We start from the raw sequence: 56,502 nt of genomic DNA, 5'->3' as shown, positions 1-56,502 counted from the left end.
TATTAGTATGGGAGGAGCAAGTGAATCTGAAGCGCTGAAAGAAGCGGTAGATCGAGCATACGACAAAGGGATTCTCATTGTGGCTTCTGCTGGGAATGCAGGAAGTTATGGCTCTCTCAACACGGTTGACTATCCAGCTAAGTACGCCTCAGTGATGGCGGTTGCCTCTGTTGACGAAAGAAAACAAAGAGCCTTTGATTCATCTGTCGGCGAAGAAGTGGAAGTCTCAGCACCGGGCGTTTCAACGCTCAGCACCATTCCTCATAATGAATATGGCTATAAGAGTGGAACATCCATGGCATCACCGCATGTAGCGGGCGCTGCGGCTGTCATTCTATCAAAACATCCGAATTTGACAAACGATGAAGTGCGCGAGAGACTTTCAAAAACGGCTGCAAAGCTTGGAGATCCTTTTTATTATGGTGCCGGGCTTGTGAACGTACAAAAAGCCGCCCGATAAATGATAAGAGAGAGCAGTGTTTGGGCTGCTTTCTCTTTTTTCTTTCAATAAAACTGTCATGTTTCGTAATCTCTCTCATAGAATCTAGTAACCTTTACTATTTGGGAGGAAGACGCATGCGGAAAAAGTCTTGGAAGGAACATCTTCTACAGCACGTAAAAGACCATCTATCGATTTATTTGTTTGTCTCTGTACTCTTTTTAATGGGCGTGATCTTTGGGGCCATCATCGTTAATAGTATGACAATTAGTCAGAAAGAGGATTTATTCTATTATTTAAATCAATTTTTTGGTCAGCTGACGAATGAGAAAGCAGCAGAATCAAAAGAAATGTTTTTGCAAAGCTTTTTGCATCATATGAAATATTTAGGTCTTATGTGGATACTAGGAATATCTATCATTGGCCTGCCGCTCATCTTTCTCATGATTTTTTTAAAAGGAATTGTCGTTGGGTTTACAGTTGGTTTTCTAGTAAATCAAATGGGGCTGAGTGGTTTTTTCCTTTCGTTCGTATCGGTTCTTCCGCAAAACATATTGCTTATTCCAGCCTATTTAGTGATTGGTACATGTGCGATTGCGTTTTCCATCCGTCTCATTGGGCAGCTGTTCATGAAAAAAACCATCAGTCAAGCACCTGTTCAGTGGTTCGCCCGGTATGCATCTGTTTTGCTGATGATTTTAGCGCTTGCTGCACTTTCGTCCTTTTTTGAATCTTACGTATCTTTCATGCTCATGAAAAAGCTGGCAGGTGTTCTTTTTTCATAATTTTATAATCGTTATTAAATAATAATCAATTTATTTATCAATTTAAAATGATTATAGTTGGCTCTCAGCACATCATTTGATATAATGATCAAGTAATGTGGCGTAGGAGGGAAAGTCAATGGAAAATCGGATTGATCGAATTAAGAAACAGCTTCATTCTTCCAGCTATAAGCTCACGCCACAGCGTGAAGCAACAGTAAGAGTACTGCTTGAGAATGAAGAAGACCATTTAAGTGCAGAAGATGTATACCTCCTCGTAAAAGAGAAGTCTCCTGAAATTGGTCTTGCTACTGTTTATCGAACGTTAGAATTGCTAACTGAACTGAAAGTTGTTGATAAAATTAACTTTGGAGACGGCGTTTCGCGATATGATCTTCGCAAAGAAGGAGCCGCTCACTTCCATCATCATCTTGTCTGCATGGAATGCGGGACAGTCGATGAGATAGAAGATGATTTATTAGAAGACGTTGAAGAGATTATTGAACGTGACTGGAAATTTAAAATTAAGGATCATAGATTGACATTCCATGGTATTTGCCACCGGTGTCATGATGATGAATCCGGCAAATAATCCGAATTGGAACCTTTTCATTTAAGATGAAGAGGTTTTTTGCATTTTCGCTGTATATTCCTTGTCCCACCTGGCATATGCTGAAGTAATGAGAAGCTTGAGAAAGGACATGAAAATCATGCGAAAATGGCTCAAAACAACAGGTGAAGTGATGAAAGTATTCATCTTGTTCACTGGTTTTACCGTCTTGTTCTATTATGCTATGATATGGATAAATTCAGAATATGAAAGCTACCATCGTTATGATAAACCAGAGGGTGCAGCAATTAAAGTGATGGAAATGGATCAGCCGAATCAAGACAACTGGCAAGACCGATTGATTTATTTTTATCAAAACGGGGAGTAGAAATCATTGAACGATCAATTATCCGACTTTATTCATTTTATGACAGTAGAGAGAGGACTCTCTGAAAATACCATTGTTTCTTATAAACGAGATTTACAGAACTACTTGTCTTTTTTAATGACACATGAGCAGCTGACGGATATCAAAGATGTCACGCGCCTGCATATCATTCATTATTTAAAGCAGCTAAAGGAGGAAGGGAAATCGAGCAAAACGTCAGTGCGGCATCTATCCTCGATCCGTTCCTTCCACCAATTTTTGCTCCGGGAAAAAGTGACAACAGATGATCCGTCATGGAACATTGAAACGCAAAAAACAGAGCGGAAATTACCGAAAGTACTATCACTAGGGGAAGTCGAAAAGCTGCTTGATACACCCAATCAGCACACTCCCTTTGACTACCGTGACAAAGCGATGCTCGAGCTCTTATATGCAACAGGCATTCGCGTCAGTGAAATGCTGGACCTGACCCTTGCTGATGTTCACCTCACAATGGGCTTTATCCGTTGTTTTGGAAAAGGAAGAAAAGAGCGGATTGTGCCAATTGGTGAAGCTGCTGCAAGTGCGATTGAAGAATATATCGAAAAGGGAAGAAGCAAGCTGTTAAAAAAACAGCCGGCAGATGCCTTATTTCTCAATCATCACGGAAAAAAAATGTCGCGGCAAGGCTTCTGGAAGAATTTAAAAAAACGAGCCATCGAAGCAGGGATTCAAAAGGAACTCACACCCCATACACTCAGGCATTCATTTGCAACACATCTGCTTGAAAACGGTGCAGACCTAAGAGCCGTGCAGGAGATGCTCGGACATGCCGATATCTCAACAACACAAATTTATACACATGTGACGAAAACAAGACTGAAAGATGTGTATCACAAATTCCATCCAAGGGCATAAGTAAAGCATGACACAGTGAACGTGTGTCATGCTTTTTCATGTTTGCACCGTTTATGGTTGTCAACCGGCTTGTAAACGGTTTATACTTGAGATGTCAGACCTCTCTTTTTGAAAGGTCAAAAGACAAGAATATTGAAGGAGGCGCTTTTTAATGCCTGATTATCAGTATAAACGCATTTTCCTCGTCGTAATGGATTCAGTAGGAATTGGGGAAGCACCCGATGCTGCTGAATTTAATGATGTAGGTGCAGATACACTAGGACATATTGCTGAAAAAATGAACGGGCTTCATATGCCGAATATGGCGAAGCTTGGGCTGAGTCATATTAAAGAAATCAAAGGAATTCCAGCGGATGAAAAACCGCTTGCGTATTATGGAAAAATGCAAGAAGCATCAAATGGTAAAGACACAATGACAGGACACTGGGAAATCATGGGTCTTTACATAGACACACCGTTCAAAGTCTTTCCAGACGGATTCCCAGATGAACTATTAAATGAACTAAAAGAAAAAACAGGTAGAGGCATTATTGGAAATAAACCTGCGTCTGGTACTGAAATTTTAGACGAGCTTGGCGAAGAGCACATGAAAACAGGCGATCTAATCGTCTATACATCTGCGGATTCTGTGCTGCAAATTGCTGCGCACGAAGAAGTGGTGCCATTAGATGAACTTTACCGTATTTGTGAAATTGCACGTGAACTCACATTAGATGAAAAGTATATGGTTGGACGTATTATCGCTCGTCCGTTTGTCGGGGAGCCTGGCGCATTTGTCAGAACACCAAACCGCCATGACTATGCTTTAAAACCATTTGACCGTACAGTGATGAATGAGCTGAAAGATGATGGGCTCGATGTGATTGCGATCGGCAAAATCTCTGATATTTATGATGGTGAAGGAATCACATCTTCTCTTAGAACAAAATCGAACATGGATGGAATGGACAAGCTGGTCGATACACTTAAAACAGACTTTACAGGACTCAGCTTTTTAAACCTTGTTGATTTTGACGCTCTTTACGGACATAGAAGAGATCCAGAGGGCTACGGAAAAGCACTAGAGGAATTTGACGCACGACTTCCTGAAGTGTTTGACCTGTTGAAAGAGGATGATCTCCTTGTGATCACAGCAGATCATGGAAATGACCCTGTTCATCACGGAACAGATCATACAAGAGAATACGTTCCGCTCATTGCTTACAGCAAAAAGCATCAGGGAGCAAATGAACTGCCAACAGCAAAAACCTTTGCTGATCTTGGAGCAACAGTTGCAGACAATTTCAAGTCAGCCATGCCAAAATACGGCACAAGCTTTTTATCTAAACTCAAATAGGGGGAAATCTCGTGGGAGCACAGTTTTCAGAAGCGGCGGCATACATTAAACAAGCATCGACAAACGTACCAACAGTTGGATTGATCTTAGGTTCAGGGCTTGGCATTTTAGCAGATGAGATTGAAAATCCAATCAAATTGAAATATGAAGATATTCCTGGATTCCCTGTTTCAACAGTAGAGGGTCATGCAGGACAGCTCGTCATCGGGACGCTGAAAGGCACTGTCGTATGTGCTATGCAAGGACGTTTTCACTTCTATGAAGGATATGATATGAAGCAAGTGACGTTTCCAGTCCGTGTGATGAAAGAAATTGGCATTGAGACATGCATTGTGACAAATGCAGCCGGCGGTGTGAATACATCCTTCCATCCAGGCGATCTCATGCTGATTACAGATCATATCAATATGATGGGGACCAATCCATTAATTGGACCAAATGACAGTCAAGGTGTTCGTTTCCCTGATATGTCTGCCCCATACGATAAAGATTTGCTGGCACTTGCAGAAGAAACAGCTCAGCGCTTAGGTATATCTGTACAGCATGGTGTTTATGCAGGGATGACAGGTCCTTCATATGAAACACCGGCTGAAGTTCGTTTCCTCAGAACACTTGGAGCAGATGCTGTAGGCATGTCAACTGTTCCAGAGGTGATTGTTGCGCGTCATGCAGGAATCAAAGTGCTTGGTATTTCATGCATTTCTAATGCGGCATCAGGTATTTTAGATCAGCCGCTGTCTCATGATGAAGTCATTGAAGTAACGGAAAAAGTGAAAGCGAGTTTCCTTGATTTAGTAAAAGATGTAGTCAAACAACTCTCATAGCATGTTTCAAGAAGCCTTCTGTTTTATCGACAGAAGGTTTTTTTATGGCAATCATACGATCTCTGAATAAAACAGCCTGTATGAGGAAAAAATAGAGAGGATTACGATAATGGAGGTCTGCCACTTGAAACGTCATATATGTGCATTGTTTATTTTAATGATCCTTATCTCAATGGTTTCACCATCAGCGATAGCAAAAGAAAAGATTGAAAAACCAGGAGAAAAACAAACATCAGAATTGGTGCACGAAGCCAAATCAGCGATCTTAATAGAACGTGACACGGGAAAAGTGCTTTACAACAAAAACAGCGATGAAAAGCTTGCACCCGCAAGTATGACCAAAATCATGACGATGCTTCTCATCATGGAAGCCATTGATCAAGGAAAACTGAAAATGACTGATAAGGTTAGAACAAGTGATTATGCAGCATCAATGGGAGGGTCACAAATCTTCCTTGAACCTGGAGAAGAAATGACCGTGAAAGAAATGATGAAAGGCATTGCGATTGCGTCAGGAAATGATGCTTCAGTTGCCATGGCAGAGCATATTGCAGGGTCTGAAGAACAGTTTGTGGAGCAAATGAACAAAAAGGCAAAAGAACTCGGCCTCACCTCTACGGTCTTTCAAAACCCAACAGGACTTCCTGAAAAAGACCATTACAGTACAGCTCATGATATGGCAAAAATGGCAAAAGAGCTGTTGAAATATGAACAAATCACTAAATTCACAGGGGTCTACGAAGACTATCTCCGTCAAAACACGGATAAAAAATTCTGGCTTGTGAATACGAACCGATTGATTAAATTTTATCCAGGTGTCGATGGGTTGAAAACAGGTTTTACAGGCGAAGCCAAATACTGTTTGACTGCATCCGCTAAAAAAGGCAACATGCGCGTCATTGCAGTTGTCTTCGGCGCAAGTACACCGAAAGACAGAAACGCTCAAGTGGTCAAAATGTTAGACTATGCATTTAGTCAATACAACACTCACCCGCTTTACAAACGAGGACAAGATGTAGCGGAGATCAAGGTAAGCAAAGGGAAAAAGAAAAAAATTCAGCTTGTCACCTCTGAGCCAATCTCCCTTTTAACGAAAAAAGGCGAAAATGTGGATCAGATTAAAAAAGAAATCAAATTGTCTCAGGATGTCACGGCCCCATTCTCAAAAGGAACGGAACTAGGTACAATTGTCTTGAAAAAAGACGGAAAAGTGCTGCATGAAAGCCCTGTAGAAGCTAAAGAAGGAATGGAAAAAGCAGGCGTTTGGACTTTCTTGAACCGAGCGATGGCGGAATTTGTGAAATGGAAATAAAATGTGAAAGGCTGCTGTAATTGGCAGTCTTTTTGCTATGAGTAAGAAGAAAAGAACATCTAAATGTGACGAATGGTCACTAGTTTTGTCATGGTGAAGGATTTACTTGATAAAAAAGAGAAACAATCTTTATCCGAAATTAGAGCAAGGAGGAATAAAAAGATGAGCCTTGAAATTGATTTTCAAGTAAAAGAGAGCGTACTTTGCATTCGGTTAACAGGAGAGCTTGATCATCACTCCGCAGAAACATTGAGACAAAAGGTGACGAATTATTTGGAAACAGAGGACATTCGCCACATCGTGCTGAATTTGGCTGATTTAACGTTTATGGACAGCTCAGGTCTCGGAGTGATTTTAGGAAGATATAAAGAAATTAAGCAGCTTGGCGGAGAAATGGTCGTCTGTGCTATCTCGCCAGCAGTGAACCGATTATTTGATATGTCTGGCTTATTTAAAATCATCCGTATGGAGCCTTCAGAGCAAACGGCATTGCAAACATTGGGGGTGGCATCATGAGGAATGAAATGAACCTGACCTTCTCTGCTTTAAGTCAAAATGAATCCTTTGCGAGGGTGACAGTCGCAGCGTTTATCGCCCAGCTTGATCCGACATTAGATGAATTAACAGAAATCAAAACCGTTGTGTCAGAGGCGGTGACAAACTCCATTATCCATGGCTATGATGGAAATCCAGATGGCAAGGTGCATATCCATGTCACACTTGATGACCATGTTGTGTACCTCACCATCCGTGACGAAGGCATGGGCATTACAGATCTTGAAGAAGCAAGACAGCCGCTATTCACCACAAAACCAGACTTAGAACGCTCTGGAATGGGCTTTACCATCATGGAGAATTTTATGGATGATGTCATGATAGACTCATCTCCAGAAATGGGCACGACCATCCGTTTAACAAAGCATCTATCAAAAAGCAAAGCGCTTTGTAATTAAAGGAGCTGCTCATATGGATGTGGAGGTAAAAAAGCAAGCAAAAAAAGCCCAGCTGTCAAATGATGAAGTCAAAGAGCTCATCAAAAAAAGCCAAGACGGTGATCAGCAAGCAAGAGACCTCCTCGTAGAAAAAAACATGCGTCTTGTTTGGTCCGTTGTTCAGCGCTTTTTAAATAGAGGATATGAACCAGATGATTTGTTTCAGATTGGCTGTATTGGACTGCTGAAATCTGTTGATAAATTTGATTTGTCATATGATGTGAAGTTTTCGACCTACGCTGTTCCAATGATCATTGGTGAAATCCAGCGATTCATTCGTGATGATGGAACAGTCAAAGTGAGCCGGTCACTAAAAGAACTTGGAAATAAAATTCGGCGGGCAAGAGATGAATTGTCTAAGTCTCACGGAAGAATGCCGACTGTCCAGGAAATAGCCGAATATCTTGATATCACACCAGAGGATGTCGTCCTCGCCCAAGAAGCGGTCCGCTCACCGTCATCGATTCATGAAACCGTGTATGAAAATGACGGAGACCCGATTACATTGCTTGATCAAATTGCGGATCTTTCAGAAGAAAGATGGTTTGATAAAATCGCCCTGAAAGAAGCGATCAAGGAATTAGAAGAACGAGAAAAACTCATTGTGTACTTAAGATATTATAAAGACCAAACACAATCTGAGGTAGCGGAGAGGCTCGGTATTTCACAAGTACAAGTCTCGCGGCTTGAAAAGAAAATTTTAAAACAAATCCAAATGCAAATGGATCAAAAAGACAGCTAGCCAATTAGGCTGGCTTTTTTTGTGTGGTAATTACCGGTAAATCAAGTTCTATCGGTATGAGAACCATTTTTCACCACATACTATTTTTAACCCATCGTTTAGGAAGTGACTTGGATGGACGGACAAATCTTTCTTCGGCTGCGCCATCGAATCAAGACCGGTAATGATCAGCTCATTTATTTAGAAGATATCGCCCAAATCACTGGTGATGAGTTTGCTGTGGAAAAGCTTAGCAAAATGCCGATATATCATGTCAGTAAAAAGGATCGTCACATCGCCGTTCTTGATATCATGCATGTGGTCAAAACGATCAAAAAAACATGGCCAGACATCGACATTCAAACCGTTGGAGGCGCTGAGGCCATTGTCGAAATTGATACAGGCAAACGCCAGCTTTCTCCCGTTTTATTTGTGTTTGTATGGCTCCTGTTATTTGTCGGAGCGGCGCTTGCCATTATGAATTTCCACGAGGATGTCAGTATGCGGCTCGTTCATATCCGCCTATATGAAATGATCACAGGAAAAACGGTTGAGCATCCTTATTTATTGCAAATTCCATATAGCTTCGGACTAGGCTTCGGCATGATTTTATTTTTCAATCATGTATTTAAAAAGCGTTTAAATGAAGAACCAAGTCCGCTTGAAGTGGAAATGTTTAAATATCAACTCGATCTCGATCATTATGTCGCCCTCAAAGAAAATAAAGAGACAATGAAAGACATTCATGATCGGTAAGTGGCTTTTTGTCGTGCTTGTTGGACTTGGCGGCGGTTTAACGGTAGGAGCAGGATTTGTGGCATTTCTCACAGTGCTGGGCATCATCCCTCGTTTAATGCAATTAACCAAAACGCAGCGCTTCATACAAGGGTACGAGGCGGCTGTCATCAGCGGGGCGGTCGTTGGCGGCTGGACAACCTTAAGTCCAATACATTTGCATTTATCCAAATGGCTGGCACTTCCGATCGGTCTTTTAGCGGGCATCTTCGTCGGCATGCTTGCAGCTGCGCTGACTGAAGTATTAAATGTACTTCCTATATTAACGAAAAGAATTGGAATGGACGGGAAAATTGTTTTGCTTCTCATGGCCATTGTCTTAGGAAAGGTATTTGGTTCACTATTTCATTGGCTAATTTATATTTAAGAATTTGGAGGGAACAACACGTGTCGAGTTTAAAAGAGAACTATCCATCTAAGGTGAAAACGTATCAGCCTAAACCTCCTTATGTCCTCAACTGCATCAAGGCTTTTCTTGTTGGTGGATTGATCTGTGCCATAGGTGAGGGGCTGCAAAATTTCTATATTCACTTTTTTGATTTTAATGAAAAGACAGCAGGGAACCCAACCGTAGCGACCCTCATTTTAATTTCTTCTATATTAACTGGTATCGGTATTTACGATAGAATCGGCCAGTTTGCTGGAGCGGGATCCGCTGTCCCGGTGACAGGGTTTGCAAACAGCATGACAAGTGCTGCTCTTGAACATAGAAGTGAAGGGCTTGTGTTAGGTGTAGCCACGAACATGTTTAAGCTTGCTGGGAACGTCATTGTTTTTGGTGTCGTCTCGGCATATGTCGTAGGGATCATTCGATACATCTTGGAAAAGGCGTTTTCGTAGGAGGAATGAAACGTGAAACTAACAGGTAAACAATCTTGGGTATTTGAGCACAAGCTTTATGTCAATGCAGAAGGAACAGCTGCAGGACCGAAAGAAAAAGAAGGCCCGATCGGTCATCTAATTGATAAAACATACGACGAAATGCATTGTTATCAAAAGAACTGGGAAATGGCTGAAAGGCAGCTCATGGATGATGCGATATCAACCGCTTTATCAAAAGCAAATTTGCAAAAAAGCGATGTTGATCTTTTGCTGGCAGGAGACTTACTGAATCAAAACGTCACAGCAAACTATGTGGCAAGAGAACTTAAAATCCCGTTTCTTTGTTTATTTGGAGCATGCTCCACATCAATGGAATCGGTCGCCATTGCTTCGGCATTAGTAGATGGTGGTTTTGCAAAAAGAGCCATTGCTGCGACAAGCAGTCATAATGCGACGGCAGAACGCCAATTTCGTAATCCGACAGAATACGGCGGACAAAAACCAGATACAGCGACAAGTACAGTGACTGGGAGCGGGGCCGTTATTATCAGCCAAGAGCCCTCCCAAATTCAAATTACAAGCGCAACTGTGGGACGAGTTATGGATCTTGGGATTACAGACCCATTTGACATGGGGTCGGCAATGGCACCGGCAGCAGCAGATACCATCAAGCAGCATTTAGAAGATCTAGGGAGAACGGTTGACGATTATGATCTTATTTTAACAGGTGATCTATCTGGCATTGGCTCACCGATCTTAAAGGATCTGCTCAAAGAAGACGGCATTCAGCTCGGCCGAAAGCACGATGATTGCGGATTAATCATCTATACACCCGATCAAAACGTGTTCGCTGGAGGCAGCGGCTGTGCGTGTTCAGCTGTTGTGACATTCAGTCACATCTTTCAAGAAATGAAGGCAGGGAATTTGCAAAGAGTACTGGTTGTCGCAACCGGGGCACTTCTCAGCCCGACGATGGTCCAGCAAAAAGAGACCATTCCAACCATTGCGCACGGTGTCGTATTTGAGCGTGCAGGAGGAGAGAGCTAATGGATTATCTTATCGCTTTTGTTGCAGGCGGACTTATTTGCGTCATTGGCCAGCTTTTACTAGACGTACTCAAACTTACGCCTGCACATGTCATGACCACCTTTGTTGTGGCGGGTACCATATTAGACGGTTTCGGTATTTATGATAAATTTATTGAATTTGCTGGTGCGGGCGCAACCGTACCAATCGTCAGCTTTGGTCATAGCTTGCTTCATGGGGCGATGCATCAGGCAGATGTACACGGGTTCATCGGAATCGGGATCGGTATTTTTGAATTAACTTCTGCTGGAATATCAGCTGCGATTTTATTCTCATTTATTATCGCTCTTATCTTTAAACCGAAAGGATAACCTAATATGGGGCAAAGACGGAAAGTCATTTTAGTGACAGACGGAGATATATATGCTGCCAAAACCATTGAGCTTGCTGCTAAAAAAGTCGGTGGACGATGTATTTCCAGCTCAAAAGGAAATCCAAGCAAACGGACAGGGCCTGAACTTGTACAGATGATTTTAAAAACGCCGTATGATCCAGTGTTTGTCATGTTTGATGACTCTGGCCTGACAGGTGAAGGAACAGGGGAGACGGCGATGAAGCATGTGGCGCGTCACCCTGAAATTGAAGTCATAGGAGCGATCGCCGTTGCATCCAAAACGCATCAAGCTGAATGGACAAAAGTTCATGTTTCCATTGACCGGGAGGGTGAACTGACAGAATACGGTGTCGACAAGCATGGTCTTCCTGAAATGGAGCCTCATAAAATGAGCGGGGATACAGTGTATTGTCTTGACTCGCTCCATCTTCCGTTTGTTGTTGGGATTGGAGATATTGGCAAAATGGGACGTAAAGATGATCTGAGCAAGGGATCTCCGATCACAATGAAAGCAGTTGAATTAATTTTAGAAAGGAGTGGTTTCCATGAAGAAAGACAAGGTAAACGTGTACCGAGACCCGAAGAAAAATGAAGATTACTTCAAGGAAAATGTCGGAATGGGTCTCAGCTTTGACCTTGGCGTGCGGAAAATTTATATACACGATCAGGAAATCCAACTTTACTATGTAAACGGACTGTGTGATACACAGTATGTCATCTACTTATTAAAAGAGCTAATTGAAATCAATGACAACGAACCTGAATCAGATGATCTGGCACGTGTGGTCGAGAACCGTCTAGTCAATCAGCAGGTCTCAAAGGTTGAAACGCTCGATGAAGCGGTAGACCAAGTACTGTCGGGGCTTGTGGCAGTTGTAGTAGAAGGTGAAAACTACGCATTTATCATTGATGTCAGAAGCTATCCTGGCAGAATGCCAGAGGAGCCGGATACAGAAAAGGTTGTCCGGGGCGCAAGAGACGGCTTTGTTGAAAACATTATTGTCAATACAGCGCTCATACGAAGACGGGTGCGAGATGAAAAACTGAGATACAAAATGCTCAAAGTAGGCGAACGTTCGAAAGCGGATGTATGTGTTTGCTACATTGAAGATATTGCGGACCCAGATCTTGTCGATATTATAGAGAAAGAAGTATCAGGAATCAAAGTCGATGGGCTGACGATGTCTGATAAAACGATTGAAGAATTCATTATTAAACAAGGATACAATCCCTTTCCCCTTGTACGCTACACCGAGCGTCCAGATGTCGCCGCTAACCATATACTAGAAGGTCATGTCATCATCATTACGGATACATCTCCTAGTGTCATCATTACGCCAACCACCATTTTTCACCACGTTCAGCACGCAGAAGAATACCGCCAGGCACCTGCAGTTGGTACGTTCCTAAGATGGGTACGCTTTTTAGGCATTTTATGTTCAACGTTTCTTTTACCGATTTGGTTTCTGTTTATCCTCGAACCAAGTCTTCTGCCGGATCATTTAAGCTATATTGGCTTTAATAAACCTTCTCATATCCCGGTCATATTACAAGTATTCCTTGCTGATTTTGGGGTGGAATTTTTAAGGATGGCAGCGATTCATACGCCAACCGCTTTGTCGACCGCCATGGGGCTGATTGCGGCTGTTTTAATTGGACAAATCGCCATTGATGTCGGTTTATTTACGCCAGAGGTCATCTTATACGTCTCACTAGCGGCTATCGGGACATTTACAACGCCAAGCTATGAGCTGAGTGTCGCCAATAAGATTGTACGACTCATCATACTAGCACTCGTGGCGATCTTTAAGCTGAATGGACTCATCATTGGTTTTACGTTGTTAATCATATATTTAACATCCATACGTTCATTGCAGACGCCTTATATGTGGCCGTTTCTTCCTTTTAATGGGAAAGCTTTATGGCAAGTGTTAATTCGGACGTCTGTTCCTGGCTCAAAAGTAAGGCCAAGCATCGTTCACCCTCAAAACAGATCAAAAATTCCGCCAAATTCTTAACGCTCATTGAAAGTGGCTGAAGATTGTGATATTGTATTTTTAACTTTGAGAAACGGCAAAAGGCAGCTCACGCAGCTGTCTTTTTTCAGCCGAGGCGGAGAAAGAGGGAATGACATTGTATTTACACGGCACTTGCAGACAAAATGAACTCGGTCATTTAGAAATTGGTGGTGTTGATGCCGTTTCTTTAGCTGAAACGTATGGGACACCACTTTATGTATATGATGTGGCTTTAATACGGGAGCGTGCAAAAAGCTTTCAAAAAGCATTTATAGAAGAAGAGTTAACAGCGCAGGTAGCATATGCGAGTAAAGCATTTTCCTCCATCGCCATGTTTCAGCTTGCCAAGGAAGAAGGATTATCTCTTGATGTCGTATCAGGAGGGGAGCTTCACACAGCCATTTGCGCCGGGTTTCCGGTAGAAAAAATTCATTTCCATGGCAACAATAAAAGCAGGGAAGAATTGAAAATGGCGTTAGAGCACGAGATCGGCTGTATTGTCGTAGATAATTTCTACGAAATGAAGCTCATTGAAGAGCTTGGTCAAGAGCTGTCAAAACAGGTGAAAGTGCTGCTCCGTATTACACCAGGTGTCGAAGCGCATACACATGATTACATTACAACAGGCCAAGAGGATTCCAAATTTGGCTTTGACCTTCACAATGGACAAGCAGATGAAGCGGTGAAACAAGTGCTTGGATCAGAAGTGATCGAGCTTTTAGGCGTTCATTGCCATATCGGTTCACAAATTTTTGATACGGCTGGTTTTGTCCTTGCAGCAGATAAAATCTTTTTGAAGCTAGATGAATGGAGAGAATCATTTGGTTTTATTTCGACCGTGTTAAACTTAGGCGGCGGCTTTGGTATCCGTTATACAGAAGAAGATGAACCACTTCCTGCGACAGAATACGTCGAGAAAATTATCCAAGCTGTAAAAGAGAACGTAGCCCGCTATGAGTTTGATATGCCGGAAATTTGGATTGAGCCAGGCCGCTCTCTCGTTGGAGATGCAGGGACAACGCTTTATACGATCGGCTCATCAAAACATGTACCTGGCATTCGCGATTATATTGCGGTAGATGGGGGAATGAGTGACAACATTCGTCCAGCTTTATATCAAGCGAAATATGAAGCGGCAAGTGCCAACAAAATGAGCCAAACGCATGATCAAACGGTTTCCATTGCAGGGAAATGCTGTGAAAGCGGAGATATGCTCATTTGGGATATCGATTTGCCAGAGTTATCACAAGGAGATTTATTAGCTGTCTTTTGTACCGGAGCTTACGGCTACAGTATGTCAAACAACTATAACCGCATCCCGCGCCCGGCTGTTGTATTTGTAGAAGACGGGGAAGCGCAGCTTGTCGTTGAACGCGAAACATATGCGGATATTGTCAAACTTGATTTACCGTATCAATCAAAAGTGAAATCATCTACGTAAAAAAGCTGCCTGTACATCAGGCAGCTTTTTATAATGACTTATTTTCCTCCAGTAAATACAGAGACGATTGCGTTCCAAATGGAGACAAAGAAATCCCAAATCTTTTGAAGAAGGTTTTTCCCTTCATCTGATTCTATGAATTTCGTAATCTTGTCTTTTGCTTTATCGATTTGAGATCCTACTTGGTTCCAATCGATATTAATGTTCTTCATTTTATCGAATAGTGAAACAAGCTGATCCTTTTGATCTTGCGTTAGATTTAAGTTTAAATCAGAAGCAGCCTGATCCACTTTTTCTTCGACTTCTTTTGTTGTTTTAGGGACACCATTTTTCGCAATGTCATCCTTGATTTTTGCAATAAGGGCAGAAGCATTGTCTTTCCCGATGGAGTCACCCAATTTAGAAGTTGTCACAAGCTCTTCGTTTGCTACCTGTTTCACATCTTCTGGAATGGCTTTGTCGCTTGACACTTCATAGGCTTTTAATAGACCCGTCAGTGCGGCTGTACCAGAAACTTCAAACGGCGCAGTCACGACAACCTTGGCATCCTTGACACCGGCTGTCATTAAAGCATTTAAATACATCTCATCTGTAATGGTCTTGATGTTATGTGTATCCACAGTCAGACCAGTACCTGATTTTTCAATGGTGATAGATGAAGATGATAATGCTCTCGTCCCGATAGAAGAACGAGGGATATACTTTCCTAAATATTCATGCTCTTCTTTATTGGTTACTTCAATTTTTGTCGCATTTTCAGGTGGATTCAACTCGTCAAGCACCTTCTGGCGATCAGCCGGAGTTAAGTCTTGCCCAAGTGTGACGATGACATCGCCGACAGCTGCATCCGCTAAGCTGACTTTTGGCGCACCAATTAGGAAAAGGAGCGCTGCCATCATACCAAGCATTGATTTTTTAAACATGTTGACCTCCTTCAAGTCGAAAGGGTTCCTCTTTCAAGAGAAACTCATCTTTTGAGCACACGTAAAGAAATGCACTCCATCATATAGACGTAACAAATCGATTCGACGTTTCAATTTTCTTTTTAAGATGTTTTCCTTTTCCAATATAATGAAGACATGTTGCACAGTCTGTCATCAATTTAATAGGAAAAAAGGATCAAGCTCTTCTATTGTATCAATCCTAAGAAAAGAGGTAAATCACAATCAAAGAGCAGGGGATGTTTAACATCACCGAAAATGTGCTATAATGAGCGTTGTTTAACCTGAAAGGAGAATGTGAAAAATGGCGAAAAAAGGATACATACAACTAACGAATGGTAAGAAAATTGAGTTTGAACTATACCCAGAGGCTGCTCCAGGTACAGTAGCAAACTTTGAAAAATTAGCGAATGAAGGCTTCTACGATGGATTGAAATTCCACCGCGTCATCCCAGGCTTCGTAAGCCAAGGCGGCGATCCAAACGGTAATGGAACTGGTGGTCCTGGTTACACAATTAAATGTGAAACAGAAGGGAATCCACATCAACACGAAAGAGGTTCATTATCAATGGCGCATGCTGGTAAAGATACAGGCGGCAGCCAATTCTTTATCGTACATGATCCTCAGCCGCATTTAAACGGTGTTCACACTGTTTTTGGCAAAGTAACATCTGGTATCGAGGCTGTTCTAGATATGGAACAAGGCCAAGGTATGGAAAAAGTCGAAGTTGTCGATGCTTAATCCAAAACACCGCTTAATCGCGGTGTTTTTTTATGTTAAATCTGATTTTACGGTTATTTGTTCCGTGAGGCGGTAGGTGAAGATCCAATACAAAAGGGCAATGGCACTGACAGAGGCACCAAATAAACATACCCCGATCCAGCCATCGTTTGCGTATATGCTGGTTGAAACAATAGAACCAGTCGCACTGCCGATGGAGTAAAAAATCATATAAGCAGCAGTAAGCCGGCTTCTCGCCTCAGACCGCACTGTGAAAATCATACTCTGGTTGGTCACGTGTACGGCCTGCACAGATAGGTCAAGAATGATAATACCGATGATCAATAAAATAAGTGAATATTCAGTGAAAAAGATAAAAAACCATGAAACGATTAATAGGACAAGGGCTATACAAGTTGTTAACTGTCCTAAGCCCCGATCAGCAAGGCTTCCAGCCCGAGCAGCGCCTAATGCTCCGGCAACTCCAGCAAGACCAAATGCACCAATCGCCGTATGTGAAAGATTGTATGGCGTGGTACTGAGGGGCAGCACGAGCGAAGTCCATAACGTACCAAACACAATAAAAATAAGAAGAGCCAGAATTCCACGGATGCGCAGGATTCGTTCTTGTCTGAACAATGTAAACATTGAACGAAGCAGGTTTGCATAGGATAATGACTCTCTTTCGCTGTCATCACCCGGGAGAATTCGGAACAACACGCCAGTTATGATAAGCATCATAATGGCAGAAACTAGGTAGACTGACCTCCAGCCGGCGAGATCGGTTAGTACACCAGCAAAGGTTCGTGCGAGAAGAATCCCGATCACGATTCCACTTTGCACCAAGCCAACAATACGACCGCGCTCTTCTGGAGCGGCCCAAGTCGCTGCGAACGCTACGAGTACTTGAGTGACCACAGCAAGCAGTCCGACCACAGCTAATCCTATAAAGAGGACGGTGACGATAGGAGCGATGCCGACTAGAATGAGAGACAACACGGATAAAAGCATCTGACCAATGATGAGTCGGCGTCTATTCAATAGATCACCAAGTGGTACTATCAGTAGCAGCCCCAGCGCATAACAAAGCTGAGTAATCGTAATGACCATGCCAATGGATGAATAGGTGATACCAAACTCGGATGCGAGGGAGTCTAATAACGGTTGTGCAAAGTATATGTTTGCAACTGCCATCCCGCAGGCTATCGCAAACAGCAGTGCCATATAGCGAGTCATCGTTGATCTCGGTTTGATTGGTAAATGAGTCGTTTCCATATCAAGATGTTCAATGGAAGTGATTTTTTCTTTCACCATGCATTTCATCGTCTCCTTTTGTACTAAAAAGTATAATATACTGTTCGGTATATTATGATTCATGTTAAGGATAACCAACAAAACGTTTTAAAGTCAAGACTTTGATACAGTTAATTGATGCTGATCTTGAGAGGGTAAGGCAATTTGACATTAGTACGTCAATAAAATAAAATTATAATGTACCGATTGGTAACCAAATAGAGAATAATATCAAGAAATAGATGGCTGACTTTGTGAAGAAATTTTATTGTTGAAATGAGGAATTGCTGATGGTTCGACAACGGGAATTTGATAAGGAAAAAGCGTTGGATGAGGCAATGGTGCTTTTTTGGGAAAAGGGGTATAGGGCCACTACATTAAGCGATTTGACTGCAAAAATGGGAATACAGCGGCCAAGCTTATACTCAGCTTTTGGAGATAAAGAGGAATTATTTGAGGCCGCATTACGCAAATATACAAAGCAGCATGCTGGCCATATTCGAACAAAACTTCAAAGCAATCTTTCTGCAAAGGAAGCATTTCATGCATTATTTGCAGATTTAGTAGAAGAGGAATATAGAGATGGTCCGAGTAAAGGATGTTTTTGCATCAATACAATAGTGGAACTTGCGCCACACGAAGAGAAATTTGAAATTCTTACAAGAGAGCATCAGATGTATCTTTCGGTCATTTTTGAAGAAAGGATTGTTCAAGGTATTCGCTCGGGTGAGCTCGAAAGCAGTCTGAATGCTAAAGCTTTAGCACAGACACTGGTCGTTTCTTTCATTGGACTTACCGTCCTCATGAAATCTCGTCCAGAGCGTTCATTTGTAGATCATTCTGTAGCGACGATACTTTCCATATTGAAATAAACAGTCTACGTGGAAAACAGTCAATATAGGGAAAGCGTATTTTGATCAAGCTATCAAAACACGCTTTTTCTTTTAGGACAGTTATGGACAGAACTCGATTTTGTGATATGATAAGAGAACAAATATTCGCATTTGTGGGTGTCGCCACATTCAACTGAAAAACAGATGTCAATGCAAATTAAAAAAGCGTGTTTCATGCTGAAAGAAAGCAGGAGATAATTTGAAACCATTAACAAAAGAAGAAAAAAATCAAATGATGATTGCCATTCAGCGTTACTTTGCCGAAGAACGAGAAGAAGAGATTGGTGAATTAGCAGCCATTAATATACTAGAATTTATCACAAAAAATCTTGGAAGTTACTATTATAATCAAGGGGTTCGTGACAGCCGGAACATTGCTGTTCAGAGATCGCAATTGTTAGAGGAAGATCTATTCGCACTCGAAAAAAGATGATCATCAATGGTGTGCGCCCTACTAACGGATAAAGAGGAAAGAGACCCCCTTAATAAAGAACGCATATTCGTATCATATGTAATGATGAAAAGGTGGAACCAAAGGTCCAACTCAATCGTTATATAAGTAACCATTAATGGAAATCAGCTTTTTTGGTTTTATTTCATCAAAAGAAGGAATAAAACATACAAATAGGCGAAGTGCAGATGATGGAGGTTCTAAATATGGGGAAAATTAAATTGAAAATTGCCGTCTTATTTGTTTTACTGCTTTGTTTAGGCGCAGGTTATTTATACATGAATGGCATGAAAATTGAAGATGTGCCAACAGCCATTGGTGAAAGCTTAACAAATAATGATAAAGATTATACCATCTATGAATATACCATTACGAAAATTGATGGAGATGAATATTACGGTCAAGCAAAAAACGGCACAAAAATCATTTTTAATGGAAAGAAATTCGAAGATGATGTGGCCGACTTGAAGAAAGGCGATCGTATTAAAGCCTACTTTAGTAATGAAAAAAGAATAGATGGACTTATAAAAGTAGTAAAAGTCGTTAATTAACAAGTCTCCTTTCCTATAAGGAGACTTTTTTGTGAGAAATCTTGATTGTTGCATTTGATAACAAGGATCGCTATAATAGCCCCTAAGGACAGCTAAATATCGATTGTATCCTTCGGGGCAGGGTGAAAATCCCGACCGACGGTAATAAAGCAAATGCTTTACAGCCCGTGACCCGTTAATTTATTAACGGTTGATTCAGTGAAAAGCTGAAGCCGACAGTGAAAGTCTGGATGGGAGAAGGATAAAGAAAGCTATGAACGAAAAATATTTGTTGATCATAGTTTTATTTCTGATGCAAAAAAGCCAAAGCCCCGGAATTTTTTCCGGGGCTTTCTGTATGTACATGTAGTTAATAGACCGGCATGCAGTGTTTATTAGGTGATCCCTCATCTACCTTGTATGGACCTTAAAAAGCGACGAAGGTGCTCAATCGATCACATGTCCCTAACATCGCTTTTTTATAAAGTGAGAAATACAAATGAAAAGAAAGGGAGGATCACATGTTTACGGGGATAATTGAAGAAGTTGGCACCGTACAGTCATTAAGTAAAAAGTCAGCAGATGCCATGGAAATTGTCATTAAGTGCAGTCGTGTGCTAGAAGATGTTCACCTCGGAGACAGTATTGCGATCAATGGTGTATGTCTTACAGTCACAAGCTTTACAAAAGCACAGTTCGCAGCAGATGTGATGCCAGAGACGGTCAAAGCGACATCACTGGATCAGCTGACATCAGGCAGTCCAGTGAATTTAGAGCGGGCCATGTCCTCGAATGGACGATTCGGCGGCCATTTTGTCTCAGGCCATGTTGACGGAACGGCAGTCATTACCCGAATAGAAAAGAAAAGTAATGCCATTTACTATGATTTGGAGATGGACAAGACCCTCACAGATATGCTCACGCAAAAGGGTTCGATCGCAATAGATGGTGTCAGCTTAACCATTTTCGATTTGCAAGATTCACACGTCACAGTCTCTATTATTCCTCATACGCTTGAAGGAACTATTTTCCTGACTAAATCTATGGGAGAGATTGTGAATATAGAGTGTGACATGATCGGCAAATACATTTATCGCTTTTTAACAAATGAACAAGGCGAAAAGCAGCCATCCCGATTGACCCCATCATTTTTAAAAGAGCACGGATTCTAGGAGGCGATTGTATGTATCATTCAGTAGAAGAAGCAGTAGATGCTCTAAAAGAAGGAGAAATCATTATCGTAGTGGATGATGAAGACAGAGAGAATGAAGGAGATTTTGTGGCACTTGCTGAGCATGCCACGCCTGAAGTTATTAACTTTATGGCTTTACATGGAAGAGGCCTCATTTGTACACCGGTCCATATGACGATCGCCAAACACCTGAACCTGCATCCAATGGTAGAACAAAATACAGATGCACACCATACAGCATTTACAGTGAGCATCGATCATGTGACAACGACGACTGGTATTAGTGCTTTTGAGCGCTCTGCGACCATGCTTGCCATGTTAAATAAAGACGCAACACCAGAAGAATTTGCCCGCCCAGGTCATGTGTTTCCGCTCATTGCAAAAGAGGGCGGTGTACTAGAAAGACCAGGTCATACAGAGGCGGCGGTAGATCTTGCGAAACTGGCAGGTTCAGAGCCAGCGGGTGTCATATGTGAAATTATGAATGTAGATGGCACAATGGCGCGCGTCCCTGAACTAAAAGAGATCCAAAAACAGCACGGTTTAAAGATGCTGACAATCGAAGCATTGCAGACATATTTAAACAATAACGAAACAGCAACTATCGAAACAAAATAAAAATCACAAAAAAGGATGATCAACATATGAATACAATACAAGGGCATGTAGTAGCAGAAGGACTAAAATTTGCAATCGTCGTCGCGAGATTTAATGACTTTATTACAAGTAAACTGCTTGACGGAGCAGAAGATACATTGCTCAGACACGGAGCAAACGGTGACGATATTGATGTCGTGTGGGTACCGGGTGCTTTTGAAATTCCGTACATGGCAAAAAAACTAGCTGAAACAGAGAAATACGATGCCGTCATTACACTAGGAACCGTAATCCGGGGCGCAACAACTCACTACGATTATGTTTGTAATGAAGCCGCTAAAGGAATTGCTCAAAGTGCCATGTCAACAGGGGTACCGATTATCTTTGGTGTACTAACAACAGAATCCATTGAACAAGCCATCGAAAGAGCCGGCACAAAAGCTGGAAATAAAGGCAGCGAATCGGCTGCAGCTGCCATTGAAATGGCGAATCTCAATCGAACCTTTCGTTAATTTAGTGAAAAAGAGTTTAAAAACGGTATAAAAATGTTTATAATGTGTGATGAGCAAATGATTCGTGAGACATTTGCTGGACATTAGGATAATTTGAATATTGAGGGGTATATATGTTAATTCGTTATAAGAGGTCTTTTGAAAAAATTGCCATGGGGCTACTCTCCTTCATGCCGGGTGAGAAAGACGTCAAACAGCTTCAGCAGACGATGAAGTCATATGAAATGGATGAAAATCGGCAGCTGTTCCTTTGGAAAGATGGCGAGGATATCGTAGGTGCCATTGGTGTGTTGAAAACAGACGACCAAGTACAAATCGAGCATATTAGTGTGAATCCATCCCATCGAGATCAAGGAATCGGCAAGGAAATGGTTTTAGCCGTGGAAGAGGTATTCAAAACCAAAACACTCATTCCAAATGAATTAACGCAAGGCTTCTTTCATAAGTGTCACAGCGAAACAAATTAAATATCACACATGTAAAAGCAGAGGCTACAGTCCTCTGCTTTTTTTACGTTCGATCTGCTTTTTTCGTTCAAGCAATACATCTGTCCGGTCACGCAGTCTATGTTTTTCGATCAAAAATGTGTGGGATAAGTTGCTCTCCTGTCCAAAGGTCAGACCTTCTTTTTGAGCCATTTCTTGGCATAAAGAAAGAAGCGCTTGATCTTTGATCGGGAGCAACACACTTTCGTAGGGCATGTCTTCATTCATTTTCTTCTTTAGCGTTCTCAGAAGTATGAGAAACGCCTCATCATCTAGACCGAGGTTCGCTAATACGGGCCGGTTTGCTTCCAGCAAGTGGAGGCTGTTTGAAATGAGCCGTTTTGCCCCTTTTCCATTTCCCCGTCTTTGATGATACAAAGCAACGGCAAGCTGAATGAAACCAACCCAATATTCTTTGCGCTGCTCAGGCGGGTCTTCCTTCCAATATTCCTCAAGAATTTCATGACACTCAAAATAATCCCTTGTCGTATGAAATTCATGTAAAAAAGCCACGTACGCTTCAGGATACACAGTGGTCATCTCCTTTTCCACTCTCAGTCTAACATATTGAAAAGAAAAGAAGAAAGAGCGCCCTTCGTGAAAGGACGCTCTGTTTCTTTAATAAACCCAAGCCGCGCCAACGATGATCAGCAAGATGAAAAGCACGACAATAAGCGCGAAACCTCCGCCAAAGTTATAGCCATCTCCCATAATGATACGGCCTCCTTTTTCATCAGTTCTGTTTACAATGGTATTCTATGTATAAATGCCCTGAGTGGTATGGGCGAAACCACTGTTTTTCTTGTTTTGCCTAGGACATCATGGTCGAAATTATATTGGACGAGAGCTTTATCCTGTCTTATACTAAAGGTTAGCCGGTGAAACGGTACTTAGAAGACAGTAGAAATGGTGAGAAAAAAATGCTGGAATATCAGGTGAAAATAGATTCGTTTGAAGGTCCTTTGGACTTACTTTTACATTTAATCAACCGGTTGGAAATCGATATTTATGATATTCCCGTTGCTAAAATTACGGAGCAGTATTTGTTATATGTCCACACAATGAGGGAGCTTGAACTTGATGTGGCAAGTGAATATTTGGTGATGGCTGCAACCCTCCTGAGTATTAAAAGCAGAATGCTCCTTCCGAAACAAGAGGAAGAGCTATTTGATGAAGACCTGCTCGAAGAGGAAGAGGACCCTCGAGAAGAGCTGATTGGCAAATTAATTGAATACCGCAAGTATAAAAATGCAGCACAAGAACTAAAGGAACGCGAAGAAGAAAGGCAAAATGCCTTTACAAAACCTCCGAGTGATTTAAGCGAATTTGCAAAAGAATCGGAAGTGAAGGACACAAACTTACATGTCACGGTGTATGATATGTTAGGTGCGTTCCAAAAGGTATTGAACCGAAAAAAAATAACGAAACCAGCACCATCTAAGATTACAAGACAAGAAATCCCGATTGAAGACAAAATGAATGAGATTATGAACCATTTAAGAAAAACGAAAAAGCGGACCAATTTCATGACTCTATTTCAACATGATCAAAAGGAGCACCTTGTCGTGACGTTTCTTGCTGTTCTCGAATTGATGAAAAGTCATCAAATCATGTTAGAGCAGAAAGGAAACTTTGAAGACATTTATATAATAGGGAGTGAAACGATTCATGACGCTTGATATCGTGAATTGGAAAGCCATCATAGAAGCGCTGCTGTATGCAGCAGGTGACGAAGGCTTAACAAAAAAACAGCTCATGTCTGTTCTTGAAGTAGAAGAGGCAGCATTACTCGACATGATGTCTGCCGTAAAGGAAGAATATCAAAAACAAGAACGAGGGATTGAGCTCATTGAATATGCAGATTCATATATGCTGCTGACGAAAAAAGAATACAGCATTTATTTGAAAAAATTAGTCGAGACCCCATCCAAAGGTTTGTCACAGGCAGCGCTTGAGGTACTCGCAATCGTTTCTTATAAACAGCCGATCACACGCAGTGAGGTAGAGGAGATCAGAGGAGTCAAATCAGAGCGGGTGCTTCATAGTTTAGTAGCCAAAGCACTGCTCTGTGAAGTAGGACGTGCCGATGGCCCGGGGCGAGCGATTCTTTATGGGACAACGCCTACCTTTTTAGAGCAGTTTGGCTTAAAGGCCTTGGATGAATTACCTCCGCTGCCAGAGAATGTGGAAGCAGATGGTGTACAAGAAGAGGCTGATCTATTTTTTGAAAACTTCAATCAAACATTCGAAGAGATAAAATAGTTCAAAAGAATGAAAAATGTATGATAAAATATAAAAAAGATTTTAGGTCTAACATCTATTGATGTCAGATAAAATGGTAATAAAGCCATGAGGGGAAGGTAAACACGAAACAAATGGCACATATGAATGTAAAGGCTCAAGTTGATCAAGCAGGCGTCTTTTTATCAAAGGTTGCAACTGAAATGAATGGTTTTCTGAACGAAGCTACCTTATCAAGCATGAAACGATTAAACCCTGAAGCGGAAGCCTATTATTGTGACATATTGAGTACATTACGGAAGCTTGCAGTGTACAGCGAGGATGCAGCGGCAGTTTGCAGGAAAATAAGCCAGCAGCAGACATTCCCGCAGCAAGCCGCGCAGCAGACGCTTCACCGTATTTATCATCAATGTATTGAAGAATTTTTTACGCCGAAAAAGGATACATGGTATGAAGACAGCCGTTCCGCGTATACAGGAAAGGGCAGCATTGTTTTCCACCATGAAGTATCCGCTGATATGAAACGATTATTTTCTTCATTAGAAAACGATTTTTTAGCGATGAGAGAAGAGCTAGAATATACGACATCTCATCAGCAAATGAAAATGGTATAGCAAGAGGAAAAAGTGTCTCTACATATAGAGACGCTTTTTTTTATGGACGAGGCATCATAACTTTTTCAGGCGCGCATACACTTGTACAAAACGGACAAGGACGTGAATGAACATGCCCTATTTAAAAATTGGAACAGCAGTCCTTCTTCTATTTACACTCTTACTGCCTTTTTCCTCACATGCCAAAGCAGACATATCATTATCTGTGAGTGCAAGAAGCGCCATTTTAATAGATGGACAGTCAGGCAGAGTCCTATTTGGAAAGGACGAGCATGAAAAAAGGAGAATCGCCAGTATTACGAAAATTATGACGGCGGTATTAGCCATTGAATCAGGAAAAATGAAAGACACCGTCAAGGTATCAAAACGCGCGATTCAAGCAGAGGGCTCATCGCTCTATTTAAAAGAAGGGCAGAAGGTGAGTTTAGAAGACTTAACGTACGGGCTTATGCTGCGTTCTGGAAATGATGCAGCTGTTGCCATTGCAGAGCATGTGGGCGGTAGCTTAGAAGGATTTATTTTTATGATGAATCAAAAAGCGTCTGAACTAGGAATGGAGAATACAAATTTTCAAAATCCGCATGGACTCGATGATCATAAACATCATTATTCATCAGCCTATGACATGGCCATTTTAACAAAATATGCCATGGAACATAAACAATATCAAAAAATTGCGGGCACGACTTTCTATAAAGCGAAAACGATGGAAGGCTATTGGAAAAATAAAAACAAGCTCCTCACTGGTTTATATCAATATTCAACTGGGGGGAAAACGGGATATACGAAGCTTGCAAAACGCACACTTGTCTCTACAGCTGCAAAAGGGGATGCGGCGCTGATCGCTGTGACCATTAATGCCCCAGATGACTGGAAGGATCATATCTCTATGTTTGAATATGCATTTGATCACTATAAAACGTACGTACTTGCTGAAAAAGGAAGACTCGCTTCGTTAAAAGGAACCTTTTACGAAAAAAAAGCATTTATCAAGCGTGATGTGGACTATTTTTTAAATGAAGATGAGAAAAAGCTAGTGGAAATTGAAACGGAAATGCTTACGCCTCAAAAGAAGTGGGAAAAAAACGCCGAAGCCATCCCGGATGTTGTAGGGAAAATGACATTTTTATTAGATGGCCAGGTGATCGAGCAAGTGCCGATTTTTTATGAAAATAAACGAAATCGAATGCCTCAAAAAAGCTTTCAAGAAATGTTTAAGTCTGTCTTTCAGACATCTATAGGCGGATTTTCATGGTCAATCTAATTTGGGTATTCCTCACTGTCATCGGTCTTGTGTATGCGATGTTCAACGGAACGATGGAGGAAGTAAACGAAGCTGTATTTAAGGGCTCAAAAGAAGCAGTTACCATTTCAATTGGTCTGATTAGTGTCCTCGTTTTTTGGCTCGGACTGATGAAGATTGCAGAAGAGGCAGGTTTGTTAAATTTCTTTAGTAAATTGTGCCGTCCCTTTATTTCAAAGCTATTTCCGGATATTCCGCCTAACCATCCCGCAATGGGATATATTTTGTCCAACCTTATGGCGAATTTCTTTGGTCTCGGGAATGCCGCAACACCGCTTGGGATTAAGGCAATGGAGCAGATGAAAGCATTAAACGAGGGGGAAAATGAAGCAAGCCGGTCCATGATTACATTTTTAGCGGTCAACACATCCTCTATCACACTTGTGCCAACAACCGTCATTGCGATTAGAATGACCTATGGTGCAGATCAGCCAACAGACATTGTAGGCCCAACCATTTTGGCAACACTCATTTCAGGAATCGGTGCAATTCTCATTGATCGCTATTTCCACTATCGCAGAAGCAGGCGGGGGTGATCTCGTGTCATTTATTAACTGGCTGTCACTTGCTTTGATCCCACTGATCATCGCAGGAATTTTAATTGCAGGAACCATTAAAAAGGTACCGACCTATGAAACATTTGTCGAGGGCGGGAAAGAGGGCATTCAAATTGCCTTTTCAATCATTCCTTATTTAGTCGGTATGCTTGTAGCCATTACGATATTCCGTGCGTCTGGTGCGCTTGACTTTGTCATGGGACTGTTAAAACCCGTGTTTACAGCGATCGGCTTCCCGGCAGAAGTGGTGCCGCTTGCGTTTATTCGTCCGATATCTGGCACGGCCGCACTCGGGATGACATCAGACCTCATTGCGACATATGGACCAGATTCTTTTATCGGACAGCTCGCAGCTGTCATGCAAGGGTCAACAGATACCACCCTATACATTTTAACGGTCTATTTTGGAGCAGTCGGTATTAAAAAGATGGGGGATGCGCTGAAAGTAGGACTGTTAGCGGACCTCATTGGAATCATTGCATCTGTCATCATCGTCAGTTTGTTATTTAGCGGCGCCTAATGAGGCGCTTTTTTGTATTTCGTGGATGGAAAATCGCTTTTTAGCTGAAATTAGACAGACGAATCGCTTATTTTTCCACGAATGCTTGTTTGTTTTAAGTCAAGCAAGTAAGATAGTACATGAGGTGAAAGACAAATGGAACGTTTACAGAAAGTAATTGCACATGCCGGCGTCGCTTCTAGACGAAAGGCAGAAGAATTAATTAAAGAAGGACGAGTTACCGTTAATGGCCAAACAGTGACAGAGCTCGGAGTAAAAGTGGGCTCTTCAGATAAAATTGAAGTCAACGGATTAAAGCTTGAAAGAGAAGAACCGGTTTACTTTATGCTTTATAAACCGCGCGGCGTCATTTCAGCTGCTGAGGATGATAAAGGACGTAAGGTCGTCACAGATTTCTTTGATGACGTCCCGCAGCGCCTTTATCCAATCGGCCGCTTAGATTATGATACGAGCGGTTTGATTTTAATTACAAATGACGGGGAATTTGCCCATAAGCTCATGCATCCGAAATATGAAATTGATAAAACGTATGCAGCGAAGCTAAAAGGCATCCCATCAAAGGAATTGCTTAGAAAGCTAGAAAAAGGGATCATGTTAGATCATAAAAAGACAGCACGTGCTCGTGCCAAAATGCTTTCTATCGATAAACGAAAGCAGACATCTATCGTTCAATTAACCATTCATGAAGGCAGAAACAGACAAGTGCGCCGCATGTTTGAAGCGATCGGTCATGATGTGTTAAAGCTAAAAAGAGAGCAATATGCGTTCCTTCATATTGAAGGCATGAGACCGGGAGACCGCAGAGAATTGTCTCCGCATGAAGTCAAGCGCCTAAGAGCGATTGCAGATCATGGGAAAAGCGCTTTTTAATTTTCACATAAACTTCAAAAAATGAAGAAGCATCAAAAGAAGGAGAATGCTATAATTTACCTGAATGTCTATGGGGAAGGGGTACTTCAGATGAAGAAAAGACGGTTTTTCATACGGACGGGCATTCTCCTCGTGATGCTTGCTGCACTTTGTTATACGATGTATAACTCAGTATTTGCCAAACAGGATCAAGTCAAAGAAGGATCTATTGCGCCAAACTTTGTCCTTCAATCAGTGGATGGGGAACGGATTGAATTAAAGGAATTAAAAGGCAAAGGCGTCTTCCTTAATTTTTGGGGGACCTGGTGTGGTCCGTGTAAACAAGAATTTCCTTACATGGCAAATCAATATGAAGTATTCAAGGATCGCGGTGTGGAAATTGTTGCAATCAATGTTGGGGAATCCAATATTGCCGTGAAAAATTTTATGGAAACCTATGGCGTGAATTTTCCTGTTGCGATGGACAAAGATCGTCAAGTGACAGAGGCATATGATATTACGCCGCTGCCAACCACATTTTTAATTAATCCTGAAGGCAAGGTAATCAAAGTCATAAAGGGAACCATGACAGAACGTAATGTCTATGAATATATGAATTTGATTAAACCAAAGGGGTCATAGAATGAAAGAGGTAAAGTGCGAGTGTGGACATATTAATCCAATCGGTACTGTTTTATGTGAATCATGCGGGAATCCAATTGCAGCTATAGAGAAAAACTCTTCAAAGCTGCTTGATATGAGATATGACGGCAGTGCAAGACGCTCGCAAACATACAACAAAACGATTGTGGATAAAGTATGGAACTTTTTTTCTTCCGTTAAAGTGGGTGTGTGGCTGATTGTTATTACACTGCTTGCTTCCTCACTAGGAACCATTTTTCCGCAGGAGCGGTTTATTCCGCCAGGTGCATCTGCTTCCACCTATTATGAAGAGCAATATGGGTCGTTTGGTAAGCTGTATTACATACTTGGATTCCATGATCTTTATAATTCTTGGTGGTTTTTAGCTTTAGTCGCATCAATCGGAATCTCCCTTGTCATTTGCAGTCTCGACCGGGTCATTCCTCTTTATCGGGCACTTAAAAACCAAGGGGTTATCAAAAAAGAAGGCTTTATGAGAAGACAGCGTCTGTTCAGTGAAACAGACAAAACGTTAGATCAGCATACATATGAAGGCATCATAAGAGCAATGAAACAAAAGCGTTACCGCGTGCGAGAAGAAAACGGACATATTTTAGCTGAAAAAGGCCGCTTTTCACGCTGGGGGCCTTACGTCAATCACATTGGATTAATCATCTTTCTCATTGGATCGATGCTCCGGTTTGTCCCAGGCATGTACGTGGATGAAACGCTGTGGGTCAGAGAAGGTGAAACTGCTCCAATTCCAGGCACAGATGGTCAATATTTTTTGAAAAATAATGCGTTTTCAATTGACCGCTATGAAACTGGAAATGAAAAAGAAGTGTTTGAGAATGCGATTGAAAGAGCTGGCGACGGTCAAGTGGTGAAAAGTTATAAAACCGATGCCACTTTATACAAACGTGAAGGGGAAGTTGTTTTTGGTGAAAAGCCCAAGCTGAAGCAGGTAACAGAACACGATATCAAAGTGAACGAACCGCTCAAGTTTGATCATTTCTCATTATATCAAGTGGATTTTAAACAAAATGAACTCGATCAAATGGTCTTTCAGCTGATTCGTAAAGATACAGAAAAATCTTTCGGAACAGTGAAGATTAATCTGCTGGAGCCTAAGTCAGAATATGATCTTGGTAGCGGTTACAAAGTCAAAGTGATGAGCTATCTCCCTGATTTTTATTTTGACGATGATGGAACGCCGAGTACGAAAACAAGAAATCCAAATAATCCTGCTTTCGTGTTTGAAATGATTTCTCCTGAAAAGCCTAAAGGTGAAAAAAGCTTTGTGGCGATTCAAGAGACAGTAGAAGGCTCTGATAACAACATATATAAAATGAAGTTTGATCGAGTGGAAACGAAAAACGTCACGGGATTGACGGTTAGAAAAGATTTAACTCTCGGGGTGCTCATCGTAGGCGGGATTATCTTCATGATTGGTGTCGTGCAGGGGATGTATTGGCAGCATAGAAGAATTTGGCTGTCTGCAAAGGATGGAAAAGTATTTGTGGCAGGACACACAAACAAAAACTGGTTCGGCTTAAAGTCTGATCTCAACGTGTTACTAAGTGACAGTGGCATCAAACAGCCAGTTGATCAAAAAGAACTGCCTGATACAACAAGTATCAGCAAAAGCAAGGGGGAAGGATTAGATGGCAGCAGTCAGTGAAAACCTGTTATTTGCAGCTTTTCTATTGTATTTAGCGGCAGTTCCTTTTTTTGGTGGTGCCATTAAAGGAAAAAAGCAAGTTGATGGACCGCGCAGGAATAAGGCAGCACTTATCGGCATTACGCTCACCATCATCGGTTTTTTAAGCCAATTTGGCTATTTTATTTCAAGGTGGATGGCGTCTGGTCATGCACCAGTCAGTAATTTGTTTGAATTCACAACCGCTTTTGGCATGATGCTTGTGCTCGCATTCATCATTTTATATTTTGTGTATCAAGTGTCTGTACTTGGTTTATTTACACTTCCAATTGCTTTATTGATTATTGCCTATGCAAGTATGTTCCCATCTGATATATCACCGCTGATTCCTTCACTACAAAGTAATTGGCTTTATATTCACGTGACAACAGCAGCACTAGGGCAAGCCATTTTAGCGATCAGCTTTGTGGCAGGTGTCATCTTCTTATTAAAGCATGTCGATCAAACAAAGCCAGGGAAGAAGACATTTGGTTTAGAGCTCGTCATGTTTATGATTGTCGTCACACTTGCATTTATCGCTGTCACGTCCATCTTTAGAATGACAGGATACGAGGCGAAATTTAATTGGGTCGATAAAAATAAAGAGGAAAGTGTGATGGTCTATGAGCTGCCAGCTCTAGTTGGACCTCATAAAGGAGAGCTTGTGACGCAAGATCGTTTGGAACCATTTGTTGATTTGCCGCCTGTTTTTTCAGGAAGAAAGGTCAATACGGTGTTATGGTCATTCGGCACGGGGCTGATCTTGTATGGACTGATTCGGTTGGTCATTCGCAAACGACTCAGCGCTCTGCTTCAACCGCTTGTGAAGCAGGTGAACCTAGATTTAGTCGATGAAATTGGATACAGGGCTGTTTCCATTGGTTTCCCTGTATTTGCGTTAGGCGGGCTGATTTTTGCAATGATCTGGGCGCAAATTGCCTGGACTCGGTTCTGGGGCTGGGACCCGAAGGAAGTATGGGCATTGATTACGTTTCTCTTTTATGCAGCCTACCTTCACCTTCGCTTATCCAGGGGCTGGCATGGCGAAAAGTCCGCTTGGCTAGCTGTCATCGGATTCGCCATCATTATGTTTAATCTCATCTTTGTCAATCTTGTGATTGCAGGGCTTCATTCTTACGCTTAATCACATGAAAAAGGCCAACTTTTTATGAATCGATTTGGCTTTTTGTTAAAATGAATGTAACAACGGAGAAAGCAGGAGGATTGTCTAATGGAACACACAACTCAAACGAAAATATTAGTCGTAGATGATGAGGCAAGAATTCGCCGCCTTTTAAAAATGTACTTAGAACGTGAAAATTATGAAATCGATGAAGCAGAAAATGGAGATGAGGCGATTCAAAAAGGACTCCAAACAGATTATGACCTCATTTTACTCGATTTAATGATGCCTGGGACAGATGGAATCGAAGTGTGTAATCAAATTCGAGACAAAAAAGCGACTCCAATCATTATGCTGACGGCAAAAGGAGAAGAAGCCAACCGCGTCCAAGGGTTTGAGGCAGGAACGGATGACTATATCGTAAAACCTTTTAGCCCGCGTGAAGTTGTTTTACGTGTAAAGGCATTGCTCAGAAGATCTTCTCAAACGTCTTATCTCAATACTGGGACAACAACAAAAGATGTACTTGTGTTTTCTCATCTTTCAATTGACCACGATGCGCATAGAGTGACGGCTGATGGCAAAGAAGTCAGTCTCACGCCGAAGGAATATGAGCTTTTATATTTCCTTGCGAAAACACCGGATAAGGTTTATGACAGAGAGAAGCTGTTAAAAGAAGTATGGCAGTATGAATTCTTTGGAGACTTGAGAACAGTCGATACCCACGTCAAACGACTTCGCGAAAAGCTGAATAAAGTGTCACCAGAAGCTGCGAAAAAAATCGTGACGGTATGGGGTGTCGGGTACAAATTTGAGGTCGGCGCTGAATGAAACTGTGGAAAAGTGTCGTTGGAAAGCTATGGTTAACCATTCTCTTCCTCGTCCTGATCGTTTTATCTATTTTAACCGTGCTTCTTTTAGAGTTCATTGAGAATTACCATGTAGAAGAAGCAAAGTCAGATTTAACGCAAATGGCAAACAAAGTAGCGGTCATTTTAGAAAGCCACGAGGATCAATCTCTCGCAAGGTCGATTACATCAGAGCTTGCTGACAAATTGACGAGTATTGCGATTATACAAGAGGATGGGCTAGAGTGGTATTCGTCTGAAAAAGACGGGAAGCTTCCTGCGATTACAAAGAAACAAATTGAAGCGGACAGTGATTTAAATCAAGCACTAAAAGATCGTAAAAAAATCAGTAAACGTGCAGAACCAAATGCAGGCAATCAGAAAGATGAACGAATTGTCGTCGGTGTACCATTTGAGGCAAACGGAAAAAAAGGCATGGTCTTTCTTTCTCAATCATTACTCGCTGTAGAACAAACAACGAAACATACGACGCGTTATATCTTCCTAGCAGCCGGAATTGCCATTATTCTGACCACTATCTTCGCTTTCTTCTTATCAACACGTGTCACCTATCCTCTCAGAAAGATGAGAGAGGGGGCACAGGATCTGGCGAAAGGGAAATTTGATACCAAGATTCCTATATTAACGCAAGACGAAATTGGAGAACTGGCCATCGCCTTTAATCAAATGGGCAAGCAGCTTAAATTCCATATCACAGCCTTAAATCAAGAAAAAGAACATTTGTCCAACATTTTAAGCAGTATGGCTGATGGTGTCATCACCATCAATATTGATGGAACGATTCTCATGACGAATCCTCCTGCAGAACGATTCTTGCAGGCATGGTATTACGAGCAAAATATGAAGATCAAAGATGGAGATGAACTGCCACCAGAAGCGCGAGAACTGTTTCATACAGCCGTCAGCACAGAAAAAGAGCAAATGATCGAAGTCACGCTGCAAGGACGTACCTGGGTTCTTCTCATGACCCCGCTTTATAATCAGCAGGATGTCAGGGGAGCAGTTGCGGTCCTTCGTGATATGACAGAGGAACGAAGACTTGATAAGCTGAGAAAAGACTTCATTGCCAATGTCAGTCATGAACTTCGTACACCAATTGCCATGCTGCAAGGGTATAGTGAGGCGATTGTAGATGATATTGCAGGCTCAGAAGAGGAAAAGAAAGAGATTGCGCAAATTATCTACGACGAATCACTTCGAATGGGACGTCTTGTGAATGACCTTCTAGATCTAGCGAGAATGGAAGCGGGCCATATTACACTTAATCTTGAATCGACAGATACAGAAGAGCTGACCGAGAAGATTTACCGCAAGTTTCTCGGTATTGCGAAAGAAAAACAAGTTGATCTCACATATGACATTCAAGTGGATGAACCGCACTTTGTACTCGATCCGGATAAGATTGAGCAGGTGTTTACGAATCTCATTGATAACGCCATTCGTCATACACCAGAGGGCGGAGAGGTTCACTTCTCGGTTCAATCGGTGGAAAGCGGTCTGAAAATGGATGTAAAAGATTCGGGAAGCGGAATCCCGGAAGAGGATCTGCCATTTATTTTCGAACGTTTCTATAAAGCGGATAAGGCAAGAACAAGAGGGCGTTCTGGTACTGGGCTTGGTCTTGCGATTGTGAAGAACATCGTAGAGGCGCATCAAGGCTCCATTCATGCACATAGCAAAGCGGGTACAGGTACACACTTTACCTTTTATATTCCGAGAAAAAAGCAGGAACTCGTCTAATCCTGACGAAGAATCTTGTTACATGAGAAACACTTCTTTTCTAAAAAAAGAAGTGTTTTTTTATTTTCATATTTTTAAGGAGAAGTTAAACAAAAAGCCCTTCCCAAATTGTCGAACTTGTAATATATTTGTCATAAAGTTGTAATGTAACGTTTTGTAAGAGTCAATCGACAAAAATAAGTGAACGGAGGGGTTTCCTATGCATGAAACCTTTCAAAAAATATATGATTCGTACCATCAAGATTTGTACCAGTTTTTATTTTATATGGTTAAAGATAAAAATCAGGCAGAGGATCTCGTTCAGGAGGTTTACATCCGGGTACTTCACTCATATAAAACTTTTGAAGGAAGAAGCAGCGAGAAAACTTGGCTGTTTTCAATTGCAAGGCATGTGGCGATTGATTGGTTTCGCAAACAGCAAACCATTAGACAACGGGTACTCGGCACGTTTGATTGGGATAAGCAGGATGTAAAGGACCCAGACTTGCTCCCAGACGAACTAGCTGTACAGGATGAAAATGTAAAAGAAATCTATGCCGCACTTGATCATTGCACAATCGATCAACGAGCTGTCATCATTTTAAGATTTATCCAGGGCTACTCAATCATGGAGACGGCAAAGGCGCTAAAGTTCTCGGAAAGCAAAGTCAAAACAACGCAGCACCGAGGCCTGAAAGTGCTCCGAAAACATATGGAGCTTTTGAAGGAGGAGCTAGTGAATGAAAACGAACAGGTCCGATTGGAGCGAAGAACGAATCAAGGTGTTACTAAGTCAGCTTCCAAAGGTGGAGGACAACCGTTCATCTAAGCAGATATACCAGCAGATGCTGATGGCAAGCGGGCAGAAAAAGAAAAGTGCCAAATGGATCGGTCCAGCGGTCGCAACCGTTGTGGTTTTATTTATGGCGTTTTTGATTTCTCCTCATTTATTTCAGCCGGCTGCTCAAGATCATCATAAGCAAGTGGAAACAAGTGCTGACAAAAGTCAGGTGAACGCCACATTAGAGGCGGTCAAACAGACTGATGGGCCCTCACACGTTGTTTCTCGTAAGCAGCAGCAAAAGTATATGACCATTGCATACATAGATGAATCAACCTCTCAGGTAGTTCCAATTAGCATTGAAAAAGAGGATAAGTATGATCATTTGCAGGAAATGATGAACACATATGAGCAGGTGCAGCTGCCTGAAATGACAAAACCTCTTCAATCTTATATTGATATGGTAGATCTTCGAGAAAAAGGAGATACACTCATCTTTCAGTTAAAAAATGATTTGTCCCTCGATACGTTAAAAGAAGCCAACCGGTTTAAAGATATGGTAAAAGAAACGCTAAAATGGAGTAAGTATAAGCAGGTACAGGTCAAGACATCCAAAGGTTCTCAACTTCAATTAGGAGCAAATGGCCGCATTGGAACAATGTCGATTGAGAAACAAACAAAGCACGCTTATTATGTTTTAGACAACAAAAGCGGGACTTTTTTAGTGCCTTCAAAAACCCATTATCCTTCGTATGAAGATGCGGTAGAGGCCATGAAGCGGACAAGTGATGCCGGACTTGATCCATTAATTAAAGATGAATCGATTAAAGAAGTGACGACTAAAGGAAAACATGTGACTATCACGTTTGGAGCATCAGCGCAATTATCGGACTCAAATGATCATATTCTACTCATTGAAGGTCTGCTGCTCTCAGCGAAAGATTTTGGTTTTACAGAGGTCACCATTCAACAGGCGGGGGCAGATCAAGTTGGTCCATATGAATTAGAAGAACCCATAGAGGTGCCGGCTCTGCCGAATCCAGTTGTTATAAGAGACCGTTAAAGGACGCAAGAAATTGCGTTCTTTTTTGATGTATAGAAAATAGCTTCCTTGCTGTATACTAAGCTGTCATAAAAAGAACCTCAAAGAAGGGGAGTCACTGATGAAAAGGTATTGCTTCATATGTGCCAGCTGTTTTTTGCTGTTGATTTTTTCGCCTTTTGCTCATGCACAGAAAACAAGCGAATGGGTGGAGCCGATAAAAGGAGAAGTCACGGATTTGTTTGGGACAAGAGGTGGCTCGCACAAGGGATTAGATATAGCTGCGCCTGAAGGAGAATCCATATTTGCTGCAAGTGAAGGTGTGGTCTCGCGTTCGTATGTATCTGCTACATATGGAGAGGTTGTGTTTATCCAGCATCCAAATGGATATGAAACCGTCTATGCTCATTTACACGAGCGTTTTGTTAAAAAGCATGACCATGTAGAAGCAGGACAGCCGATCGGCATTATCGGCAACACAGGGGCTTCTAGAGGCACTCATTTGCATTTTGAGGTGCACAAGGGTAATTGGTCAGTCAGTAAAGAAGATGCGGTAGATCCACTCACAATCATTGCGATGGATCGTTTCCAAGAGCCGGCTCTTCATGTAAACGGGCATGAAAACAATACATATCTCATTAAACAAGGAGATACCCTTTGGTCGATTGCAAAGGCGCACGAGATGACTGTGGAACAATTGAAAAAAATCAATGAGCTTACTACTCATCTCATCCGAACGGGAGACCGTTTAATGATTTCAACAAAATAAACCTCATGCAAATGCATGAGGTTTAACATTATTTTTTATAGGTCGATCAGACGGACAGAAAGTATATCTTGCACTTCGGTTAATTCTTTGACAATTTCGTCCTCAAGATGTTTGTCGAAAGAAAGCATCATGATGGCTTCGCCGCCTTTTTCTTTACGTCCTACTTGCATTGTCGCAATGTTGACATCATGGTCGCCTAATATTTGTCCAACCTTTCCAATCACACCAGGGGCATCAGTATGCTGGATGTAGACAAGGTGTCCATCTGGATAAAAATCAATATTAAATCCATTAATGGAAACAACGCGTTCTCCTAAATGCGGGATGTAGGTTGCTTTTAGAGTAAAGGTTGAAAGGTCACCTTTGACTTCAATAGAAATGCTGTTTTCGTAACCAGATTCGCTGGAAGAAATTTTTTCACTAAAGCTAATGCCGCGTTCTTTTGCCACCATCCCAGCATTTACTTCATTTACAGTCGAATCGACGCGTTCTTTTAAAAAGCCTGACAGGAGACTTTTTGTAATAAAGGAGGTTTCGAGTTTTGAAATAGAGCCTTCGTAAGAGATGCTTACTTCTTTTACAGGCTCTCTCATTGATTGAGAGACAAGACGTCCGAGCTTTCCTGCAAACTGATGATAAGGCTGAATCTTTTTGAACTCGTCTTTTGTCATCGCTGGTAGATTAATAGATGACATGACAGGAAGTCCTTTTGCAAATTGAAGTACTTCTTCAGAAACTTGCGCCGCTACATTTAATTGTGCTTCCTTTGTCGATGCGCCAAGATGCGGAGTCGCAATGACGAGCGGATGGTCTACAAGCGGATTATCAGTAGGAGGTTCTACCTCAAATACATCGAGTGCAGCTCCTGCAACATGGCCGCTTTCAAGCGCTTCAAGAAGGTCACCCTCGTCAATAATACCGCCGCGCGCACAGTTCACTAGGCGAACGCCTTTTTTCGTTTTTGCAATTGTTTCTTTATTGAGAAGCCCTCTTGTTTCTTTTGTTAATGGGGTATGTACAGTGATAATATCTGATACTTCGAGTACTTCATCAAGTGATTTGGCATTGACACCAATTTTTTCTGCACGTTCCTTTGTGAGAAATGGGTCAAATACGTTGACTGTCATGCCAAATGCTCTTGCACGCTGAGCGATTTCGCTTCCGATTCTGCCAAGTCCAACAATCCCAAGAGATTTTCCATAAAGCTCAGCACCAACATATGCGCCTCTGTTCCATTCTTTTGATTTCACAGAAATATTGGCTTGTGGAATATGACGCATTAGCGAAGAGATCATGGCAAATGTATGCTCAGCTGTGGAGATCGTATTACCGTTTGGTGCATTGATGACAATGACGCCATGCTTGGTCGCTTCATCAATATCAATATTGTCTACTCCCACACCGGCACGGCCGACAATTTTTAATGAAGACATTTTTTCATAAAGCTCTTTGGTCACTTTCGTAGCACTTCTGACAAGTAAGGCATCAAATGTGTGTAATTCATCTTCTGCTTCAGTTACATTTTTTTGGACAATTTCAACAAAATCTGATTCTAAAAGTGGTAAAAGACCATCATTGCTCATCTTATCTGAGACTAATACTCGAAACATCGTAAGATTTCCTCCTAAAATAAACGTCATAAATATCTGATAATTTACCATATTCCTTTTCACTGTGTCAATCAAATTAAAGCAGTAAAGCGAAAAAGAAAACACGAACATTTATTGGTATCTTTATAAAGAATGGACACCTTTAAACAAAAGATAACCAATTTTTGCGCATTTGTCATTATAATTTTTAAGTTTTTTACGATTTCTTAAAACTGATGAAATTGCTCAGGATTTTTATCTGTACAAATGCTCATATATCATATATAATGATGTCGAATTGAATAATGATCAATCTTCGGGGCAGGGTGCAATTCCCTACCGGCGGTGATGAGCATAGTCTCTAAGCCCGCGAGCCTTTTTTGGCAGGATTCGGTGTGATTCCGAAGCCGACAGTATAGTCTGGATGGGAGAAGATGGAGGTTCGTAAACGTTGAAAACATGGTTTTTCACACGTTTATTTGTCTAGCCAAAATTCCCCGCTCCTGTTTTCATGAGCGGTTTTTTTGCGGCTGAAATTGAACAATCCTCTTTTCGAAAGATTTGATCGAAAAGGAGAGAGAATATTGAATCAAAGTAAAGTAAAACGTTTAGTCGTCACCAGTATGCTCAGCAGTATTTCGTTCGTGTTAATTTTATTGGACTTCCCTTTCCCAGGGCTTCCAGCGTATTTGAAAATTGATTTCAGTGATATACCAGCGATTATTGCGATTTTAATTTATGGGCCGGGTGCAGGAATTGCCGTTGAGGCATTAAAAAATGTTCTGCATTATCTCATTCAAGGCAGTATGTCTGGTGTTCCAGTTGGGCAAGTCGCGAACTTCATTGCAGGCACATTATTCATCTTACCAGTCGCCTTTATGTTCAAAAAAATTAAATCAGCAAAAGGGATGGCATGGTCAATGATCATCGGTACATTACTGATGACTGTGATGATGAGCATTTTAAATTACTTCTTATTTCTGCCAGCTTACACATGGTTTTTAAACGCACCTGAACTATCTGATCATGCGCTCAAGACGACCATTACAGCAGGGATCTTACCTTTTAACTTTATTAAAGGAATGATCATTACCATCGTGTTTAGCTTCATTTTTGTGAAAATGCGTCCATGGTTTGAAAATAAACGCCGACTTCAAAATAGTTAATATAAAAAAAGCCCCTGCATAAGGGGCTTTTATACTATTCATGCTTAAGTGGGTCACCCTCGAAAGATTCGTCCGCAACTTTGATTGAGTCAGTTGGACATCCTTCAAATGCATCAAGCATATCTTCTTCAAGTACTTCTGGAACTTCTACAGTCCCTTGGTTGTCGTCAAGCGTAACAAATGCAATGCCTTCATCATCATAATCATAAATGTCTGGAGCAGCTGCACCGCATGCGCCGCAAGCAATACATGTGTCTTTGTCTACAATTGTATATTTTGCCATGTTAAAAAATACCTCCCAGATAGTTCGATGGAACACATGGTTTAACCTTTTTAGTTTCACCGATAAAAAACAATTTCCTCAAACCTTATTGTAATGATTTTAAATTCACATTTCAACTGTAAAGTGATTGAGAATGCTTATCACATAAGGGTTTGTTCATAACTTTCCCCCATAAATTGAGTTTAAACATTTCTTCTTGTATGAAATCTGTTAAAATAAAGGGAGAAAATATTCGAATTTTGTCAGGAAGACAGGTGCTTTGATGAATGACTCTTCATTATTTGGATGTCATGTTAATGGACAGCGTATATAAATTGAACGGCGAACGCTCCATTAGTGCTGTCTACCATCTTTTTAAAGGAAAAAAATCATCACAAACCATACAGGATGCCAGCTTGTTTGAGCTTTCCAGGTACTTCGGCTGTTACCCGGGGTTTACGAGGGATCAGCTGAATCGTTCTGCTTTAAAGCTTGAAGAGAAGCACTACATTAGAAAAAACGATGAGACATTCAGCATCACTGAAGCAGGGCAGCGAATGCTAAACCAGCATTTTTCTGAAAAACCGATGCCCGCTTATTTTCATGGTGCCAAATATCACGATAAAGCAAAGATGCTATGGATGAGGCTCTCTTTACTTGTACAAGTGCTTTCTCACTATATGGCTGGATCGCATCAATATGTTCCAATACAAAGAGATGTCTCGGTTCAAAGCTGGACGAAATCTTTCTTGAAACAGCATCAGCAGAAAAGCAAGCTTTCAGAAGATCTGCATCATGAACTAGAAAAGCTCCTTGTTTGTTTAAGCGATCAAGAGGCACTGATTTTTGTTTATTCATTGACCTCAAATGAACGAATCGGGCGTACGTATCAGCAAATGGCGGAGTGGATGAAAGAAGATGTGTGGTATGTGTACCTGCTTTTTTGGAATGTACTCCATTATTTTATTCAATCTGCCCAAAAAGGTGAGGCACCGATTTTGCAGCAGCTCGTAGGTGACCTTGAATTCAAACGCGTGTTAACAACTTCTACCCATAAAACACTTGAGCTTGTCCAAAAAGGATTTGATATTGAACAGATTGCTCACATTCGTTCACTAAAAAAGGCAACGATCGAAGATCATATCGTGGAGCTGTCGATACATGAGCCAAGCTTTTCAATAGATCCGTATGTGAGTATAGAAGAGCAGCGGGCGATCCTTACTGTAGCCAGGGAGCTTCAAACAAATAAAATGAAGCTGATTAAAGAAAAACTCGAGCTTCCATTTACTTATTTTCAAATACGATTGGCACTGACAAGGATGGTGAAAGCAAATGGATAAGCTTCATCAGACGCTCATGCGATACTTTGGCCACGACACTTTTAAAGTGGGTCAAGAGGACATAATTCAAAGTGTACTGCATCAAAAAGATACGGTTGCCATGCTGCCTACTGGCGGAGGGAAGTCACTTTGCTATCAAATTCCTGGCTATATGACAGAAGGATTAGTTCTGATTATTTCGCCTCTTTTATCGCTTATGGAGGATCAAGTCGAACGAATGAAAATGCGCGGAGAAAAACGAGTGGCGGCGCTTAACAGCACATTGTCTTTTCAGGAGAGACGACATATCATTCGGCATTTGCCATCATATAAATTTTTATTCGTCGCACCTGAGGCATTAATGTCAGAAGTGCTGCTAGAACAGCTCAAGTCGATGCATATTGGTCTGTTTGTCGTCGATGAAGCGCATTGTATATCAGAATGGGGGCATGATTTCCGTCCTGAATATTCAAAGCTGGGAGAATGGAGAGAAGCGTTAGGTCATCCTGTGGCTTTAGCTCTTACAGCAACAGCAACGAAACAAACGCTAAAAGATACAGTGCAAACGCTAAGATTACAGCATCCAGAATTTCATATTCATTCCGTCAACCGCCCGAACATTGCCTTCGTCAAAGAAGCGCACGAATCGAAAGAAGCAAAAGAGAAACGGGCCATTGAGCTTGCGGACTTCCTGCAAGGACCAGGTCTTATTTATTGCCCGACCCGGCAAATGACAGAAGAGCTTGCACTCTGGATGAAACAAAAAACCAATCAGCGTGTTGAGTTTTATCATGGCGGAATGGATGCAGGAGACCGTATGCTCATTCAGCAGCAATTTATCAGCGGTCAGCTTGATCTCATTTGCTGCACGAGTGCTTTTGGCATGGGAATTGATAAAGCGGATATCCGATTTGTCATTCATATGAGCCCGCCGCAATCGATTGAAGCATTTATGCAAGAGATTGGAAGAGCGGGAAGGGATGAGAAAAACAGTGTGAGCATTCTTTTATATACAGAAGAGGATGCAGATATTCAGCAACACTTGATCCAAGCAGAAGGCTTTGACGATCCAGAAATTGATTTCTTCTTAGCCCAGCTCACACAAATGCAGACAAATGATGAAAAAAAATTACGTGAACGATTAATGGAAACAGGGCTTCAGGAGACCCGTGCAAGAATGCTGACGCATTATTACAAGATGCATGAGTCCGAACAGCGCCCGGCAATCCTCATGAATCTAAAAGAAAAATTGCAGGACAGACAAACAGAAAAGCTGAGAAAAGTGTGGCAATTTAAAGAGCGGATCATGGGTCATGACTGCTTTAGACAATCTCTGTTATCATACTTTCACGAACAGCTTAATCAAACAGAGCACGCGTCCTCTGATCATTGCTGCTCTTCTTGCGGACTTGACCTGTCTGATTATGAAAAAAAAGATCAATCATTGGAGCTGAATGAAATGAAACACTGGAAGACCGTGCTGGATCGTATGTTTCATCTGACAAAAGAGGCGCAGCATTGATTGAACAACATCGTCGAATCATTGAAAAATTAACCGATCGACAAGTCATAGAACAGCTGTATTTCACGCAGCTCCTCATGCTTATCGTTTCTTTTTTACTAGGCATATTTATGTTCGATCAATGGACGGATTTTACAGCCCTTTGGCAGATTCATGATATGCGCATTCTGACATATGGAATTGGCGGTGCTTTGCTCGTCATTATTGTAGATGCAATTGTAATGAAGGTGTTTCCCGCTCATATGTATGATGATGGCGGTTTAAATGAAAAGATGTTCAAAAACCGAAGCATCCCGCATATTGTTTGGTTAGCACTTCTCATCGCCTTTTCAGAGGAAATACTATTTCGCGGAATCGTTCAACAGCAATTTGGGCTGGAGATTGCCAGCATCGTGTTTGCGCTTCTTCACTTTCGCTATTTATCAAAAATACTCTTGTTTATCCTCGTGGTTTCCATTAGTATTTTTTTAGGACTTTTATACGAGTGGACGGGGAATTTATTTGTTCCTGTTATGACTCATTTTGTCATTGACTTAGTCTTTGCTTGTCAAATTCGTTTGAAATATAAGGGGAGGGATGAACATGGAAGAAATGTCGAGAATGCAGAGAAAGAAGGAGCAGCTGACAAACAACCATGACGACGATGTAGAGGAAATTCTTGAAGAAAAAGTACATCCTTCTGATGACTCTCACTTTCCTACACGAGAAGACTTTCATGAATATAAGAAGCAGCGCACGAAAAAAGTGCGCAATCCTTTGTTTACGACATTGGCTATTATCTTTCCTATCATCGTCATCACTGTTTTCTTTCTATTGATCTATTACACATCAAAGGAAATCAACGATAATAACAATCAAGGTGTATACATCGATAAAACCTCAAGTGCTGACACAGACCCAGTTCCGTCAGCGCTTGTCGAAACAAAAAATGACGCTAGCGATGATAAAGCGGATGCGTCTGATGAAGTGAAGAAAAAGAAAGATGAAGAAAAAGAAAAGCAGCGATCAAAAGAAAAAGCAGAGCAGAAGAAAAAAGAAAAAGCCGCTAAAGAGAAAGAAGAGCGTGAAAAAGCCGCAGCTGCGAAAAAGCGTGAACAGCAGCAGCTCGCACTGCAAAAACAACAAGAAGAGAAAAAACGAAAAGAAGCCGAAGAGAAAAAGAAGCAGGAAGAAAAGCCGGTTCGTGTCGTACAGCACACTGTGGGCCCAGAGGAAAACCTGTATCGAATCTCGATGAAATATTACAAAAACCGATCGGGTGAAGAGAAAATTAAAGCCTATAATCATTTAAATGGGAACAGTGTATACAGTGGTCAAGTACTCAACATTCCACTGGAAAACTAATTACCTGACATGATCGAATGAAAAAGCACATACATATGTAGAAAAAAGGGACAGGGTGTATGTGATGACATTGCACGTAATCAGCCGCTATATGGATCAGCCGACACAGAAAATGATGGAAACGTTGATCAAAAGAAAGCACAAATATGAGGGCTTTGCTAAGCAGTGCAAAAGATGGCAATGGACAGCCCTATTGTCGCTGGCGATTCTTTTGTTTTATTTTGTAATAACGGCAAATAAGGGAGGCTCTCTTCAGCCGGAAGCGATGATTGCAACACTGCTTGGTCATGAGATCTTTCTATTTTGGATAATGGCTGAGGTGTTTGCTTTTTACGCATCTTATTACTATAAGAAAAAAGAGGAAAAGGCTGAGGATGAATATCATCGGCTTAGATGTGAGATTATACAAAAAAGCACAGACTTATGGCCGCAATCAGACCAGTGGAAAGAGCGTGAAGCGGTTTTTCACTATATGCAGAAGCAATATGACATTAATCTCTATTATGAAAGTAAATAAATGTGTAAAAAGACGTTTTAATAGTTGAAACGTCTTTTTTCATTCAAGCGTCTTATGAACGAAACAAATGCAAGGGAGCCATTTATGATGAAATATGCCATCGGATTTACTGCCGCCATTGCGGCTGTTACAACAGGTGTGTGTGTAACGGCAAAAATGGTGAAAACGGCAAAACAAAACAACATCAAAAAGCATTACTTTACAATAGAGGCACTTCAATCAGATCGACCAGCAGTGATTTTCTTTATTTCTGATACACACCGGCGTCTTATTAGTGACTCATTATTAGCAGAAGTCACACAAGAAGAACCAGATGTCATTATGGTAGGCGGGGACTTAGCAGAAAAAGGTGTACCCTACGCCAGGATTGAAGAAAATGTGAAACGTTTATCAAGAATTGCGCCCGTTTATTTTGTTTGGGGAAATAATGATCATGAGCTGCACCAACAAAAGTTTAAAGAGATACTTCATGCATATGATGTCACGACTCTGCAAAATGAAACGGCTGTGTGGGATTTCGAAGGCCAGCCAATCAAAGTTGGAGGTATCGATGATATTCGGCTTGAAAAGGCGGATTATGAAGCGATACGGCCTGAGTTTGTGAAAGATGAGGTGAATATTCTCTTATCACACAACCCAGATGTACATCATTTGATGAGTGATGAAGAGGGAATCGACCTTGTTCTGAGCGGTCATACGCATGGAGGTCAGATCCGAATCGGGAAATTTGGTCCGTATGAAAAAGGAAGAACAGGTCAGGTCAAAGGCGCGTTTTTTCTCATTAGTAATGGCTATGGAACAACAAAGATTCCAATGCGTCTCGGGGCAGAACCAGAAACCCATCTGATCTATTTAATGCCTGTAAAAACGCGATGACTGGCTGCACCCTCAATATTTTCCATAAAAGTCACCGTAAGCATAGCTTCATGCTTGTCTTCCGTCTTGACACAGTGTAAACTGAATACAAAATTAAGAACCTATGACTCATCATCTCATATACTACAGTATGATGTGTGTTTAGAAGAGGCAGGAGGGAACGTTATGCGACTGGAGCGTCTGAATTATAATAAAATCAAAATTTTTCTCACACTAGATGACCTGACAGACCGGGGTCTTACGAAAGAAGACCTTTGGAAAGATTCGTTCAAAGTCCATCAGCTGTTTAAAGATATGATGAACGAGGCGAATCAGGAGCTCGGTTTTGAAGCGAGTGGACCGATTGCTGTTGAAGTATTTTCTCTTCAGGCGCAGGGGATGGTCGTCATTGTCACAAAGAGTCAGCAGGAAGATGCTGATGATGATGAGTTTGATGAAGATTACATTGAGATGCAAGTCAAGCTCGACGAGAGTAATCATGTGCTCTATCAATTTGCCTCGTTTGAAGATGTGATTCAACTGTCCCATAGTTTAAGTCGTATTGGACTTTTAGGGGGTACAGTTTACCATTATGAAGGTCAATATTTTCTCAGCCTAGATGATTTTGAAGAACTGTCTGCTGATACAGTCATTTCCATTTTAGCGGAGTTTGGTTCTCCTACGACATTAACGATTCATCGGCTAAAAGAATATGGAAAAGTGATCATGCAAGATGATGCAGTGAAAACGATTCAAATGTATTTTTAATCACTTTTTTCTATTATATTTAATACTGTTGTGATGAAACAACAGTATTTTTTATATCCTTTTTTATATTTATAAACACTGATATTTTATTTTGATAAAAAACGTTTTTTACCTTTGCTTTACCAGTACGAAGGTGTATACTATTGCTTGAAAGGGAGCAGTAGATCATGAAAGATTTCTAGGGGGTTTATTTTAATGGCAGCCGATCAAAACGCCGCTCATAACGCAGAAGATAAGCTAGATGTTTTAAAGTCAACTCAAACCGTCATACATAAAGCGCTAGACAAATTAGGGTATCCGCAAGAAGTGTATGAATTGCTGAAGGAGCCAATTCGTCTATTAACGGTCAAAATTCCAGTACGGATGGATGATGGATCAGTGAAAATTTTCACTGGTTACCGCGCACAGCACAATGATGCTGTCGGACCGACAAAAGGCGGCATTCGTTTCCACCCAAACGTTACTGAAAAAGAAGTAAAAGCGCTTTCAATTTGGATGAGTTTAAAATGTGGTATTGTGGATCTTCCTTATGGCGGAGGAAAAGGCGGTATTATCTGTGATCCAAGAGAAATGTCATTTAGAGAGCTTGAAAAACTAAGCCGCGGCTATGTTCGCGCAATCAGTCAAATCGTTGGTCCAACAAAAGATGTACCAGCACCAGATGTGTTTACAAACTCTCAAATTATGGCATGGATGATGGACGAATATTCTAGAATTGATGAATTTAACTCGCCAGGATTTATTACAGGAAAACCAATTGTTCTTGGAGGGTCACACGGACGTGATACTGCAACAGCAAAAGGTGTGACGATCTGCATCAAAGAAGCGGCGAAGAAAAAAGGAATTGACATCAACGGGGCTCGTGTTGTCGTACAGGGATTCGGAAATGCAGGAAGCTACTTGGCTAAATTCATGTATGATGCCGGAGCAAAAATCGTAGGGATTTCAGATGCTTATGGCGGATTATACGATGAAGATGGTCTTGATATTGACTACTTGCTAGACCGGCGTGACAGCTTTGGAACCGTGACTAAATTATTTAACGATACCATTACAAACCAAGAGCTGCTTGAGCTTGATTGTGATATCTTAGTACCTGCAGCCATTGAGAACCAAATCACTGAAGATAACGCGGCAAACATTAAAGCCAAAATTGTCGTAGAAGCAGCAAATGGTCCAACGACACTTGAAGGAACAAAAATTCTTTCAGATCGTGGAGTACTGCTTGTCCCAGACGTACTTGCGAGTGCGGGTGGTGTAACGGTTTCTTACTTTGAATGGGTGCAGAATAACCAAGGGTTCTACTGGACTGAAGAGGAAGTCGAAACTCGTTTAGAAGATATGATGGTGAAATCATTTAATAATATTTATGAAATGGCGCAAAACCGCCGCATCGATATGCGTCTTGCTGCATATATGGTCGGCGTACGTAAAATGGCTGAAGCTTCTCGATTCAGAGGCTGGATTTAAGCGGCTTATTTGCATCGCGCCCAAAAATCTCCTATCCTTAAATAGGAGATTTTTTTATGGAATAAAACAAATCATCAAACAGCTAGCAATTGTTATTGTATTGAAACGACAGGAGTGGAACAAATGAAACAAGAAAAAGCGATCATAATAGGAGGCGGCCCGTGCGGGCTATCAGCGGCCATCGCATTCCAGCAAATCGGTATTGATGCACTTGTCATTGAAAAGGGGAATGTCGTTAACAGTATTTATCATTACCCAACACATCAAACCTTTTTCAGTACAAGTGAAAAGCTTGAGATTGGTGATGTCGCTTTTATTACTGAAAATCGCAAGCCCGTTCGTATCCAGGCGCTTTCTTATTACCGAGAAGTAGTCAAACGAAAAAGCCTGCGTGTGCATGCCTTTGAAAAAGTAACCGCTGTGACGAAAAAAGATGGCTGTTTTACCGTGAGCACATCAAAAGACGACTATTCATGTGATTATGTCGTGATTGCTACTGGGTACTATGATCATCCAAACTATATGAACGTAAAAGGAGAAGACCTTCCTCATGTGTATCATTATTTTAAAGAAGGACACCCTTACTTTGATAAAGATGTGACGGTGATCGGCGGGAAAAACTCAAGTGTCGATGCAGCGCTAGAACTTGTGAAATGCGGAAGCAGAGTCACTGTGCTGTATCGAGGAACTGAATATTCGTCTAGCATCAAACCTTGGATTTTACCAGAGTTTGAAGCGCTTGTGCGGAATGGAACCATCCGAATGGAGTTTGGAGCGCAGGTGAAGGAAATCACAGAAGAAGAGGTGATTTTTACAAACCAGCAAGATCAAACGGAGCGAGTGAAAAGTGATTATGTTTTTGCCATGACAGGCTATCATCCAGATCATTCTTTCTTAGAAAAAATGGGTGTGACAATTGATCAAGAATCAGGCCGTCCAGCATTTGATGAACAGACGATGGAGACAAACGTAGAAGGTATTTTCATTGCAGGAGTCATTGCAGCTGGAAATAATGCCAATGAAATTTTCATTGAAAATGGAAGGTTTCATGGGGGGCTTATTGCAGAAGAAATCAACAAAAGAATGAACGGATAAAAAAAGAACTGGATCCTTACAAGGGATTCGGTTCTTTTTGATATAAAATGGGATTATATAGAAGAATATTTTCATAAAAATGGGCTCGAGTCATATAAAAAAAGGGTAAATCATGGTACGATAATGAAGGATAATGTAGGGAAAGAGGTCTGGTTATGATCGCAATCATCTCAGCAGGTTTAGCTCCCGGCATCGCACTTTTAAGTTATTTTTATTTGAAAGATCAGTACGACAATGAGCCGGTTCACATGGTCATCAGATCTTTTATGCTAGGTGTCATACTTGTGTTTCCAACCATGTTTATTCAATATGTCCTTCAAGAGGAAAATATCGCAACGAACCCTATCTTGATTTCATTTGTGACGTCGGGCTTTTTAGAGGAATCATTAAAATGGTTTATTTTAATGGTCAGCGTCTATGCGCATGCCCAGTTTGACGAACACTATGATGGTATTGTGTATGGAACAAGTGTCTCACTTGGTTTTGCAACATTAGAAAATATTCTTTACTTGGTCGGGCATGGGGTTGAATATGCGTTCACCCGTGCTTTATTACCCGTCTCAAGTCACGCTTTATTCGGTGTTGTGATGGGGTTTTATATCGGGAAAGCCCGTTTCTCTGCAAAAAAAGAGCAAGTGAAATGGTTGATCCTATCTTTAACGCTCCCAGTACTTTTTCACGGCTTATATGATTTTATTCTTCTTGGCATGAGAAATTGGGGATATATTATGCTGCCATTCATGATTTTTTTATGGTGGTTTGGCCTGCGGAAAGCAAAAAAGGCCCGTTCAGTGAAAATGGTGCAAATTTAATGTGGAAAACGTCCTATCAGTTGATAGGGCGTTTTTTTTGTCTTTTCATCCAATTCACTCCTGTGATGAATGTATAAAAATAGGGATCGGAAGAAATATATATTCAAACATCAAAAGTACAGGAGGATCAAATATGGACAAAGCTCGTTTCATGAAACAAATCGTCCTTATCTTCTCAATTGTTCTACTCGCAACTTCACTGATGTCAGCTGAAAAAAGTGAAGCCTTCACCAGTCAAGTCATCCAGCGAGGTGCAACAGGAGAAGATGTAGTCGAGCTGCAAGCACGGCTCCAATATAATGGCTTTTACAATGGCAAAATTGATGGTGTATATGGCTGGGGGACGTACTGGGCCGTTCGCAACTTTCAAAGCCAATATGGTGTAAAGAAGGTCGATGGACTTGTAGGTAAACAAACAAAAAGCCTATTAGTTCAAAAGACAAAATACTATAAAGACTTTGTTCAGCAGCAGCTGCAAAAGGGGAATGAGTTTACCCATTATGGCGGGAAACCTCTTGATCAGCAAACAAAAGCTTCTGCGAAAAGAAGCTCACAAAAAAAGACAGCTCAAGGTGCAAAAGAGAATCAAAAAAGTCAAAGCGGAGGAAGCGGGACATCTGGAAAGACTGGGAATCAGTCAGGCAATCAGCAAGCAAACCAAACACCGAAACAAACGGCAGCCAACATGCCAGGTGGTTTTTCTAGTAATGATATTCAGCTCTTATCACAAGCTGTTTATAGCGAAGCAAGAGGCGAGCCGTATGAAGGACAGGTGGCGATCGCTGCGGTTATCTTAAACCGATTGAACAACCCGACTTTTCCAAATACGATCGCAGGTGTTATTTTTGAACCGCTTGCGTTTACAGCTGTGGCGGATGGTCAATTTTATATGTCGCCAAATGACACTGCAAAAAAGGCTGTGTTTGATGCCATTAACGGCTGGGACCCATCTGAGAGCGCCGTCTATTACTTTAATCCTGATACAGCAACCAGTCCATGGATTTGGGGAAGACCACAAATTAAACGAATCGGGAAACATATTTTCTGCGAATAAAAAGAGGTGTAAATAAATGATCAGAGGAATATTGATTGCCATTTTAGGAATTGCTGTCATCTCAACAGGTTATTGGGGCTATAAAGAGCATCAAGAAAAAGACGCAGTGCTGCTGCACGCAGAGAACAACTATCAAAGGGCTTTTCACGATTTAACGTACCAAGTGGATCAGTTGCACGACAAACTTGGGGCAACGCTTGCGATGAACAGCCAAACGTCGATTTCACCAGCACTTGCAGATGTATGGAGAATGTCATCAGAAGCACATAACAATGTGAGTCAGCTTCCGCTCACATTAATGCCTTTTAACAAAACGGAAGAATTTTTGGCGAATGTCGGAGACTTTAGCTACAAATCATCAGTCAAATCCTTATCAGATGAACCATTAAACAAAAATACGCACAAAACCATTACGTCTTTATATCATCAAGCGGCTGATATCCAAAACGAACTGAGACAAGTACAGCACCTTGTCCTTAATAAAAATTTAAAATGGATGGATGTTGAAATGGCGCTTGCTGATGGCGACCGAAAGAATGATAACACCATCATTGACGGGTTGAAAACAGTCGAGAGAAATGCAGATGCATTTGCGGATGTCAATCTCGGTCCGACAAATGTGTCGACAGAATCAGAAACACATGGCTACAATCATTTAAAAGGGAAAAAGATCTCAAAGAAAGAAGCGATACGCATTGCCCAGCAATTCGCACCTGATCATAATCAACATTTTAAGGTCAGAAAAAGCGGAAGCAAAACCAATCGAGATGTGTACAGCTTATCGATGTCAGATCCTGATAGTAAAGCGAATTTCTATTTAGACTTGACTGAAAAAGGAGGGCACCCAGTCTACCTTCTTCAAAATCGAGACGTAAAAAAACAGAAAATCAGTTTAAATGATGCATCAGAAAAAGCACTCAGCTTCTTAAAGAAGCAAGGATTTGATGCAGAGTCGTTCCATTTAGATGAAAGCGCGCAATTTGATAATATCGGTGTATTTACCTATGTACCTCTTCAAAAAAATGTACTGCTTTATCCAGATAGTATACGCATGAAGGTCGCATTAGATGATGGTGAGGTGGTTGGATTTTCAGCGAAAGACTATTTAACGAATCATAAAACAAGAGACATAAAAGCACCTAAAATCTCACAAAAAGAAGCGAAGAAAACATTGAATCAGCATGTAAAAATCGAAGATTCTCATGTAGCGATTGTTCAAAATGATATGTCAGAGGAAGTTTTGTGCTATGAGTTCCTCGGAACTATTAAGAACGATACGTACCGAATGTTCATTAATGCGGATACTGGAAAAGAAGAACGAGTAGATAAACTAAAAAACGCAGAACCTATATATAAAGACCTATAGAAAAGGAAGTGAGGAAAAGGCGACTAAGCCTTTTCCTTTTGTTTTATACATGGTTTAATATAGGAGAGGATATGATTTCACAGATGAAAAGAGTGATGAGGAATGTTACAAATAGGGGATGCAATCACAATTGAATACGTCAATGAGAACAAAGAAGTGAAAACTGCAAAATCGAAAGTTTTGGAAAATAATAACGATGATATTTGCATTAATTATCCAGCTGATAAAGAAACGGGCCGCACGATCTATTTAAACCAGCAAACAGAAATCACCGTTTTCTTTTTCGATGAAAATCAAATTCCATACAAATGTACAAGCGAAGTCATCGGAAAGAGGAAAGAAGATATTCCGATGATTGTCATTTCCATTCCGCCAAAAGAAGAAATGATTCGGCTTCAGCGCAGAGAATACCTGAGAGTCGATACAATGGTCAAAGCGACGATCACGCAAATGGATGAAGAAGCCTTTGACACGTTTATTGTCAATATGAGTGCTGGCGGCTTAGCAATTGCTGTTCCTGAAGGTGTCTCATTGAAAGAATACGGAGAAGTGGTCACAGAGTTTGAACTTCCGCTGAAAGAGCCTGTGAAAATTAAAGCGGTTGCAGAGATGAATCGAGTATATCAAGATGAGCAGACTGGCAAAACAAGAGCGATCATGGAGTTTTCTGAGATTACAAATGACCACCAGCAGCACATTATGAAGTACTGCTTCCAGCAGCAGCTTTTAACACGGGTAAAAAAAGCATAAGAATAAAGGATGTTAAAAGCTTCCATACTAGAGGTGAAAGAATCTAGCGTGGAGGCTTTTTGTATGAAGACAATGGAAAGATGGTTATTGAAAGCGGTGCTCATTCAGCTTGTCTTATTATTAGCCGTTCAGATCACACTTCATTTGACAAAAGGAGAACTCTTTTTGTCAAAAGTCGTGCAATACGAGGGTGTAAATAACATGAGCATTGAAGATTGGATCGAAACGTTTAAGCAGAAGGATTGATAGAAAATTCCCCCGTTTGAGCGGTGATCGTGTTACAATTCATAAGGGAGATTCAATCAAGGAGAGGTATTATGAAAAAGAAATTATCTATCGCAATTGACGGTCCTGCTGCAGCAGGAAAAAGCACTGTGGCAAAAATTGTCGCAGCAAAAAAATCATATATTTATATCGATACAGGTGCCATGTACCGCGCGATTACACTTGCGGCACTTAATCATGGTATAGACCTTGAGGACGAAACAGCACTTGATGCATTACTAAAAAAAACTGTGATTGATCTGGTCTCAACGGACGAGGGTCAAAAAGTTCATCTAGACAATACCGATGTTACAGAGGATATTCGCACAGACCGCGTGAGCAACCAAGTATCGGTTGTCGCAAAGCACAGAGCTGTTCGGGAAGAAATGGTCCGCAGGCAGCAAGAGCTTGGTCAAAAAGGCGGTGTCGTTATGGACGGAAGAGACATAGGTACGCACGTTCTTCCAGATGCCGAAGTGAAAATTTTCTTGCTTGCATCAGTAGAAGAAAGAGCAAAACGCCGTTTTGAAGAGAATCAGAAAAAAGGCTACGATGTCAATTACGATCAGCTGATCGAAGAGATTGCAAGACGTGACAAACTTGATTCTGAGCGCGAAGTTTCGCCACTTAAGAAAGCGGATGACGCCATTGAAATTGACACAACTTCTCTTTCCATTCAAGAGGTAGCAGGTAAAATTTTAGATGCAGCAGACCGCGTGGAGAAACAGTAAGAAATTTTAGAAAACTTTAATAAGTTAGAGGTTTATCTCTTGACAAACAAGGTCTTTTATTAGAAGTTTATACTAATACTATTTTTATTGATCATTCAAGCAATTATGTTGATTTGAATGTTTCTTTAATACATATTCGGCTGGTAATCATCATGCTTAAGACACATATTCGCCCAGTCGTTTTAACTAAGCTGTGTAGGTTTGGACCAAGGAGGTTATCGAAATGACAGAGGAAATGAATCAAATCGATGTTCAGGTACCAGAGGTTGGAGATGTAGTGAAAGGGATTGTTTCTAAAGTTGAGGACAAGCATGTCAATGTAGATATCGTCAATGTGAAACAGCCTGGGATCATCCCAATCAGTGAATTATCAAGTCTTCACGTTGAAAAAGCATCAGATGTCGTGAAAGATGGCGACGAGTTAGAGCTTAAAGTAACAAAAGTCGAAGACGATGCTTTGATTTTATCGAAACGTGCTGTTGATGCAGACCGCGCTTGGGAAGACCTAGAGAAAAAGTTTGAGACAAAAGAAGTATTTGAAGCTGAAGTAAAAGACGTTGTAAAAGGTGGTCTTGTCGTAGATATTGGTGTGCGTGGATTTATTCCTGCATCTCTTGTAGAAGCGCACTATGTAGAGGACTTCTCAGACTACAAAGGTAAAACACTCTCACTTGTCGTGGTCGAACTTGACCGCGAAAAAAATCGTGTGATTCTCTCGCACCGTGCAGTAGTGGAGCAAGAGCAATTAGACAAAAAGCAAGACTTCCTGCAAAAGCTTGAAGTAGGCAGTGTGATTGATGGTAAAGTGCAGCGCCTTACTGATTTTGGTGCATTTGTAGACATTGGCGGCATTGATGGATTGGTTCACATTTCTCAACTATCCCATGCGCATGTTGAAAAGCCATCTGACGTAGTGGAAGAAGGCCAGGAAGTCCAGGTCAAAGTACTTGCTGTTGATCGTGATAACGAACGTATCTCACTATCTATTAAAGAAACATTACCAGGACCTTGGAGCCAGATTGGCGAAAAGGTAAAACAAGGTGATGTGCTTGAAGGAACTGTTCAACGTCTTGTGAGCTTTGGTGCATTTGTTGAAATTCTGCCAGGCGTCGAAGGACTTGTGCATATTTCCCAAATCTCTCATAAACATATCGGTACACCGCAAGAAGTCCTTGAAGAAGGGCAGACTGTGAAAGTGAAAGTGCTTGATGTGAATGAAGATGAAGAGCGCATTTCATTAAGCATCCGTGATTTAGAAGAAAATCCTGAAAAACAAATCGAAGAGAATTATCGTCAATATCAGGCGAAAGAAGAAAACACAAGCGGATTCCAGCTTGGTGACCTGATCGGCGATAAGCTTAATAAATTAAAATAATTTGGTGATCAAAATTGACGAGAGCAGAAAGAAAGAAGCAGCATATTGAACATGCCTTGTCCACTGGACAGCATGCAGCAACAGGTTTAAAAGATGTTTCCTTCGTTCACGTCGGTCTACCAGATCTTGCGACATCACAAATTGATACACATACGACAATTGGCGGACTGACTTTCGGTTCGCCAATTTTTATCAATGCAATGACTGGCGGGGGCGGAAAGTCGACCTATGAGATCAACCGCTCTTTATCGATCGCAGCGAAGGAAACGAATATTCCGGTGGCAGTTGGATCACAAATGGCTGCACTGAAAGATAAAGAAGAAAGACGTACGTATGAAGTTGTTCGAAAAGTCAATCCGGATGGAATTGTGTTTGCGAACTTAGGCAGTGAAGCAACGATTAAGCAAGCGAAGGAAGCAGTCGAGATGCTGGAGGCCAATATGCTCCAGATTCATTTAAATGTGATCCAAGAGATCGTCATGCCTGAAGGAGACCGTGATTTCAGGGGGGCGCTTGAGCGCATCGCAGCCATCGCTGAATCAGTTGGTGTGCCTGTTGTCGTAAAAGAAGTCGGATTTGGCATGAGCAAGGAAACGGCAAAAAAGTTATTTCATGCTGGAGTTGCGGCCGTTGATGTAGGAGGATTTGGTGGTACGAACTTTTCAAAGATCGAAAATCTTCGCCGCCAAAAAGCGCTTCATTATTTTGACCAGTGGGGGATTCCAACAGCAGCGAGTCTTGCTGAAGTACATACAAGTTTTCCAGATCAAACGGTTTTAGCCTCCGGAGGTATACAAGACGCCCTTGATGTAACAAAATCAATTGCTCTTGGCGCATCCGCTGCTGGTCTAGCTGGCTTTTTCTTAAAATCACTGACTGGCGGAGGGGAGAGCGGCCTCATCGCTGATATCATAGATCTTCAAGAAGATGTGAAGATGATGATGACAGTGCTTGGCGTGAAGACCATTGAAGAACTGAGACAAACCCAGGTTGTCATTTCCGGGGAAACAAGTCATTGGCTCAAAGAAAGAGGCATCGACACAACGTACTATAGTTTAAGATCAAAGAAGAAAAAGGACTAAAATCAAGTTTAGTCCCTAAACATCTAAGGCATGTGGTCATCACATGCCTTTTTTTATTGATTTCTTCTTCGTGCGCTATCTGGACCTTCTAATGCTGTT

Annotated in this window: 66 protein-coding genes, 1 pseudogene and 2 riboswitches (2 of these 69 running past the window's edge); of the genes and pseudogenes, 60 read left to right on the top strand and 7 right to left on the bottom strand. The window is 41.3% G+C overall.

Going from position 1 to position 56,502, the window contains the following annotated elements; genetic code table 11:
• The 19 genes from MHH26_RS09300 to lysA all read left to right on the top strand — a co-directional run.
• Positions 1 to 460, top strand: partial view of a S8 family peptidase gene (locus tag MHH26_RS09300; RefSeq protein ID WP_340973237.1) — the 3' portion only. Its footprint begins 671 nt before the window's first position; the window shows 460 of its 1,131 coding nt (coding positions 672-1,131); its start codon lies off the left edge, out of view; it ends in the stop codon at positions 458 to 460.
• Between the two features lie 116 nt (positions 461 to 576).
• Positions 577 to 1,224: a stage II sporulation protein M gene (gene spoIIM / locus MHH26_RS09295; protein WP_034661156.1), complete on the top strand. Its 648-nt coding sequence runs from the start codon at positions 577 to 579 to the stop codon at positions 1,222 to 1,224.
• A 118-nt stretch (positions 1,225 to 1,342) separates the two neighbouring features.
• Complete coding sequence (gene fur, locus MHH26_RS09290; protein WP_003215577.1) at positions 1,343 to 1,795, top strand: ferric iron uptake transcriptional regulator; 453 nt, start codon at positions 1,343 to 1,345, stop codon at positions 1,793 to 1,795.
• A gap of 118 nt (positions 1,796 to 1,913) precedes the next feature.
• Complete coding sequence (locus MHH26_RS09285; protein WP_003215798.1) at positions 1,914 to 2,141, top strand: YqzK family protein; 228 nt, start codon at positions 1,914 to 1,916, stop codon at positions 2,139 to 2,141.
• A 6-nt stretch (positions 2,142 to 2,147) separates the two neighbouring features.
• Positions 2,148 to 3,038 (top strand): site-specific tyrosine recombinase XerD, encoded by an 891-nt coding sequence (gene xerD, locus MHH26_RS09280; RefSeq protein WP_034661153.1) that lies wholly within the window; start codon positions 2,148 to 2,150, stop codon positions 3,036 to 3,038.
• 151 nt (positions 3,039 to 3,189) lie between these two features.
• A complete protein-coding gene (gene deoB / locus MHH26_RS09275; protein ID WP_282066486.1) occupies positions 3,190 to 4,374 on the top strand; it encodes a phosphopentomutase in 1,185 nt (394 codons plus the stop codon).
• 11 nt (positions 4,375 to 4,385) lie between these two features.
• The gene (locus MHH26_RS09270; RefSeq protein ID WP_034661149.1) at positions 4,386 to 5,198 is read left to right on the top strand and encodes a purine-nucleoside phosphorylase; all 813 of its coding nucleotides are present in this window, start codon (positions 4,386 to 4,388) and stop codon (positions 5,196 to 5,198) included.
• Positions 5,199 to 5,355: 157 nt separating this feature from the next.
• The gene (locus tag MHH26_RS09265) at positions 5,356 to 6,510 is read left to right on the top strand and encodes a D-alanyl-D-alanine carboxypeptidase family protein (RefSeq protein ID WP_445661640.1); all 1,155 of its coding nucleotides are present in this window, start codon (positions 5,356 to 5,358) and stop codon (positions 6,508 to 6,510) included.
• Between the two features lie 162 nt (positions 6,511 to 6,672).
• Positions 6,673 to 7,026: an anti-sigma F factor antagonist gene (gene spoIIAA, locus MHH26_RS09260; protein ID WP_034661146.1), complete on the top strand. Its 354-nt coding sequence runs from the start codon at positions 6,673 to 6,675 to the stop codon at positions 7,024 to 7,026.
• Complete coding sequence (spoIIAB, locus tag MHH26_RS09255) at positions 7,023 to 7,463, top strand: anti-sigma F factor (RefSeq protein WP_034661145.1); 441 nt, start codon at positions 7,023 to 7,025, stop codon at positions 7,461 to 7,463. The genes spoIIAA and spoIIAB overlap by 4 nt, the downstream gene beginning before the upstream one ends.
• A 13-nt stretch (positions 7,464 to 7,476) precedes the next feature.
• Positions 7,477 to 8,244 carry an RNA polymerase sporulation sigma factor SigF gene (sigF, locus tag MHH26_RS09250; protein WP_340973234.1) on the top strand — a complete coding sequence of 256 codons (768 nt, stop codon included), beginning with the start codon at positions 7,477 to 7,479 and terminating at the stop codon, positions 8,242 to 8,244.
• Between the two features lie 114 nt (positions 8,245 to 8,358).
• On the top strand, positions 8,359 to 8,979 hold the full coding sequence (locus MHH26_RS09245) for a stage V sporulation protein AA (protein ID WP_340973233.1): 621 nt from the start codon (positions 8,359 to 8,361) through the stop codon (positions 8,977 to 8,979).
• Positions 8,969 to 9,385 (top strand): stage V sporulation protein AB, encoded by a 417-nt coding sequence (locus MHH26_RS09240; RefSeq protein WP_340973232.1) that lies wholly within the window; start codon positions 8,969 to 8,971, stop codon positions 9,383 to 9,385. Before MHH26_RS09245 ends, MHH26_RS09240 begins: the two co-directional genes overlap by 11 nt.
• 20 nt (positions 9,386 to 9,405) lie before the next feature.
• Entirely contained in the window at positions 9,406 to 9,858 is a 453-nt protein-coding gene (gene spoVAC / locus MHH26_RS09235; protein ID WP_034661140.1) for a stage V sporulation protein AC, read from the top strand.
• A gap of 12 nt (positions 9,859 to 9,870) precedes the next feature.
• Positions 9,871 to 10,887: a stage V sporulation protein AD gene (gene spoVAD / locus MHH26_RS09230; RefSeq protein ID WP_095285354.1), complete on the top strand. Its 1,017-nt coding sequence runs from the start codon at positions 9,871 to 9,873 to the stop codon at positions 10,885 to 10,887.
• Complete coding sequence (gene spoVAE, locus MHH26_RS09225; RefSeq protein ID WP_007501045.1) at positions 10,887 to 11,237, top strand: stage V sporulation protein AE; 351 nt, start codon at positions 10,887 to 10,889, stop codon at positions 11,235 to 11,237. The genes spoVAD and spoVAE overlap by 1 nt, the downstream gene beginning before the upstream one ends.
• A gap of 6 nt (positions 11,238 to 11,243) precedes the next feature.
• Positions 11,244 to 11,852, top strand: coding sequence for a stage V sporulation protein AE (locus tag MHH26_RS09220; protein WP_034661137.1), 609 nt, complete (start codon positions 11,244 to 11,246; stop codon positions 11,850 to 11,852).
• Positions 11,806 to 13,278, top strand: coding sequence for a spore germination protein (locus tag MHH26_RS09215; protein ID WP_034661136.1), 1,473 nt, complete (start codon positions 11,806 to 11,808; stop codon positions 13,276 to 13,278). Before MHH26_RS09220 ends, MHH26_RS09215 begins: the two co-directional genes overlap by 47 nt.
• A gap of 115 nt (positions 13,279 to 13,393) precedes the next feature.
• Positions 13,394 to 14,719 (top strand): diaminopimelate decarboxylase, encoded by a 1,326-nt coding sequence (gene lysA, locus MHH26_RS09210; protein WP_095285352.1) that lies wholly within the window; start codon positions 13,394 to 13,396, stop codon positions 14,717 to 14,719.
• 38 nt (positions 14,720 to 14,757) lie between these two features.
• Here lysA and MHH26_RS09205 read toward each other — a convergent pair whose 3' ends face one another.
• A complete protein-coding gene (locus MHH26_RS09205; protein ID WP_334749609.1) occupies positions 14,758 to 15,642 on the bottom strand; it encodes a DUF1002 domain-containing protein in 885 nt (294 codons plus the stop codon).
• 322 nt (positions 15,643 to 15,964) lie between these two features.
• On the opposite strand from MHH26_RS09205, the gene MHH26_RS09200 reads away from it, so the two are divergent.
• A complete protein-coding gene (locus MHH26_RS09200; protein ID WP_008359679.1) occupies positions 15,965 to 16,402 on the top strand; it encodes a peptidylprolyl isomerase in 438 nt (145 codons plus the stop codon).
• 30 nt (positions 16,403 to 16,432) lie between these two features.
• Here the strand turns inward: MHH26_RS09200 and MHH26_RS09195 are convergent, their stop codons facing one another.
• Positions 16,433 to 17,695: an MFS transporter gene (locus tag MHH26_RS09195; protein ID WP_307499853.1), complete on the bottom strand. Its 1,263-nt coding sequence runs from the start codon at positions 17,693 to 17,695 to the stop codon at positions 16,433 to 16,435.
• Between the two features lie 269 nt (positions 17,696 to 17,964).
• Between MHH26_RS09195 and MHH26_RS09190 the strand changes: the two genes are divergently transcribed.
• The 7 genes and pseudogenes from MHH26_RS09190 (at position 17,965) to MHH26_RS09160 (ending at position 22,316) form a co-directional block, all read left to right on the top strand.
• A complete protein-coding gene (locus MHH26_RS09190) occupies positions 17,965 to 18,546 on the top strand; it encodes a TetR/AcrR family transcriptional regulator (RefSeq protein ID WP_034661130.1) in 582 nt (193 codons plus the stop codon).
• A 220-nt stretch (positions 18,547 to 18,766) separates the two neighbouring features.
• The gene (locus MHH26_RS09185; RefSeq protein WP_003215556.1) at positions 18,767 to 19,000 is read left to right on the top strand and encodes a DUF2164 domain-containing protein; all 234 of its coding nucleotides are present in this window, start codon (positions 18,767 to 18,769) and stop codon (positions 18,998 to 19,000) included.
• Between the two features lie 224 nt (positions 19,001 to 19,224).
• Entirely contained in the window at positions 19,225 to 19,569 is a 345-nt protein-coding gene (locus MHH26_RS09180) for a hypothetical protein (RefSeq protein WP_034318777.1), read from the top strand.
• A 104-nt stretch (positions 19,570 to 19,673) separates the two neighbouring features.
• A riboswitch (FMN riboswitch) is annotated at positions 19,674 to 19,815 on the top strand.
• Positions 19,816 to 20,069: 254 nt separating this feature from the next.
• Positions 20,070 to 20,720 (top strand): riboflavin synthase, encoded by a 651-nt coding sequence (gene ribE / locus MHH26_RS09175; protein WP_307499852.1) that lies wholly within the window; start codon positions 20,070 to 20,072, stop codon positions 20,718 to 20,720.
• An 11-nt stretch (positions 20,721 to 20,731) separates the two neighbouring features.
• Positions 20,732 to 21,337 (top strand): annotated as a pseudogene (ribB, locus tag MHH26_RS09170) (3,4-dihydroxy-2-butanone-4-phosphate synthase); the annotation flags it as partial.
• 47 nt (positions 21,338 to 21,384) lie between these two features.
• On the top strand, positions 21,385 to 21,849 hold the full coding sequence (gene ribH / locus MHH26_RS09165) for a 6,7-dimethyl-8-ribityllumazine synthase (protein WP_012010433.1): 465 nt from the start codon (positions 21,385 to 21,387) through the stop codon (positions 21,847 to 21,849).
• A gap of 113 nt (positions 21,850 to 21,962) precedes the next feature.
• Complete coding sequence (locus tag MHH26_RS09160) at positions 21,963 to 22,316, top strand: GNAT family N-acetyltransferase (RefSeq protein WP_003215830.1); 354 nt, start codon at positions 21,963 to 21,965, stop codon at positions 22,314 to 22,316.
• A 24-nt stretch (positions 22,317 to 22,340) separates the two neighbouring features.
• On the opposite strand, the gene MHH26_RS09155 is transcribed toward MHH26_RS09160, so the two are convergent.
• Positions 22,341 to 22,865, bottom strand: a complete 525-nt coding sequence (locus MHH26_RS09155; protein ID WP_034661127.1) for a DUF309 domain-containing protein — start codon at positions 22,863 to 22,865, stop codon at positions 22,341 to 22,343.
• Positions 22,866 to 22,952: 87 nt separating this feature from the next.
• A complete protein-coding gene (locus MHH26_RS09150; protein ID WP_012010430.1) occupies positions 22,953 to 23,045 on the bottom strand; it encodes a YjcZ family sporulation protein in 93 nt (30 codons plus the stop codon).
• A gap of 209 nt (positions 23,046 to 23,254) precedes the next feature.
• Between MHH26_RS09150 and MHH26_RS09145 the strand changes: the two genes are divergently transcribed.
• The 15 genes from MHH26_RS09145 to MHH26_RS09075 all read left to right on the top strand — a co-directional run bounded on the left by MHH26_RS09145 (position 23,255) and on the right by MHH26_RS09075 (position 37,062).
• On the top strand, positions 23,255 to 24,013 hold the full coding sequence (locus tag MHH26_RS09145; RefSeq protein WP_340973230.1) for a segregation/condensation protein A: 759 nt from the start codon (positions 23,255 to 23,257) through the stop codon (positions 24,011 to 24,013).
• Positions 24,003 to 24,596 carry an SMC-Scp complex subunit ScpB gene (scpB, locus tag MHH26_RS09140; RefSeq protein ID WP_034661126.1) on the top strand — a complete coding sequence of 198 codons (594 nt, stop codon included), beginning with the start codon at positions 24,003 to 24,005 and terminating at the stop codon, positions 24,594 to 24,596. Before MHH26_RS09145 ends, scpB begins: the two co-directional genes overlap by 11 nt.
• 113 nt (positions 24,597 to 24,709) lie before the next feature.
• A complete protein-coding gene (locus tag MHH26_RS09135; RefSeq protein ID WP_034661124.1) occupies positions 24,710 to 25,189 on the top strand; it encodes a YpuI family protein in 480 nt (159 codons plus the stop codon).
• A 112-nt stretch (positions 25,190 to 25,301) separates the two neighbouring features.
• Positions 25,302 to 26,453 (top strand): D-alanyl-D-alanine carboxypeptidase family protein, encoded by a 1,152-nt coding sequence (locus MHH26_RS09130; protein WP_106039221.1) that lies wholly within the window; start codon positions 25,302 to 25,304, stop codon positions 26,451 to 26,453.
• Positions 26,441 to 27,028, top strand: a complete 588-nt coding sequence (locus tag MHH26_RS09125) for a nucleoside recognition domain-containing protein (protein ID WP_334749586.1) — start codon at positions 26,441 to 26,443, stop codon at positions 27,026 to 27,028. Before MHH26_RS09130 ends, MHH26_RS09125 begins: the two co-directional genes overlap by 13 nt.
• A gap of 4 nt (positions 27,029 to 27,032) precedes the next feature.
• Positions 27,033 to 27,569 (top strand): spore maturation protein, encoded by a 537-nt coding sequence (locus tag MHH26_RS09120; protein ID WP_003216139.1) that lies wholly within the window; start codon positions 27,033 to 27,035, stop codon positions 27,567 to 27,569.
• A gap of 135 nt (positions 27,570 to 27,704) precedes the next feature.
• Positions 27,705 to 28,439 carry a 23S rRNA pseudouridine(2605) synthase RluB gene (rluB, locus tag MHH26_RS09115; RefSeq protein ID WP_034661122.1) on the top strand — a complete coding sequence of 245 codons (735 nt, stop codon included), beginning with the start codon at positions 27,705 to 27,707 and terminating at the stop codon, positions 28,437 to 28,439.
• Between the two features lie 90 nt (positions 28,440 to 28,529).
• Positions 28,530 to 29,060, top strand: a complete 531-nt coding sequence (resA, locus tag MHH26_RS09110) for a thiol-disulfide oxidoreductase ResA (protein ID WP_340973227.1) — start codon at positions 28,530 to 28,532, stop codon at positions 29,058 to 29,060.
• A gap of 1 nt (position 29,061) precedes the next feature.
• Complete coding sequence (resB, locus tag MHH26_RS09105; protein WP_060596758.1) at positions 29,062 to 30,741, top strand: cytochrome c biogenesis protein ResB; 1,680 nt, start codon at positions 29,062 to 29,064, stop codon at positions 30,739 to 30,741.
• Positions 30,725 to 31,903: a c-type cytochrome biogenesis protein CcsB gene (gene ccsB, locus MHH26_RS09100; RefSeq protein ID WP_334749582.1), complete on the top strand. Its 1,179-nt coding sequence runs from the start codon at positions 30,725 to 30,727 to the stop codon at positions 31,901 to 31,903. The genes resB and ccsB overlap by 17 nt, the downstream gene beginning before the upstream one ends.
• Before the next feature lie 87 nt (positions 31,904 to 31,990).
• The gene (locus MHH26_RS09095) at positions 31,991 to 32,713 is read left to right on the top strand and encodes a response regulator transcription factor (RefSeq protein WP_003215596.1); all 723 of its coding nucleotides are present in this window, start codon (positions 31,991 to 31,993) and stop codon (positions 32,711 to 32,713) included.
• Positions 32,710 to 34,491, top strand: coding sequence for an ATP-binding protein (locus tag MHH26_RS09090; protein WP_034661118.1), 1,782 nt, complete (start codon positions 32,710 to 32,712; stop codon positions 34,489 to 34,491). The genes MHH26_RS09095 and MHH26_RS09090 overlap by 4 nt, the downstream gene beginning before the upstream one ends.
• 199 nt (positions 34,492 to 34,690) lie before the next feature.
• Complete coding sequence (gene sigX / locus MHH26_RS09085) at positions 34,691 to 35,299, top strand: RNA polymerase sigma factor SigX (protein ID WP_034318821.1); 609 nt, start codon at positions 34,691 to 34,693, stop codon at positions 35,297 to 35,299.
• Positions 35,211 to 36,314, top strand: a complete 1,104-nt coding sequence (locus MHH26_RS09080; RefSeq protein ID WP_334749578.1) for a sigma X negative regulator — start codon at positions 35,211 to 35,213, stop codon at positions 36,312 to 36,314. Before sigX ends, MHH26_RS09080 begins: the two co-directional genes overlap by 89 nt.
• A 100-nt stretch (positions 36,315 to 36,414) precedes the next feature.
• Positions 36,415 to 37,062 (top strand): M23 family metallopeptidase, encoded by a 648-nt coding sequence (locus tag MHH26_RS09075; RefSeq protein ID WP_340973224.1) that lies wholly within the window; start codon positions 36,415 to 36,417, stop codon positions 37,060 to 37,062.
• Positions 37,063 to 37,097: 35 nt separating this feature from the next.
• Here the strand turns inward: MHH26_RS09075 and serA are convergent, their stop codons facing one another.
• Entirely contained in the window at positions 37,098 to 38,672 is a 1,575-nt protein-coding gene (gene serA, locus MHH26_RS09070) for a phosphoglycerate dehydrogenase (RefSeq protein ID WP_095285345.1), read from the bottom strand.
• Positions 38,673 to 38,959: 287 nt separating this feature from the next.
• Positions 38,960 to 39,091: riboswitch (FMN riboswitch) on the top strand.
• Positions 39,092 to 39,235: 144 nt separating this feature from the next.
• Between serA and MHH26_RS09065 the strand changes: the two genes are divergently transcribed.
• Positions 39,236 to 39,817, top strand: a complete 582-nt coding sequence (locus tag MHH26_RS09065; protein WP_034661112.1) for an ECF transporter S component — start codon at positions 39,236 to 39,238, stop codon at positions 39,815 to 39,817.
• A gap of 34 nt (positions 39,818 to 39,851) precedes the next feature.
• Here the strand turns inward: MHH26_RS09065 and MHH26_RS09060 are convergent, their stop codons facing one another.
• Positions 39,852 to 40,100 (bottom strand): ferredoxin, encoded by a 249-nt coding sequence (locus MHH26_RS09060; RefSeq protein ID WP_003215700.1) that lies wholly within the window; start codon positions 40,098 to 40,100, stop codon positions 39,852 to 39,854.
• Between the two features lie 266 nt (positions 40,101 to 40,366).
• On the opposite strand from MHH26_RS09060, the gene MHH26_RS09055 reads away from it, so the two are divergent.
• The 17 genes from MHH26_RS09055 (at position 40,367) to fni (ending at position 56,403) form a co-directional block, all read left to right on the top strand.
• On the top strand, positions 40,367 to 41,419 hold the full coding sequence (locus MHH26_RS09055; RefSeq protein WP_340973223.1) for a helix-turn-helix domain-containing protein: 1,053 nt from the start codon (positions 40,367 to 40,369) through the stop codon (positions 41,417 to 41,419).
• Positions 41,412 to 42,920 carry a RecQ family ATP-dependent DNA helicase gene (locus tag MHH26_RS09050; protein ID WP_340973222.1) on the top strand — a complete coding sequence of 503 codons (1,509 nt, stop codon included), beginning with the start codon at positions 41,412 to 41,414 and terminating at the stop codon, positions 42,918 to 42,920. Before MHH26_RS09055 ends, MHH26_RS09050 begins: the two co-directional genes overlap by 8 nt.
• Positions 42,917 to 43,558, top strand: a complete 642-nt coding sequence (locus MHH26_RS09045) for a CPBP family intramembrane glutamic endopeptidase (RefSeq protein ID WP_340973221.1) — start codon at positions 42,917 to 42,919, stop codon at positions 43,556 to 43,558. Before MHH26_RS09050 ends, MHH26_RS09045 begins: the two co-directional genes overlap by 4 nt.
• Positions 43,503 to 44,264 (top strand): LysM peptidoglycan-binding domain-containing protein, encoded by a 762-nt coding sequence (locus MHH26_RS09040; protein WP_307499846.1) that lies wholly within the window; start codon positions 43,503 to 43,505, stop codon positions 44,262 to 44,264. The genes MHH26_RS09045 and MHH26_RS09040 overlap by 56 nt, the downstream gene beginning before the upstream one ends.
• 64 nt (positions 44,265 to 44,328) lie before the next feature.
• On the top strand, positions 44,329 to 44,781 hold the full coding sequence (locus MHH26_RS09035; protein ID WP_060596753.1) for a DUF2663 family protein: 453 nt from the start codon (positions 44,329 to 44,331) through the stop codon (positions 44,779 to 44,781).
• Positions 44,782 to 44,868: 87 nt separating this feature from the next.
• On the top strand, positions 44,869 to 45,657 hold the full coding sequence (locus MHH26_RS09030) for a metallophosphoesterase (RefSeq protein ID WP_106039278.1): 789 nt from the start codon (positions 44,869 to 44,871) through the stop codon (positions 45,655 to 45,657).
• Positions 45,658 to 45,822: 165 nt separating this feature from the next.
• Positions 45,823 to 46,404 (top strand): genetic competence negative regulator, encoded by a 582-nt coding sequence (locus MHH26_RS09025; RefSeq protein ID WP_034661102.1) that lies wholly within the window; start codon positions 45,823 to 45,825, stop codon positions 46,402 to 46,404.
• Between the two features lie 195 nt (positions 46,405 to 46,599).
• Positions 46,600 to 47,874 carry a Glu/Leu/Phe/Val family dehydrogenase gene (locus tag MHH26_RS09020; RefSeq protein ID WP_007500982.1) on the top strand — a complete coding sequence of 425 codons (1,275 nt, stop codon included), beginning with the start codon at positions 46,600 to 46,602 and terminating at the stop codon, positions 47,872 to 47,874.
• A gap of 123 nt (positions 47,875 to 47,997) precedes the next feature.
• Positions 47,998 to 48,969, top strand: a complete 972-nt coding sequence (locus tag MHH26_RS09015; RefSeq protein ID WP_334749567.1) for a YpdA family putative bacillithiol disulfide reductase — start codon at positions 47,998 to 48,000, stop codon at positions 48,967 to 48,969.
• Positions 48,970 to 49,124: 155 nt separating this feature from the next.
• Positions 49,125 to 49,781: a glutamic-type intramembrane protease PrsW gene (gene prsW / locus MHH26_RS09010; protein WP_034661098.1), complete on the top strand. Its 657-nt coding sequence runs from the start codon at positions 49,125 to 49,127 to the stop codon at positions 49,779 to 49,781.
• Between the two features lie 133 nt (positions 49,782 to 49,914).
• Positions 49,915 to 50,835, top strand: a complete 921-nt coding sequence (gene sleB / locus MHH26_RS09005; protein ID WP_034661097.1) for a spore cortex-lytic enzyme — start codon at positions 49,915 to 49,917, stop codon at positions 50,833 to 50,835.
• A gap of 16 nt (positions 50,836 to 50,851) precedes the next feature.
• On the top strand, positions 50,852 to 52,201 hold the full coding sequence (gene ypeB, locus MHH26_RS09000; protein WP_106039213.1) for a germination protein YpeB: 1,350 nt from the start codon (positions 50,852 to 50,854) through the stop codon (positions 52,199 to 52,201).
• A gap of 102 nt (positions 52,202 to 52,303) precedes the next feature.
• Positions 52,304 to 52,951 carry a flagellar brake protein gene (locus MHH26_RS08995; RefSeq protein WP_340973216.1) on the top strand — a complete coding sequence of 216 codons (648 nt, stop codon included), beginning with the start codon at positions 52,304 to 52,306 and terminating at the stop codon, positions 52,949 to 52,951.
• 63 nt (positions 52,952 to 53,014) lie between these two features.
• A complete protein-coding gene (locus MHH26_RS08990) occupies positions 53,015 to 53,197 on the top strand; it encodes a YpfB family protein (RefSeq protein ID WP_034661090.1) in 183 nt (60 codons plus the stop codon).
• A 71-nt stretch (positions 53,198 to 53,268) separates the two neighbouring features.
• A complete protein-coding gene (cmk, locus tag MHH26_RS08985; RefSeq protein ID WP_334749559.1) occupies positions 53,269 to 53,946 on the top strand; it encodes a (d)CMP kinase in 678 nt (225 codons plus the stop codon).
• A gap of 223 nt (positions 53,947 to 54,169) precedes the next feature.
• The gene (rpsA, locus tag MHH26_RS08980) at positions 54,170 to 55,321 is read left to right on the top strand and encodes a 30S ribosomal protein S1 (protein WP_034661087.1); all 1,152 of its coding nucleotides are present in this window, start codon (positions 54,170 to 54,172) and stop codon (positions 55,319 to 55,321) included.
• A 14-nt stretch (positions 55,322 to 55,335) separates the two neighbouring features.
• Positions 55,336 to 56,403 (top strand): type 2 isopentenyl-diphosphate Delta-isomerase, encoded by a 1,068-nt coding sequence (gene fni, locus MHH26_RS08975; RefSeq protein ID WP_307499840.1) that lies wholly within the window; start codon positions 55,336 to 55,338, stop codon positions 56,401 to 56,403.
• A gap of 53 nt (positions 56,404 to 56,456) precedes the next feature.
• Here the strand turns inward: fni and MHH26_RS08970 are convergent, their stop codons facing one another.
• Positions 56,457 to 56,502, bottom strand: partial view of a YpzI family protein gene (locus MHH26_RS08970; RefSeq protein ID WP_066030721.1) — the end only. 86 nt of this gene lie beyond the right edge of the window; only the last 46 of its 132 coding nucleotides appear in the window; its start codon lies beyond the right edge, outside the window; it ends in the stop codon at positions 56,457 to 56,459.

Origin of the sequence: Bacillus sp. FSL K6-2839, from assembly GCF_038003365.1 — a bacterium.
Taxonomy (GTDB): domain Bacteria; phylum Bacillota; class Bacilli; order Bacillales; family Bacillaceae; genus Bacillus.
Note: the sequence above shows the minus strand (reverse complement) of the source record. Positions and strands in the feature narration are given on the sequence as shown.

Excerpts from the sequence above, each read along its gene's own strand:
- MHH26_RS09205 (WP_334749609.1), bottom strand. The coding sequence starts at position 15,642 with ATGTTTAAAAAATCAATGCTTGGTATGATGGCAGCGCTCCTTTTCCTA.
- MHH26_RS09125 (WP_334749586.1), top strand. The coding sequence starts at position 26,441 with ATGGTCAATCTAATTTGGGTATTCCTCACTGTCATCGGTCTTGTGTAT.
- MHH26_RS09160 (WP_003215830.1), top strand. The coding sequence starts at position 21,963 with ATGTTAATTCGTTATAAGAGGTCTTTTGAAAAAATTGCCATGGGGCTA.
- spoIIM (WP_034661156.1), top strand. The coding sequence starts at position 577 with ATGCGGAAAAAGTCTTGGAAGGAACATCTTCTACAGCACGTAAAAGAC.
- MHH26_RS08990 (WP_034661090.1), top strand. The coding sequence starts at position 53,015 with ATGAAGACAATGGAAAGATGGTTATTGAAAGCGGTGCTCATTCAGCTT.
- spoIIAA (WP_034661146.1), top strand. The coding sequence starts at position 6,673 with ATGAGCCTTGAAATTGATTTTCAAGTAAAAGAGAGCGTACTTTGCATT.
- MHH26_RS09190 (WP_034661130.1), top strand. The coding sequence starts at position 17,965 with ATGGTTCGACAACGGGAATTTGATAAGGAAAAAGCGTTGGATGAGGCA.
- MHH26_RS09040 (WP_307499846.1), top strand. The coding sequence starts at position 43,503 with ATGGAAGAAATGTCGAGAATGCAGAGAAAGAAGGAGCAGCTGACAAAC.
- MHH26_RS09245 (WP_340973233.1), top strand. The coding sequence starts at position 8,359 with ATGGACGGACAAATCTTTCTTCGGCTGCGCCATCGAATCAAGACCGGT.
- MHH26_RS09075 (WP_340973224.1), top strand. The coding sequence starts at position 36,415 with ATGAAAAGGTATTGCTTCATATGTGCCAGCTGTTTTTTGCTGTTGATT.
- fur (WP_003215577.1), top strand. The coding sequence starts at position 1,343 with ATGGAAAATCGGATTGATCGAATTAAGAAACAGCTTCATTCTTCCAGC.
- MHH26_RS09035 (WP_060596753.1), top strand. The coding sequence starts at position 44,329 with ATGACATTGCACGTAATCAGCCGCTATATGGATCAGCCGACACAGAAA.
- prsW (WP_034661098.1), top strand. The coding sequence starts at position 49,125 with ATGATCGCAATCATCTCAGCAGGTTTAGCTCCCGGCATCGCACTTTTA.
- spoVAE (WP_007501045.1), top strand. The coding sequence starts at position 10,887 with ATGGATTATCTTATCGCTTTTGTTGCAGGCGGACTTATTTGCGTCATT.
- MHH26_RS09150 (WP_012010430.1), bottom strand. The coding sequence starts at position 23,045 with ATGGGAGATGGCTATAACTTTGGCGGAGGTTTCGCGCTTATTGTCGTG.
- MHH26_RS09055 (WP_340973223.1), top strand. The coding sequence starts at position 40,367 with ATGACTCTTCATTATTTGGATGTCATGTTAATGGACAGCGTATATAAA.
- MHH26_RS09030 (WP_106039278.1), top strand. The coding sequence starts at position 44,869 with ATGAAATATGCCATCGGATTTACTGCCGCCATTGCGGCTGTTACAACA.
- MHH26_RS09240 (WP_340973232.1), top strand. The coding sequence starts at position 8,969 with ATGATCGGTAAGTGGCTTTTTGTCGTGCTTGTTGGACTTGGCGGCGGT.
- ribH (WP_012010433.1), top strand. The coding sequence starts at position 21,385 with ATGAATACAATACAAGGGCATGTAGTAGCAGAAGGACTAAAATTTGCA.
- MHH26_RS09180 (WP_034318777.1), top strand. The coding sequence starts at position 19,225 with ATGGGGAAAATTAAATTGAAAATTGCCGTCTTATTTGTTTTACTGCTT.
- resA (WP_340973227.1), top strand. The coding sequence starts at position 28,530 with ATGAAGAAAAGACGGTTTTTCATACGGACGGGCATTCTCCTCGTGATG.
- rluB (WP_034661122.1), top strand. The coding sequence starts at position 27,705 with ATGGAACGTTTACAGAAAGTAATTGCACATGCCGGCGTCGCTTCTAGA.
- MHH26_RS09195 (WP_307499853.1), bottom strand. The coding sequence starts at position 17,695 with ATGGTGAAAGAAAAAATCACTTCCATTGAACATCTTGATATGGAAACG.
- MHH26_RS09060 (WP_003215700.1), bottom strand. The coding sequence starts at position 40,100 with ATGGCAAAATATACAATTGTAGACAAAGACACATGTATTGCTTGCGGC.
- MHH26_RS09080 (WP_334749578.1), top strand. The coding sequence starts at position 35,211 with ATGAAAACGAACAGGTCCGATTGGAGCGAAGAACGAATCAAGGTGTTA.
- MHH26_RS09215 (WP_034661136.1), top strand. The coding sequence starts at position 11,806 with ATGAAGAAAGACAAGGTAAACGTGTACCGAGACCCGAAGAAAAATGAA.
- resB (WP_060596758.1), top strand. The coding sequence starts at position 29,062 with ATGAAAGAGGTAAAGTGCGAGTGTGGACATATTAATCCAATCGGTACT.
- MHH26_RS09095 (WP_003215596.1), top strand. The coding sequence starts at position 31,991 with ATGGAACACACAACTCAAACGAAAATATTAGTCGTAGATGATGAGGCA.
- MHH26_RS09130 (WP_106039221.1), top strand. The coding sequence starts at position 25,302 with ATGCCCTATTTAAAAATTGGAACAGCAGTCCTTCTTCTATTTACACTC.
- spoIIAB (WP_034661145.1), top strand. The coding sequence starts at position 7,023 with ATGAGGAATGAAATGAACCTGACCTTCTCTGCTTTAAGTCAAAATGAA.
- ypeB (WP_106039213.1), top strand. The coding sequence starts at position 50,852 with ATGATCAGAGGAATATTGATTGCCATTTTAGGAATTGCTGTCATCTCA.
- sigX (WP_034318821.1), top strand. The coding sequence starts at position 34,691 with ATGCATGAAACCTTTCAAAAAATATATGATTCGTACCATCAAGATTTG.
- scpB (WP_034661126.1), top strand. The coding sequence starts at position 24,003 with ATGACGCTTGATATCGTGAATTGGAAAGCCATCATAGAAGCGCTGCTG.
- MHH26_RS09200 (WP_008359679.1), top strand. The coding sequence starts at position 15,965 with ATGGCGAAAAAAGGATACATACAACTAACGAATGGTAAGAAAATTGAG.
- MHH26_RS09135 (WP_034661124.1), top strand. The coding sequence starts at position 24,710 with ATGGCACATATGAATGTAAAGGCTCAAGTTGATCAAGCAGGCGTCTTT.
- cmk (WP_334749559.1), top strand. The coding sequence starts at position 53,269 with ATGAAAAAGAAATTATCTATCGCAATTGACGGTCCTGCTGCAGCAGGA.
- rpsA (WP_034661087.1), top strand. The coding sequence starts at position 54,170 with ATGACAGAGGAAATGAATCAAATCGATGTTCAGGTACCAGAGGTTGGA.
- MHH26_RS09015 (WP_334749567.1), top strand. The coding sequence starts at position 47,998 with ATGAAACAAGAAAAAGCGATCATAATAGGAGGCGGCCCGTGCGGGCTA.
- MHH26_RS08995 (WP_340973216.1), top strand. The coding sequence starts at position 52,304 with ATGTTACAAATAGGGGATGCAATCACAATTGAATACGTCAATGAGAAC.
- deoB (WP_282066486.1), top strand. The coding sequence starts at position 3,190 with ATGCCTGATTATCAGTATAAACGCATTTTCCTCGTCGTAATGGATTCA.
- MHH26_RS09090 (WP_034661118.1), top strand. The coding sequence starts at position 32,710 with ATGAAACTGTGGAAAAGTGTCGTTGGAAAGCTATGGTTAACCATTCTC.
- sleB (WP_034661097.1), top strand. The coding sequence starts at position 49,915 with ATGGACAAAGCTCGTTTCATGAAACAAATCGTCCTTATCTTCTCAATT.
- serA (WP_095285345.1), bottom strand. The coding sequence starts at position 38,672 with ATGTTTCGAGTATTAGTCTCAGATAAGATGAGCAATGATGGTCTTTTA.
- MHH26_RS09220 (WP_034661137.1), top strand. The coding sequence starts at position 11,244 with ATGGGGCAAAGACGGAAAGTCATTTTAGTGACAGACGGAGATATATAT.
- MHH26_RS09020 (WP_007500982.1), top strand. The coding sequence starts at position 46,600 with ATGGCAGCCGATCAAAACGCCGCTCATAACGCAGAAGATAAGCTAGAT.
- MHH26_RS09050 (WP_340973222.1), top strand. The coding sequence starts at position 41,412 with ATGGATAAGCTTCATCAGACGCTCATGCGATACTTTGGCCACGACACT.
- ccsB (WP_334749582.1), top strand. The coding sequence starts at position 30,725 with ATGGCAGCAGTCAGTGAAAACCTGTTATTTGCAGCTTTTCTATTGTAT.
- MHH26_RS09025 (WP_034661102.1), top strand. The coding sequence starts at position 45,823 with ATGCGACTGGAGCGTCTGAATTATAATAAAATCAAAATTTTTCTCACA.
- MHH26_RS09145 (WP_340973230.1), top strand. The coding sequence starts at position 23,255 with ATGCTGGAATATCAGGTGAAAATAGATTCGTTTGAAGGTCCTTTGGAC.
- ribE (WP_307499852.1), top strand. The coding sequence starts at position 20,070 with ATGTTTACGGGGATAATTGAAGAAGTTGGCACCGTACAGTCATTAAGT.
- MHH26_RS09285 (WP_003215798.1), top strand. The coding sequence starts at position 1,914 with ATGCGAAAATGGCTCAAAACAACAGGTGAAGTGATGAAAGTATTCATC.
- sigF (WP_340973234.1), top strand. The coding sequence starts at position 7,477 with ATGGATGTGGAGGTAAAAAAGCAAGCAAAAAAAGCCCAGCTGTCAAAT.
- MHH26_RS09265 (WP_445661640.1), top strand. The coding sequence starts at position 5,356 with ATGATCCTTATCTCAATGGTTTCACCATCAGCGATAGCAAAAGAAAAG.